Origin of the sequence: Micromonospora sp. NBC_00389 (genome assembly GCF_036059255.1) — a bacterium.
In the GTDB taxonomy this organism is placed as follows: Bacteria; Actinomycetota; Actinomycetes; order Mycobacteriales; family Micromonosporaceae; genus Micromonospora.
Window position 1 is genome coordinate 3,763,813 of sequence record NZ_CP107947.1, and the last position, 55,548, is coordinate 3,819,360.

Consider the following 55,548-nt stretch of genomic DNA (forward strand, 5'->3'; position numbering starts at 1 on the left):
GGCGAGCTTGTCGGTCTCCCGGGAGGCGGTGCCGTTGCCGATCGCGATCAGCTCGACGCCGTGCGCCCCGGCGAGCCGGGCCAGGGTCTCGATGGAGGCGTCCCACTGCCGCCGCGGCTCGTGCGGGTAGATGGTGTCGGTGGCGACCACCTTGCCGGTGGCGTCCACCACGGCCACCTTGACGCCGGTGCGCAGGCCCGGGTCGAGGCCCATGGTGGACCGGGTGCCGGCCGGGGCCGCTAGCAGCAGGTCGCGCAGGTTGGTGGCGAAGACCCGGACGGCCTCCTCCTCGGCCGCCTGCCAGAGTCGCATCCGCAGGTCCGCCCCGAGGTGGATGAGGATCCGGGTACGCCAGGCCCAGCGGACCGTGTCGGCCAGCCAACGGTCGGCCGGGCGGCCCGCGTCGGACACGCCGAACCGGCCGGCGATGGCCGCCTCGTACCGGCTCGGGCCGGTCGGCGCGGCGTCCGCCTCGCCGGCCTCCTCCGGTTCCATGGTCAGGTCGAGCACGCTCTCCTTCTCGCCCCGGAACATGGCCAAGATCCGGTGCGAGGGCAGCTTCGGGTACGGCTCGGAGAAGTCGAAGTAGTCGGCGAATTTGGCGCCGGCGGCCTGCTGGCCCTCGCGTACCCGGGAGACCAGCCGGCCCCGCGACCACATCTGCTCACGCAGCGTGCCGATCAGGTCGGCGTCCTCGGCGAAGGTCTCGATCAGGATCGCCCGGGCGCCCTCCAGCGCGGCGGGGGCGTCGGCGACGCCCTTCTCCGGGTCGACGAACCCGGCGGCGGTGGCCCGCGGGTCCTGGGTCGGGTCGGCCAGCAGCGTCTCGGCCAGCGGCGCCAGCCCGGCCTCTCGGGCGATCTGCGCCCGGGTGCGCCGCTTCGGCTTGTACGGCAGGTAGATGTCCTCCAGCCGGGACTTCGAGTCGGTGGCCATGATCTGCGCTTCCAGGGCCTCGTCCAGCTTGCCCTGGCCGCGGATCGACTCCAGCACCGCGGCCCGCCGCTCGTCCAGCTCCCGCAGGTAGCGCAGCCGCTCCTCCAGGGTGCGCAGCTGGGTGTCGTCGAGCAGGCCGGTGGCCTCCTTGCGGTAGCGGGCGATGAACGGCACGGTGGCGCCGCCGTCGAGCAGCTCCACGGCCGCCCGCACCTGACGCTCGGCCACGCCGAGCTCGTCGGCGATCCGCTGATGAACAGACTGGGTCACGATCTCGATCCGCCTTCGGAAGTGGGTACCGCCCTGCATTGTGCCGGGCGAACCCGGGCGCTGTCGCCGCGCCCGGCCGGGGCGACCCGGCGGCGGCCCCGCCGGGCCTGCGCTAGCGTGGCGATCATGGAATCAGCTGCGGAGCCGCGCGCCCGGCGGCTCTTCGGCGGCAGCGCCCGGGCCCTCGGCGACCTCACCGCCAACCCGTTTCGCGCCGACCGGGACCGGATCGTCGGCTCGCCCTTCTTCGCTCGCCTCGGCGGTGTCACGCAGGTGATCAGCCCGGTCGGCTCCGGCCTGCTGGTGCACAACCGGCTCACCCACAGCCTGAAGGTCGCCCAGGTGGCCCGGGCGATCGCCGAGCGGCTGACGGCCGACGAGCGGTGGCGCGACCTGCTGGACAAGCTCGGCGGCTGCGACCCGGACGTGGTGGAGGCCGCGGCGCTCGCCCACGACCTCGGCCACCCACCGTTCGGGCACCTGGGGGAGCGGGTGCTGGACCGGCTGGCCCGGCAGCGCCTCGGCCTCACCGACGGCTTCGAGGGCAACGCCCAGTCGTACCGGATCGTCACCAGCACCGAGATCCGCGGCGCGGCCACCACCGGGTTGGACCTGACCGCCGCGGTCCGCGCGGCGATGCTGAAGTACCCGTGGACCCGGCTGGACTACCCCGACTCGCACCCCCGCCTGCTGGACCCGCCGCCGCGCGGGGCCACCCCGCCGCCGGACGACCCGGAGAGCGGCTCGTCGAAGTTCGGCGCGTACCGGACCGAGCTCGACGACCTGCGGCAGGCCCGAGAGCCGTTCGCCGGCCGCATACCGGACTGGCAGCAGACCGTGGAGGCGTCCGTGATGGACACTGCCGACGACATCGCGTACGCCATCCACGACGTGGAGGACTTCTACCGGGTCGGGGTGCTCCAGCAGGGCTCGGTCTCCGCCGAGCTGATGGCCTGGCAGCGGGAGAGCGGGCACTTCCGGGCGATCACCGACGCGGCGCTGGCCACCGCGGCCCGGCGGCCCGGTGCGGCGATCGAGCGGCTGCGCCGGCAGCTGCACAGCAAGGACGCCTGGATCGCCGACGACGACGCGTTCGCCGCCGCAGTCGAGCACGTCCGGGAGGAGTTGGTCGACGGGCTGCTGGCGATGCCGTTCGACGGCTCGATCGAGGCCGAGCAGTACATGGCGCGATTCTCCGCCCGCTGGTCCACCCGCTTCGTCGAGGCGATCACGGTGACCGAGCACCCGTCGGTGCGCTCCGGGTACGTGCTGCTCGGCTGCGCCCAGTGGCACGAGGTGCAGGTGCTCAAATTCGTGCACCACCGGTTCGTGCTGGCCCGCCCGGACCTCGCCCTGCACCAGCGCGGCCAGGCCCGCCTGCTGGGCACCCTGGTCGAGGCGCTGTGGGAGTGGCTGCTCGACCCGGAGGAGGAGTCCCGGCTGCCCCGCCGGCTGCACGACCTGGTCGAGCTGGCCGAGGCGGAACTGCACCCGCGCACCCCGGACCGGATCGGCCGGGCCCGGGGGCGGGCCATCGTGGACTTCGTCGCGCAGCTCACCGACGGCCAGGCGGTGGCCATGCTGGACGCGCTTTCCGGCCGCTCCGGCGCGCTCTGGACCGACGCCTTCGTGCTCTGAACGGCTTACCCCGTCAGGCGACCGACTGCCACCAGCCGTCCACGGCCGGCGGATCATCGACCACCACCCGCTCACCCGGGCGGGGCACGGCCAGCTGGACATCGCGGGCCTTCGCCTCGGCCCACAGCCGGTTCACCGGCTCGGACCAATCGTGCAGGGCCAGGTTGAACGTCGCCCAGTGCACCGGGATGAACAGCCCGCCGCGCAGGTCGAGGTGGGCGTTGACCGCCTCCTCGGGGAACATGTGGATGCTCGGCCAGGCCCGGTCGTACGCGCCGATCTGCATCAGCGTCACGTCGAACGGCCCATGCTCCGCGCCGATCGCCGCGTAGCCGGCGAAGTAGCCGGAGTCGCCGGTGTAGAAGACCTTGCGTCGGGCCCCGGCGACCACCCAGGAGCTCCAGAGCGTGCCGTCGCGGCGCAGCCCCCGGCCGGAGAAGTGCTGGGCGGCGGTGGCGGTGATCTCCAGCCCGGCGACCTGGTGCGACTCGGCCCAGTCCAGCTCGATGATCCGGTCGGCGGGTACGCCCCACCGGTCCAGGTGTGCGCCCACCCCGAGCGGCACCAGGAACGGTGCGGACTGCCCGGCCAGCAGTGCCCGCACGGTGGCCATGTCCAGGTGGTCGTAGTGGTCGTGGGAGATCAGGATGGCGTCCAGCGGCGGCAGCTCGTCCAGGCGCACCGGCGGCTCGTGCAGCCGGCGGGGGCCGACCAGGCCAGACGGCGAGCAGCGCTCGCTCCAGACCGGGTCGAGCAGCACCCGCCGGCCCTCGATCTCGATCAGCGCCGAGGCGTGGCCGTACCAGACGATGGTGAGCTCGTCGGCGGTGTCGGCGGCCTGCGGTGCGCTCGGACGCAGCAGCGGCACGGGCGCGGTCGGGCGCCGCTTCTGCTTGCCGAAGATCAGCTCGCGGAGCAGGTTGCGGCCCGGGTCGGCGACCATGGTGCGGGTGCCGGCCTGGTTGTGGAAGGTACCGTCGCGAAACTGTGGCGAGCGGGCCGCCCGTTCGGCCCGGGCCCCGGCGAGCCGGCCGCCGAGTGCCGCCGGCACGTCCCGGGCCACCCAGGCCAGGCCGGCCAGCGCGGCCAGCCCGGCCGTGCCCCGCATCCGTCGCCCGAGCGACCGTTCGATGTCCGTGCGCTCCGCTGGTGCCATCGCCGTCCCTCCGCCGTGTCCCGCACTACACGGTAGTCACCCGGGCCGGCTCGTGCTCCAGCGGTCGGCGCACCGGATCGGTCGCCGCCACGGCGACCGATCCGGGACCGGGCTCAGCCGCCGTTACTGGGCCGCCGTGCCGCCATCCGGTACGCCGTGCCGGCGCCGGCGAGCCGGTCCACCGCGGCCAGGAACCGGGGGCCCATGGCGGCCCGGGCCTGCACCGCCGGGTGGGTGGCGCCGAAGTCGTCCGGGTCGGCCTGCCTGTCGGCGAAGAGCGCGTAGGTGAGCACCGCGGCGCCGGATCGGTCGAAGATCACCCCGGCCTCGTGCCGGGCGTCGGCGAACCAGCCGGCCTTGGTGGCGATACGCGCCCGCTCCTCCGAGGACATGGTGCGCCGGATGCCGTCGGTGAACGCCACCGGGGAGCGCAGCAGCCCGAGCAGGAACGCCGTCGAGGTGGGCGAGAGCAGGGTGCCGGCGACCAGGGCGCGCAGCAGGTCGTGCGTCTCCCGGGGGGTGCTGGTGCCGAGGAAGAACCGGTTCGGATTGGCCACCGGCTCGACCTGGGTGTTCGGGAAGCCCTTGGCGACCAGGATGGCGTTCAGCTCGGCGGCCGGGCAGACCAGCCCGCACAGCCGCACCGCCGTATCGTCGGAGACGGTCAGCAGGGTGGCCAGCACGTGCCCGAGAGTCACGCTGCTCGGGTACGCGCCGTCCAGGCTGAAGATGCCGTCACCGCCCGGCACGACGATCGCCGCGGTCACCTCGACCCGCTGGTCCAGTGTCAGCAGCCCTCGGTCGACCTTGTCCAGGACCGTCGTGGCCACCGCGATCTTGTTGAGGCTGTACGCCTCGATCCGCCGGTCCGCCTCGGCCGTCACCGCGACCACCGGCGGGCCGGCCGGGTCGGTCACGCTCACGTACGCCTGCCAGTTGCCGCCGGCCTCGGTGCTGTGCCGGGTATAGCTGGTGGCGACCCGACGGCCGGCCTGGGCCGGAGTGGTCGGGGCGGCCTCGGTGCCCTCAGCGGCGCTCGCCGGGGCGGTGGCGCCGAGCACCGTACCGGCGGTGGCCACCGTGCCCAGCCCGAGCGCGGTCCTGCGGTTCACTCGGATGGTCAATCGTCTCCCCCATCGTGGTCGGCCGGAGCGTTTGCCGGCCCACCACCCTAGGCGAGTTGATCGATGCATGGTGCCCCCCGACGCCCTTACCCGAGCCGCCGGCGCATGCCCATCGGCTCGTGGCCGAGGACGTCGCCGGGCTTCAGGTACGGCCCGAGCACCTCGTACAGGTGCTACCCGCAGGGGAGGGCTTGAACCGGCTGCCCGGATCGCGGAGCGGGCCGGCGGGAGATGACGCGACCGCCGCGCCAGCGAGGTGGCGCGGCGGTCGCGTCGCGGAGCTGCCCCGGGCGGGGCGGGCGGTCAGGCGCCGGGGGTGTTGTCGGCCCGCTTCGAGGTGGCCATGAGGTAGTCGCGGTTGAGCCGCCCGATGGTGTTCAGCGGGATGCCCTTCGGGCAGGCCGGGGTGCACTCGCCCGCGTTGGTGCAGCCGCCGAAGCCGGCCTCGTCGTGCGCGTCGACCATGCCGATCACCCGGGTGTACCGCTCGGGCTGGCCCTGCGGCAGCAGCGAGAGCTGGGTGAGCTTGGCGGCGGTGAAGAGCATGCCGGAGCCGTTCGGGCAGGCCGCCACGCACGCACCGCAGCCGATGCAGGCCGCCGACTCGAAGGCGGCGTCCGCGTTGGCCTTGGCCACCTGGGTGGAGTGCGCCTCAGGCGCGCTGCCGGTCGGCGCGGTGATGTAGCCACCGGCAGCGATGATCTTGTCAAAGGCGCCCCGGTTGACCACCAGGTCCTTGATGACCGGGAAGGCGCTGGCCCGCCACGGCTCGATGTCGATCGTCTCGCCGTCCTTGAACTGCCGCATGTGCAGCTGGCACGCGGTGGTACCGCGCTGCGGCCCGTGCGCGTCACCGTTGATCATCAGACCGCACATGCCGCAGATGCCCTCGCGGCAGTCGTGGTCGAACGCCACCGGGTCCTCGCCGGCGAGGATCAGCCGCTCGTTGAGCACGTCGAGCATCTCCAGGAACGACATGTCCGGGGACACGTCGTCGACCGGGTAGGTCACCATCCGACCCTTGTCCTCAGGGCCCTTCTGGCGCCAGATGCGCAGGGTCAGGTTCACTTGTAGCTCCGCTGCGTGGGGTGGACGTATTCGAACTTCAGGTCTTCCTTGTGCAGCACCGAGGGCTCACCGGTGGCGGTGAACTCCCAGGCCGCCACGTACGCGAACCGTTCGTCGTCGCGCTGCGCCTCACCGTCCGGGGTCTGGTGCTCGGCCCGGAAGTGGCCGCCGCAGGACTCCTCGCGGTGCAGGGCGTCGATGCACATCAGCTCGGCCAGCTCGAAGAAGTCGGCCACCCGGCCGGCCTTCTCCAGCGACTGGTTGAGCCCCTCGCCCTCGCCGGACACCTTGACCCGCTGCCAGAACTGGTCGCGCAGGGCGCGGATCTCGTCGATCGCCTTGCGCAGCCCGGCCTCGCTGCGCTCCATGCCGCAGTGCTCCCACATGACCTGGCCCAGCTCCCGGTGGAACGAGTCCACGGTCCGGTCGCCGTTGACCGCCAGCAGCCGCTGGATCCGGTCCTCGACGTCGGCGCGCGCCTCGATCGCCGCCGGGTGGCTGGAGTCGACCTTGTCCAGCGGGCCCGAGGCCAGGTAGTTGGCGATGGTGGTGGGCAGCACGAAGTAGCCGTCGGCCAGGCCCTGCATCAGCGCTGAGGCGCCGAGCCGGTTCGCGCCGTGGTCGGAGAAGTTCGCCTCGCCGATCACGAACAGGCCCGGGATGCTCGACTGGAGGTCGTAGTCGACCCAGAGGCCGCCCATCGTGTAGTGCACGGCGGGGTAGATCCGCATCGGCACCTCGTACGGGTCCTCGCCGGTGATCCGCTCGTACATCTCGAAGAGGTTGCCGTACTTGGCCTCGATGGCCTTGCGGCCCAGCCGGCCGATCGCGTCGGCGAAGTCCAGGTAGACACCGAGCTTGGTCGGCCCGACGCCCCGGCCCTCGTCGCAGACGTTCTTCGCGGCACGGGAGGCGATGTCCCGGGGGACCAGGTTGCCGAAGGAGGGGTAGATCCGCTCCAGGTAGTAGTCCCGCTCGTCCTCGGGAATGTCCCGGGGGTTGCGGTCGTCGCCCTTGGTCTTCGGCACCCAGACCCGGCCGTCGTTCCGCAGCGACTCGCTCATCAGGGTCAGCTTCGACTGGTGGTCGCCGGAGACGGGGATGCAGGTCGGGTGGATCTGGGTGTAGCACGGGTTGGCGAAGTACGCGCCCTTGCGGTGCGCCCGCCAGGTGGCGGTGACGTTGCAGCCCTTGGCGTTGGTGGAGAGGTAGAAGACGTTGCCGTAGCCGCCGGAGGCGAGCACCACGGCATCGGCCATCTCGGTGCTGATCTCGCCGGTGACCATGTCCCGGACGACGATGCCCCGAGCCTTGCCGTCCACGATGACCAGCTCCAGCATTTCGTGCCGGGTGTTCATCTCGACGTTGCCGAGGCCGATCTGTCGCTCCAGCGCCTGGTACGCGCCGAGCAGCAGCTGCTGACCCGTCTGGCCCCGGGCATAGAAGGTGCGCTGCACCTGGGCGCCGCCGAAGGAGCGGGTGTCCAGCAGGCCGCCGTACTCGCGGGCGAACGGCACGCCTTGGGCGACACACTGGTCGATGATGTTGACCGAAACCTCGGCCAGCCGGTGCACGTTCGACTCCCGGGAGCGGAAGTCGCCGCCCTTGACGGTGTCGTAGAACAGCCGGTGCACCGAGTCGCCGTCGTTGCGGTAGTTCTTCGCGGCGTTGATGCCACCCTGCGCCGCGATCGAGTGCGCCCGGCGCGGGCTGTCCTGGTAGCAGTAGGACTTGACGTGGTAGCCCTGCTCGGCCAGCGTGGCCGCGGCCGAGCCGCCGGCCAGGCCGGTGCCGACCACGATCACCGTCATCTTGCGGCGGTTGGCGGGGTTGACCAGCTTGGCCTCGAAGCGCCGGGTTTCCCAGCGCTTCTCGATGGGGCCGTCGGGAGCCTTCGTGTCGGCGATCGGGTCGCCCTCGGTGAAGAGTTCCATGTCAGGACACCAATCCGGTGAGTACGGCGAACGGGACCACCAGGTACCCGGCGCAGAGCAGGACGGCGAAGATGAGCGCGGCGGTGCGCGCCCGGCGCTCACCCCGCGGCGTCTGCTGGCCGAGGCTGCGGAACGCGCTGAAGGCACCGTGCCGCACGTGGAAGCCCACCGTGACGATGGCGAGGGTGTAGAAGAGCGTGACGTACCAGCGCTCCGGCGCGAAGTCGGCGACGACGTTGCCGTACGGCTTGCTGGGGTCGCCGACCGGGTTCAGCGTGCCGGTGGTCAGGTCCAGGAGGTGGTAGATCACGAACAGCAGGATGATCACCCCGCCCCAGCGCATCGTGCGGGCCGCGTAGCTGCCGTTGACCTTCTTGCGGTGGGCGTACTTGACCGGGCGGGCCGCGCGGGCCCGCCGGGCCAGCACGGTCGCGGCCACGATGTGCGCGACGACGGCCACCACCAGCCCGATGCGCAGGATCCACAGGAACCACACGCCCGGCAGCAGCGGCTTGCCGATGTCGCGCAGCCAGTGCGCGTAGTGGTCGAACGAGGTCTCGCCCGTGAACACCTTCAGGTTTCCGAGCATGTGCGCGATCAGGAACAGCGCCAGCAGGATGCCCGTCACCGCCATGACGGCCTTGAGGCCGACGTTCGAGCGGATGGGCGACCGAGTTTTCGTCATTACCACGCAACCGACGCTAGGAGCACTCGGATCAGTCGTCCAATGCATCAAACTCGCAGTCTTGATAGCCGTAAGCTATGTAGATGCAGCTCCATCAGCTCCGGTACTTCGTTGCGGTGGCGGAAGTTCGACATTTCACCCAAGCCGCCGACATCGTCGGCATCACTCAGCCATCTCTCAGTAAGCAAATTCACGCTCTGGAGACCGACCTCGGGGCGCCCCTCTTCGAGCGGGTACGGGGCAACATCACCCTCACCGCGGCCGGTGAGGTGCTGCTGCCGTTGGCCACCCGGATCCTCGCCGACGTGGACACCGCGACCCGCGAGGTGCAGGAGTTGGTCGGGCTGCGCCGCGGTCGGGTCCGGCTCGGCGCCACCCCGAGCCTGGCCACCTCGCTCGCCCCACCGGTGCTGCGCCGGTTCCGCGACGCGCACCCCACCGTCGACCTCAAGGTCGAGGAGGGTGGGTCCCAGGACCTGGTGCGCGACCTGCTCCGCGGCGACCTCGACCTGGCTTTGATCATCATGCCGGCCCAGGGCGCCGACCCCGGGCTGCGCGTCGACCCGATCCTGCGCGAGAGCCTGGTGGTGGCGTCGGTGGAGGAGGTGCCGACCGCCTCGGCAGCCGGGGAACTACGCATCACCGACCTGCGCGGCCAGCCGATGGTGATGTTCCGCGAGGGCTACGACCTGCGCGATGCCACCATCCAGGCGTGCCGGGAGGCGGGCTTCGAGCCGACCTTCGCGGTGGACGGCGGCGAGATGGACGCGGTGCTCAGCTTCGTCGAGGCCGGGCTCGGTATCGCGCTGGTGCCCGGCATCGTGCTGGCCCGCCGGCCGGGGGTGCGAATCACGCCGCTGGCGGCACCCGGGGTGCGGCGGACCATCGCGGTGGCCCGTCGGCGGGACGTCGTGCCGACCCACGCCGGCCGGGAGCTTCGCCGGATCCTGCTCGACTACATACAGTCGGCGATCGATCGTGACGAGCTCCCGCCCGGGGTGGATCCGCTCTGACCGCCGTCAGCGGCCCTCGGCGTCGTCCATCGCCCGGTAGATCCGCTGCTCCGAGACGGGGTACGGGGTGCCCAGCGCCTGGGCGAAGACGTTCACCCGCAACTCCTCGATCATCCAGCGGATCTGCCGGACGGCCGTCTCCTGCCGACGCGCCGGTGGCAGCGCGGCGAGCAGGTCGGCGTACTCCTTCTGCACCGCCGCGACCCGGTCCTGCTGCTGGCGGTCCCGCTGCGGGTTGCCACCCAGCCGTTCCAGCCGGCGCTCGATGGCGGTGAGGTACCGCAGCAGGTCGGGCAGCCGGGCGTACCCGGTCTCGGTGATGAAACCGGCGTGCACCAGCCCGGCGAGCTGGTTGCGGATGTCGGCCAGCGCGGCCACCACGGCGAGGTTCCGGGTGGCGCCGAGCCGCTGCTCGACGGCGTACGCGGCGGCGAGCACCTTGCGTACCCGGTCCATCACCTCGACCACGGTGTCGACCAGGTCGGCGCGGACCTTCTCGCGCAGCGCCGCGAACCCCTCGGGGTCCCACGCGGGCCCACCGGCGGCACCGATCAGCCGGTCGATGGCCGCGCCCGCCGCGTCCTCGATCAGCTCCTGCACGCCGCCGTGCGGATTGCGGCTCAGCGCCAGCTTCGCCTCGTTGTTCAGCCGGCCCTGCAGGAACCGCGCCGGGGACGGCACGGTGAGCCGCAGCAGCCGGCGGGTGCCGGCCCAGTGCGCCGCCTCCGCCTCGGCCGGGGAGTCGAAGACCTTCACCCCGACCGTGGCGCCCTCGTCGACCAGCGCCGGGTACGCGGTCACCGCGTAGCCGGCCCGGACCTGCTCGATGGTGCGCGGCAGCGTGCCGATGCTCCACTCGCGCAGCCCGGTGCGGGCCACCTCCGGCGCGGCGGCCGCCACCACCTGGCGTACCTCCTGGCGGAGCTGGCGTTGCAGGGCCGTCAGGTCCTTGCCCTCGGCGACCGGCTTGTCGTCGGCGTCGAGCACCCGGAAGGTGACCCGCAGGTGGGCCGGGAGCTTGGCCGGTTCCCAGGCGTCGCGGGGCACGGTCACCCCGGTCATCCGGCGCAGCTGCCGGGTGAGCGCGTCCAGCAGCGGCTCCTCGCCCGGGGTGATCGCCGCCAGGGCGGCCCGGGCGTAGTCCGGCACCGGAACGAAGTTGCGGCGCACCGGCTTGGGCAGCGAGCGGATCAGCGCGATCACCGTCTCCTCGCGCAGCCCCGGCACCTGCCAGTCGAAGCTCTCCGCCGGCACCTGGTTGAGCAGCGGCAGCGGGATGTCCACGGTGACGCCGTCGGTCGGCGTACCCGGCTCGAACCGGTACGTCAGCGGCAGAGTCACCCCCTGGGTCTGCCACTCGTCCGGGTAGTCGCCCTCGTCGACACCCAGCCGGCCGTCATTGACCAGCAGGTCGCGGGTGAAGGTGAGCAGGTCCGGCTGGTCCCGGCGGGTCTTCTTCCACCAGGTGTCGAAGTGCCGGCCGGAGACCACGTCGGCCGGGATCCGCTGGTCGTAGAAGCCGAAGATGGTCTCGTCGTCGACCAGGATGTCCCGGCGCCGAGCCCGGCTCTCCAACTCCTCGATCTCGGACAGCAGCCGCTGGTTGTCACCCCAGAACTGGTGGTGGGTCTGCCAGTCGCCCTCGACGAGGGCGTGCCGGATGAACAGCTCCCGGCTCAGCGCCGGGTCGATCCGCCCGAAATTGACCTTGCGAGAGGTGACCAGCGGAATGCCGTACAGGGTGACCTTCTCGTAGGCCATCACCGCGGCCTGCTTCTTCTCCCAGTGCGGCTCGCTGTAGCTGCGCTTGACCAGGTGCTGCGCGAGCGGTTCGACCCACTCCGGCTCGACCCGGCCGGCGATCCGGCCCCAGAGCCGGGAGGTCTCCACCAACTCGGCGGCCATCACCCAGCGCGGCGGCTTCTTGAACAACGCCGAGCCGGGAAAGAGCGCGAACTTGGCGCCTCGGGCACCCAGGTACTCGTGCTTCTGGGCGTCCTTCAGGCCGATGTGCGACAGCAGGCCGGGCAGCAGCGACTGGTGGACCTTCGGGGTGTCGATCTCCTCCGGCAGGTCGGCGCCGCCGCGGCGGCTCGCACCCCGGCCGGCGTCCGCGCTGTCCGCCGTGTCGCGCGCCGGTCGCCCGCCGCGCCGGTCGCCGTCCTCGGGGGTACGCAGAACCTGGCGCAGTTGGGCGACGATGTCCTGCCACTCGCGGACCCGCAGGTAGTTCAGGTACTCCGCCTTGCACATCCGGCGGAACGCGCTGGAGGAGAGTTCCCGCTGCTGCTCCCGCAGGTAGCGCCAGAGGTTGAGGAAGGCGACGAAGTCCGACTCCTTGTCGGCGAACCGGGCGTGCGCCTGGTCGGCCTGGGCCTGCTTCTCCGCCGGCCGCTCCCGGGGGTCCTGGATGGACAGCGCGGCGGTGATCACCAACACCTCGGTGGCGCAGCCGTTGCGCTCGCCCTCGACCACCATCCGGGCCAGCCGCGGGTCGACCGGCAGTTGGGCCAGCCGCCGGCCCAGCGCGGTGAGCCGCTTCGCCGGGTCTGTCTCGGCTGGGTCCAGCGCGCCCAACTCGTGCAGCAGGTTGACGCCGTCGGTGATGTTGCGTCGGTCCGGCGGGTCGATGAAGGGGAACGCGGCGAGGTCGCCGAGCCCGATCGCGGTCATCTGGAGAATGACCGACGCCAGGTTGGTGCGCAGGATCTCCGGGTCGGTGAACTCCGGCCGGGAGAGGAAGTCCTGCTCGTCGTAGAGCCGGATGCAGATGCCGTCCGAGGTGCGGCCGCAGCGCCCCTTGCGCTGGTTGGCCGACGCCTGGGAGATCGGCTCGATCGGCAGCCGCTGCACCTTGAGGCGACTGGAGTAGCGGGAGATCCGGGCGGTGCCCGGGTCCACCACGTACTTGATGCCGGGCACGGTCAGCGAGGTCTCCGCGACGTTGGTGGCGAGCACCACCCGGCGCGAGGTGTGCGCGGCGAAGACCCGGTGCTGCTCGGCGCTGGAGAGCCGGGCGTACAGCGGGAGGATCTCGGTGCCGAGCAGCGAACGTTTCGTCTGCACCAGCTTGCCCAGCACGTCGGCGGTGTCCCGGATCTCCCGTTCCCCGCTGAGGAAGACCAGGATGTCGCCGGGCCCTTCGGCGGCCAACTCCTCGACGGCGTCGCCGATCGCCTGGATCTGGTCGCGGACGGTCTCCTCGTCGCCGTCGCCGTCCTCCTCGCCCTCGGCGACCTCGACCAGCGGCCGGTAGCGCACCTCCACCGGATAGGTTCGCCCCGAGACCTCCACCACCGGCGCCGGTACGCCCTGCGGCTCGTCGGCGGTCGGCGGCCCGGCGAAGTGCCGGGCGAAGCGGTCGGTCTCGATGGTCGCCGAGGTGATGATCACCTTGAGGTCGGGTCGCCGGGGCAGCAGCTCCCGCAGGTACCCGAGGATGAAGTCGATGTTGAGGCTGCGCTCGTGCGCCTCGTCGATGATCAACGTGTCGTACTGGCGCAGCATCCGGTCGGTCTGCAGCTCGGCCAGCAGGATGCCGTCGGTCATCAGCTTGACCAGGCTGCGCTCGCTGACCTGGTCGGTGAAGCGCACCTTGTAGCCGACCACGTCGCCCAGTTCGGTGCCCAGCTCGTCGGCGATCCGGTCGGCCACCGTACGGGCTGCCAGCCGCCGGGGCTGGGTGTGCCCGATCAGCCCGTGCACCCCACGCCCCAGCTCCAGGCAGATCTTGGGGATCTGGGTGGTCTTGCCGGAGCCGGTCTCGCCGGCCACGATCACCACCTGGTGATCACGGATGGCGGCGGCGATGTCGTCCTTGCGCTCGCTGACCGGCAACCCCGCCGGGTACGTGATCACAGGTACGGCTGCCCGCCGGGCGGCGATCCGCTGCTCGGCACGGGCCAGGTCGGTGGTGATCTCGGCCAGCGCGGCCTCCCGGCGCTGCGGGTCGCGCAGCTTGCGGGCACCGTCCAGGCGCCGCTGGAGCCGGCGCTGGTCGCGGAACATCAGAGGGGAGAGGCGGCGGTGCAGCTCGCGAACCGGGTCGGTCGCGGCGGAGGCGGCTGGATTCTGCATGTCGTGCCCAAGGATAGGCAGCCCGACGACGTACCGCCGCCGGGTTATCGCGCGGCCGGTCCTTCGACGGCCGGACGGCGTCTCTCGACCGCCGGACGGCGGTCTAGAGTTGGCGGCCGACGTCGAGCGCTGGGGGGCCGGTATGGAGCTGCGGGACACCGACCGGGCGCTGGTGCAGGCCGCCACGGCGGTCGCGAAGCTGCGCTGCCGCAGCGAGAACCACAGCGTGGCGGCGGCCGTCCGGACCGCCGACGGGCGGGTCTTCACCGGGGTGAACGTCTACCACTTCACCGGAGGCCCGTGCGCGGAGATCGTCGCGGTCGGCGCCGCCGCCACCCAGGGCGTGACCGAGCTGGAGACCATCGTCGCGGTGGGGGACCGGGGGCGCGGGGTCATTCCGCCGTGCGGACGGTGCCGGCAGGTGCTGCGCGACTACTTCCCGGCCCTGCGGGTGATCGTCGGTCCGGCGGACGCCCTGCGGGTCGTCGAGATCGACGAGCTGCTGCCGGAGACGTACGTCTGGGCCGACCACCAGGTCGATCCGGGGGCGACCGGGGGCGTCGTGCCCGTGGCGCGCACCGGCGCGGCCGGCTGAGCCCGCCGGCGTCGGATCAGTCGCCGGCTGCCGCCTCCAGCATCGACCGGGGCATCGGCACGCTCTCGAACCGTACGTTGCCCTCCGGCACCATCCAGCTCATCACCTGCACGGCCAGGCGCCCGGCCCGCACCGCCGGATCGTTGTGGTACAGCTCGCGGGCCGCGTCCGGGTCCACCGAGAGCACGACGAAGCCGCGCAGCCGCTCGTCGTCGGTGTCCAGGAGCGGACCGGCCGCGAGTACGAGACCCTGCTCCACCAGCCCCGCCTGATGGGCCAGGTGGGCGTTCTGCAACCGGTCGACCGCGTCCAGCGGCAGCTCCGGGGCGTCCGCCGGCCGCACCAGGAGTACGACCGTGTGCTGGTCGAATCGCATGCCCCCACCCTAGGCGCGGGTGGCCCCTCGGCGTGGGCGTCCGTCCTGGTCAGCGGCTCCCGGATCGATGACTACGAGTTAGGCGGCCCTCAGCACGTCGGCTAAGGTAAGGCGAACCTAAGCGCGAACATGCAGGAGACTCGTGACCACCCTCGCCATCCGGCCGGCCCCGGCCGGCAAACGGACCGGCACCCGCACCGGCCGCCGGGTGGCCGTCACCGTCGGCGCCGCGCTGGTACTGCTGCTCACCGTGCTGGCCAGCTTCGCTCTGGGCAGCCGGCAACTCGGCGTGGACCAGGTCTGGAACGCCCTCGTCGCGCCGGACGGCGGCGACGCCAGCACCATCGTCCGTGAGATGCGGATGCCACGCACCGCGCTCGGCCTCGCCGTCGGGCTCGCCCTCGCCGTGGCCGGTGTGCTGTTCCAGGCGCTCACCCGCAACCCCCTCGCCGAACCGCGCATCCTCGGCATCAGCGCCGGTGCGTCGTTCGGCGTGGTGCTGGCCATCTCCGTCTTCGGCGTCGGCACCCTCGCCGGGTACGTCTGGTTCGGCATCGCCGGGGCGCTGCTCGCCGGAGTGCTGGTCTTCGCCATCGCCGCCCGGGCCCGCGAGGGCGCCAGCCCAGTCACCCTCGCGCTGGTCGGCGCTGCCCTCGACGCCAGCCTCGCCTCCGGGGTGTACGCGCTGCTCAGCATCGACACCCGCACGTTCGAGGAGTACCGGTTCTGGGTGGTCGGTGGTCTGGCCGGCCGGGACCTGGGGGTCACCGCGCAGGTGTTGCCGTTCGTCCTCGCCGGGCTGGTGCTGGCCGTCCTGGTGGCCCGAGGCCTCGACGCGCTGGCCCTCGGCGACGACGTGGCCCGCGGTCTCGGCAACCGGGTCGGCCTGGTCCGCCTCGGCGGTGGCCTCGCCGCCGTGCTGCTGACCGGAGCCGCGGTGGCCGCAGCCGGGCCGATCGCCTTCGTCGGGCTGGCCGTGCCGCACCTGGCGCGCGCCCTGGTCGGCGCGGACCACCGCTGGACCCTTGCCGTCTCCGCCCTGCTCGGGCCGGCGCTGCTGCTCGGCGCCGACGTCGTCGGCCGGCTCGTCGCCCCGCCCGGCGAGATACCGGCCGGGATCATCACCGCCCTGATCGGCGCGCCGCTGCTGGCCGTGCTGGTCCGCCGCGCCCGGGTGGTGACCGCATGACCACCATCGACCGCCCGTCCGACCTCTCGACCATCGGCTCCGACACGTCGCCCGGCGCGCGACTGCCCGGGCGGTCGCTGCTGCGGATCGGCCCGGTCAGCCTGCAGATCCGCCGCCGTGCGGTGCTGGTGGCCGCCACGCTGACCGTGCTGCTCCTGGTGGCCGTGGTGCTCAGCCTCTCCCTGGGCACCCCGTACGTCGCCCCGGCCGACGTGCTGCGCGCGCTCTCCGGCGCCGGCACCCCGTACGACCTGGTCGTCTTTGATCTGCGGTTGCCCCGGATCATGCTGGCCGCGGTGGCCGGCGCGGCCTTCGGCGTGGCCGGCACGCTGATCCAGAGCGTGGCGCGCAACCCGCTGGCCAGCCCGGACGTCATCGGCATCACCCAGGGTGCCGGGCTCGCCGCGACCGTGGCGTTGACCAGCGGGGCGGCCGCCGTGCTGGTGGCCCCCACCGCGCTGGTGGGCGGGCTGCTCGCCGCGGTGCTGCTGTTCGCCCTCGGTGCCCGGCACGGGCTGGCCGCGCAGCGGTTCGTGCTCGCCGGGGTGGCGGTCGCCTTCGCCTTCCGGGCGCTGACCGAGGTGGTCATGCTCACCGCCGACCCGATCGACGGGCTGCGCGCGCAGATCTGGCTGATCGGCACCCTGGCCGGCAAGGGCTGGACCGAGGCCGCCTGGATCGGCGGCACGCTGCTGGTGCTGCTGCCGGTGCTCGCCTGGGCCGGTTGGGCACTGAACAGCACCGCGCTGGACGACGACACCGCACGCGGGGCCGGGCTGCGCCCGGTCGCGCGCCGGATCGGGCTCGCCGGCACCGGCGTGCTCGTCGCCGCGATGGTCACCGCCCAGGTCGGCGCCGTCGACTTCGTGGCCCTGGTCGCCCCCCAGGTGGCCCGGCGGCTGGTCCGGGCCGAACGACCGCCGCTGGTCTGCGCCGCGCTGCTCGGCGCGCTGCTGCTGGTGCTTGCCGACCTGGCCGGCCGGCGACTGATCGCGCCCACCCAACTCCCGGCCGGCGTGCTGACCGCCGCGATCGGCGGGCCGTACCTGATCTTCCTGCTGCTGCGTGGACGGCGGCGGTCCTCGTGACCGTCACCCGCCCCGGCCCCTTGAAGGAGTCGTGATGCTCTCCACCCGCGACCTGGTCGTCGGCTACGACGAGCGGACCGTGCTCGACGGGCTCGACCTCGACCTGCCGACGGACGCGTTCACCGTGATCGTCGGTCCGAACGCGTGCGGCAAGTCCACCCTGCTGCGGACCATGGCCCGACTGCTCACCCCCCGCCGCGGCACGGTGCTGCTCGACGGCAGCGCCATCCGCGACCTGCCGACCCGGGAGGTGGCCCGCCGTCTCGGCGTACTGCCGCAGAGCCCGCTGGTGCCCGAGGGCGTCACCGTGGCCGACCTGGTCGGGCGCGGTCGGCAGCCCTACCAGCGGTGGTGGCAGCAGTGGTCGGCGGAGGACGGCGCGGCGGTCGACCAGGCGATGGCCCTGGCCGACGTGGCCAGCCTGGCCGACCGGCCGGTGGACAGCCTCTCCGGCGGCCAGCGACAGCGGGTGTGGATCGCCATGACGCTGGCCCAGGACACCGACGCCCTGCTGCTGGACGAGCCGACCACCTTCCTCGACCTGGCCCACCAGGTGGAGGTGCTGGACCTGCTGCACCGGCTGCGCGTCGAGCGGGGCCGCACCGTGGTGGCCGTGCTGCACGACCTGAACCAGGCCGCCCGCTACGCCGACCACCTGGTCGCGATGCGCGCCGGCACGGTGGTGGCCGCCGGACCGCCCCGGGAGATCCTCACCGCGGACCTGGTCCGCGACGTCTTCGGGCTGGCCTGCGTGGTCGTGCCCTGCCCGGTGACCGGAGCACCGCTGGTGGTGCCCGCCCAGACCGGCGGCACCACCGCCCGCCCGGTCACCCCCTCCGCCACATCCACCGACGACGCGAGCATCCCGCTCGCCGGCTCGTACCCCTCGAAAGGACTCTGATGCGTCGTCTCGTCGCCGCCCTCACCGCGGCCGCCGCCCTCGGCGTCGGACTCACCGCCTGCGGTGAGAGCGACCCGGTCGCCGGCTCCACCGCCGGGGAGACCCGGGAGATCACCCACGTCATGGGCACCACCAAGGTCCCGGCGGAGCCCAAGCGCGTCGTCGTGCTCGACACAGACAAGATCGACACGGCGCTCACACTGGGCATCACGCCGGTCGGCGCCGCCACCGCCGGTGAGGCCAAGGGCTGGCCGACCTACTTCAGCGCGGACAAGCTCGCCAGCATCAAGGAGGTCGGGGTGCTCACCGAGCCCGACCTGGAGGCGATCAACGCGCTGAAGCCGGACCTCATCCTCGGCAGCAAGTTCCGCCAGGAGAAGTTCTACGACGAGCTGGCCGCCATCGCGCCGACCGTGTTCACCGACAAGGTCGGTATCACCTGGAAGGAGAACTTCCTCCTCGATGGCAAGGCGCTCGGCCACGAGCAGCAGGCCAAGGATCTGCTCGCCACGTACGAGAAGCGGGCCAAGGACTTCGGCGCGACGCTCGGCGACGCCGCCACCCGCAAGGTGTCGATCGTGCGGTTCCTCCCCGGCAACATCCGGGTGTACGGCCCGGAGTCGTTCTCCGGCATCGTCATCGGCGACACCGGCCTGGGCCGCCCCGAGCGGCAGTTGCTCGCCAACAAGGAGGACAAGCGCTTCGACCTGGTCAGCCCCGAGCGGATCAACGAGGTCGACGGTGACGTCATCTTCGTGACCGCGTACGGCGACAAGGCCGCCGCCGAGCAGGCCAAGACGACCGCCGGCACCCTCTGGAAGGGCCTCGGCGCCGTCAAGGCCGGCAAGGCGTACCCGGTCGCCGACGAGGTCTGGATGACCGGCATCGGCGTAGGCGCCGCCAACAAGATCCTCGACGACCTGACCAAGTACCTCCCCGCCGCCTAACCGCGCCGCGCGCACCGCGCCGCGTCCCGCCGACAGCCCGCACCCGCTCCGCGCGTGCGGGCTGTCGGCGCCTGGACCCCCATGATCGTGCTCGATCCAGGATGTAGTGGTCTCCCTCTCCTGGGAGGCCACTACATCCATGTTCAAGCACGATCATGGGGTCCAGGGGGAGCGGGAGCGCGCCCGCAGGGCGGCCCGGACCTCGGCGAGGAAGCCGTCGAAGTCCTCCCGGAGGCGCTTGCCGGTCACGTGCAGCACGATCCACTCGCCACCGAGCAGCCGGTTGAGCCGTCGACGGTCCCGGTGGAACTGCTCGGGATCGTCGTGCCAGAGCCCGTCGTACTCCACCGCGACCTTGAACGCCGGCCAGGCCAGGTCAAGCCGGGCCACGAACCGGCCCTGGTCGGCGACGACCCACGTGTCTGCGGCCTGGGCAGCCCGGCGAGCACCAGCCGCACCCGGGTGCGGGACTCCTGGGGCGACTCGGCGCCCGCGTCGGCCAGGTCAACCGCGAGCAGCAGGGACCGCCAGCCCCGCTGACCGGCCCGGGCCAGCGCATATTCGCGCAACGTCGACACGTCGGTGAGCCGCCGAGCCAGCAGGGCGTCGATGACGACCACCGCTTCCACCAGGTCGAGCCAGCGGGCGAGGTCCCAGCAGGTCCGCGCCGGGCCGGTCACCCTGACCCCCGCCCGTTCCACCACGTCGCCGAGGTCGATCTCCCCATGGTGGACCTGGAGGCCGGCGGTCGGCCCGATCCGGCTGTCCTTGGGCACCAGCACGTCAACGGGCGCGGCCCGGGACGGTGTTGGGCAGCCGTACAGGGCCGCTGCGGCCCGCCCGGCGATGGCCGCACCCGGCGGGATCAGCCAGCGTCCGACGGCGGCACACCTGGCACGGTGGGTGACCCTCAGCCGCGAATCGGCGTAGACGTCCCGGAAGAGTGGCCGCCACGCGGCGCTGCGCAGGTCGTTGCGGGTCAGCAGGCCGCGCGAGACGGCGACGGAGCCACGGAAGATCCGACCGCGCAGTTGTGGCGGCCGGCGGGGAGCTTTCGGCATGACATCCAGGCTGACCGATCACCATCGGGCCACGCAGTCCCTGTGGATAACCCGCCCACGCCTCGGCGCCGGGCACACGCCGCCGCCATGATCGCGCCCGAACATGGATGTAGTGGCCTCCCGGGGAGAGGAGACCACTACATCCTGGATCGAGCACGATCTTGGCGGGCGGCGGGCGGCGGGCGGCGGGCGGCGGGCGGCGGGCGGCGGGCGGGTTAGGCGGGGCGGGGGATGGGTGGGTTAGGTGGGCGGGTTAGGCGGCGGTGGACCAGATGGCGCGGAAGGCGGCGGCTTCGCCGGCCAGCCAGCGTTCGATCTGGTCGGGCTTGGCGTCGGTGGGCATGCGGTGGGCCTGGCCGCGCCGGACGTCGACCAGGACCGGCTCGGCGTGCGGCAGCACCGCGTCCATGTGTCGGGCCATCAGGTGCAGGGTGGCGAGCACCGACTCCTCACTCGGCGGGGTCTCGTCGAAGTGCAGGCGGACGGCCTCGGCCCGGCCGTCGGCGTGGCGTACCCCGAAATGGGGGTTGATCTTGACGGGTAGGTCGCCCAGCATGGCCAGGGCGTCGCGGGTCTGGGCCAGGTCGACGGCGGCCGGATCGCCGAGGGAGTGCAGCCAGGCGGTCGCGCCGGGCACCAGCGCCTGGTAGAGCGGGCGCCAGCGCGGCTTGACCACGTCGACCACGCCGGTGAGGTGGGTGCCGCCGGTGTGGAAGGCGATGTCGGCCTTGAGTGCCTTGACGAACTGGCCGTGCGGGTTGAAGCCGGAGCGGCTGGCTCGCTGCTTGCGCAGGCCGCCAACGAAGGTCGCCTTGGTGGGGCCGGTGCGGTCGACGTAGCGGGTGAAGCCGAGCAGGGTGGCGTAGGGGGTGAGGGGCGTGGAGGCGGGCGCGGTCACGGGCGTCCTCCCAGGTCAGGAACTCGATTAGTACATACATTCTAATCGACGGGTCTGACATCGCCCAGCGAAAACGGGGGTCCGGAAGACGCGACAAAGGGGGCCGCCGGGTGCCCGGGCGAGCCCCCGGTCAGATCCGTACGAAGCCCTCGCCCAGCACCGCCCGCAGCCGACTCAGGGCACGGGCATTCTGTGTCTTGACCACCGACACGGACACGTCGAGGGTGCTGGCCACGGCTTCGACGCTCTGATCCTCCCAGTGGCGGAGCACCACGATGGCCTGGTCGCGGATGGGCAGGGTGGCCAGGGCCCGCAACAGGGCGACGTGCAGCTCCACGGTGTCGTCGGCTGATGGGTGCGGAGCCTCGGGTAGCTCGGCGAGCACGAGTTCGGAGTCGCTACGCCGCCTCTTCTGGTCGAAGACGGCGTTCATCAGGACGCGACGGCTGTACGCCTCGAGATTCGTGGTGCCCCGGATCCTGCCCCACCTCGCATACATCTTCGCGAAGGTGATCTGGGTCAGGTCCTGTGCGAGGTGCCAGTCGCGGCACATCAGATAGGCGGTACGTCGCAGCCTCGGCGCGGTGGCCTCGACGAACGCGGTGAACTCCGCCTGCCGGGCGGTCTGCTCGCGCCGCCGGGCCGTGCCCAGTCGGGCCAGCAGACCGTGTCGGGGCTCCTGGGGTGATCCCGCGAGGGGGGTGGTCCGGGGATCCGTCATCCGTTGGCCGCCGAGGCGTTCGTGCCGGCAGGGCATTCGCTGCCGACGATCTCGTCGACCCCGGGCATGGCACCGACGCGGGCGGTCAGGCTCGCGTACGGTGATCGACCGGTCAGCTTGATCCGGAACGACTCCGGTAGCTGGGTGGCCTTGACGGCGGCGACGAGCTCCGGCGCGTCCTCGAACATCTTCCGGTAGTTGGCGAGGGCCTCTTCGCGGGTTTCGTGGTCCACGCTCCGGACTGCCGGATCTGCGTCCAGCACGCGGTTCACCGCGCTGCGCTGCTGATCGGTGACGTCGTCGGTGAGGAAGATCGAAACATCGGTCGCGGTGTCCCGGGCCGGCCACTCGCACACCGGGTTCAACAGCATCGCGAGCCCCGCTGGCACCGCCGTCGGCGGCACCGAACGGTCCGGCGGTGTCGCCACGTTCACCACCCCCAACGCCACGATGGTGGCCACGCCCGCCACACCTGCCGCCATCAGCCGATGTCGGCGGCGCCGCAGGCTGGTGCCGGTCGCCATGGCGTGGTCGGCCAGGGCTCCCGGCGGGGGCTCGGGCTCGTCGGCCATGGCGCGGTCGAAGAGCACGCGCAGGTTCTGGTCCAAGGTTCACTCCCGTGGTCCGGTGGACTCCCACCTGTGATGACTGGTTGGGACACCGGATCGGTGACATCGAGGAACAGAATCCAGGTCGGAGGATGCGAAAGGGGGCCGCCCGAGCCGGGCGACCCCCCATGAAAAGACGCGTCAGAGCTGGCCGACGTCGGTGACCCGGATGGCCGCGGCGCCGATCTCGTCCGAGGCGGCCAGGTCGATCTCGGCGCTGATGCCCCAGTCGTGGTCGCCGTCGGGGTCGTCGAAGATCTGTCGGACGGTCCACCGCTCCCGGCCCTGCTCGATCATGAGCAGCGCCGGGCCGCGCGCGTCCGGCCCAACGCCGATCGAGTCGTACGCCTCGAAGTACGGCCGCAACGCGTCGGCCCACGCGTCGTAGTCCCAGCCGTCGCCGGCGTCCAGCTCGGCGAGCAGGTCCCAGCGGCGCAGCGCGGCCAGCTCGACCCGGCGGAACAGCGCGTTGCGCACCAGCACCCGGAACGCCCGCGCGTTGCGGGTCACCGCCGGTGGCCGGTCGGTCAGCGAGGCGTGCGCCTGGGCCACCTCGGCCACGTCGGACGGGTTGCGCAGTCGCTCCCACTCGTCGATCAGGCTGGAGTCGACCTGGCGGACCAGCTCGCCCAGCCACTCGATGAGGTCGATCAGTTCCTCGGTCTTGGCGTCCTCGGGCACGGTCTGCCGCAGCGTCTTGTACGCGTCGGCCAGGTAGCGCAGCACCAGCCCTTCCGAGCGGGTCAGCCCGTAGAACTGCACGTACTCGGTGAAGGTCATGGCCCGCTCGTACATGTCGCGGACCACGGCCTTGGGGGAGAGCTGGTGGTCGGCGACCCAGGGGTGCCCCTGCCGGTACATCTCGTATGCGGCCTCCAGCAGCTCCGCGAGCGGCTTCGGGTGGGTCACCTCGTCGAGCAGCTCCAGGCGGGCCTCGTACTCGATGCCCTCGGCCTTCATCGCGGCGACCGCCTCGCCGCGGGCCTTGAACTGCTGGGCGGAGAGGATCTGTCGGGGGTCGTCGAGGATCGACTCGATCACCGAGAGGACGTCCAGGGCGTACGACGGGGACTCGGCGTCGAGCAGCTCGATGGTGGCCAGTGCCAGCGGGGAGAGCGGCTGGTTGAGCGCGAAGTCGAGCTGGAGGTCGACGGTGAGCCGGATCCGCCGGCCGGTCTCGTCCGGCTCGCGCAGTTCCTCGACCACGCCGCCGGCGCGCAGCGCGCGGTAGATGGCGATCGCCCGGCGGATGTGCCGGCGCCGGGCGGCGGCGTCCTCGTGGTTGTCGGTGAGCAGGTGCCGCATCGCGAGGAACGCGTCCCCGGGCCGGCCGATCACGTTGAGCAGCATCGAGTGGCTGACCTGGAAGCTGGAGGTCAGCGGCTCGGGCTCGGCGTCGACCAGCCGGTCGAAGGTGGGCTGACCCCACCCGATCGAGCCCTCCGGCGGCTTCTTGCGGACCACCTTGCGCCGCTTCTTCGGGTCGTCGCCGGCCTTGGCGAGGGCCTTCTCGTTGTCGATGACGTGCTCGGGGGCCTGCACCACGACCCGGCCGATGGTGTCGTAGCCGGCCCGGCCGGCCCGCCCGGCGATCTGGTGGAACTCCCGGTTCTTGAGCAGCCGGGTGCGGACCCCGTCGTACTTGGACAGGCCGGTGAACAGCACGGTGCGGATCGGCACGTTGATGCCCACGCCGAGGGTGTCGGTGCCGCAGATGACCTTGAGTAGGCCGGCCTGCGCGAGGGTCTCGACGAGCCGGCGGTACTTGGGCAGCATGCCGGCATGGTGGACGCCGATGCCGTGCCGGACCAGCCGGGACAGCGTCTTACCGAAGCCGGCGGTGAACCGGAAGCCGCCGATCGCCTCCGCGATCATGTCCTTCTCGGCACGGGTGCAGACGTTGACGCTCATCAGCGCCTGGGCGCGCTCCAGCGCGGCGGCCTGGGTGAAGTGCACCACGTACACCGGGGCCTGCTTGGTCTCCAGCAGCTCTTCAAGCGTCTCGTGCAGCGGCGTCATCGCGTACGAGAAGATCAGCGGGACCGGCCGCTCGGCCGAGCGGACGACGGCGGTCGGCCGGCCGGTGCGCCGGGTCAGGTCGTCGACGAACCGGGTGGTGTCCCCCAGGGTGGCTGACATCAGGATGAACTGGGCCTGCGGCAGCTCGATGATCGGCACCTGCCAGGCCCAGCCCCGGTCGGGCTCGGCGTAGAAGTGGAACTCGTCCATGATCACCTGGCCGACGTCGGCCTGGTCACCCTCGCGCAGCGCCAGGTTGGCCAGGATCTCCGCGGTGCAGCAGATGATCGGGGCGTCGGCGTTGACGCTGGCGTCGCCGGTCAGCATGCCGACGTTCTCGGCGCCGAAGACCTCGCAGAGGGCGAAGAACTTCTCCGACACCAGCGCCTTGATCGGGGCGGTGTAGAAGGTCGTCCGGCTGTCTGCGAGCGCCGCGAAGTGCGCGGCGACCGCCACCAGGCTCTTGCCCGAGCCGGTGGGCGTGTTCATGATCAGGTTGGCGCCGGAGACGATCTCGATGACCGCCTCCTCCTGATGGGGGTAGAGGTCGAGGCCGCGCTCCTTCGCCCAGCTGGCGAACGCGTCGAAGAGGGTGTCGGGGTCGGCGCTTGTCGGCAGCGCGGCGGTGAGCGTCATAGCGTGTCCATGGTGCCTGGATCATGCCCCCGGGCGCCAACCCGCAGTCCTTTGGATCGCCGTCCGGGCGCGGTGGACGCCCGGATGGTCACCGTCGGCGGTAGATCAGGTCGGCCACCGGCCGGCCGGCCGTGAGCGCCCGCCGTTCGAACTTGGTCACCGGGCGGTGCGCCGGACGTGGCGCGAACCCGCCGTACGCGTCCACCAGCCCCGGGTCCGCGTCCAGGGTGTGCCGCATCGCCTCGGCGTACTCGGCCCAGTCGGTGGCGCAGTGCAGCGTGCCGCCCGGCGTCAGCCGGGAGCGCAGCAGCGCCACGTGCGACGGCTGGATGATCCGCCGCTTGTGGTGGCGGGACTTCGGCCACGGGTCCGGGAAGAAGATGTGCACGGCGTCCAGGACACCCTCGGGCAGGCCGCTGACCAGGTCCAACGCGTCGCCCTGGGCCACCCGCACGTTGCTCAGGCCGCCGCGCTCCACCAGGTCGAGCAGGTTCGCAATTCCCGGCGTGTGCACCTCGACCGCCAGATAATCTCGATCCGGGTCAGCGGCGGCCATCGCGGCGGTGCTGTCCCCCATGCCCGAGCCGATCTCCAACACCACCGGCGCCCGGCGGCCGAACAGGTCGGCCAGATCGACGGGTCCGTCCGGGACGTCCAGGCCGTAGGCGGGCCAGAGACGGTCCAGCGCGTCGGTCTGCCGCCCGCTCATCCGGCCCCGTCGGGGGTGGAAGGTGCGGATCGGCCGGCTCGCGGGCGGGGCGGCGGGGTCATGGTCGGTGGTGGTCACAGCGACCCGAGCGTACGCGACGCTGTCGGCGGATCGGATGTGATGTGCGACCGGGAATGAGAGGATCCATCTGGTACGGCAGACCGGGCGGTCCGCTGCTCGGCTCGGCCGCACGGCGTCGAGAGGGGGCATCGTGACAGTGACCCGCGGCGGCGTGACCCTGTCGGTGGTGACCGTGCTCGCCGGCCCCCTGCTGGCCGCCGCTCCCGCGCACGCCGCACCTCTTGCGCCCGCCGTGTCCGCTTCCCTTGCGCCTGCCGCCCTCACGCACGCGGTGCCCCGGTCCGCCGCGGCCGGCCCTGTCGCCCTCGCGTTCGCCGCGCCCGCCCCCGGCACGCCCCAGCCCGGCCCGCCGGGTGGTGCGCCGCAGCCGGGGCCAGTGGTGGACGTCTTCGTCGAGGTGAGCCCCAGCACGGTGCAGCCCGGCTACCTGGTCGGCATCCGGGCCAGTTGCCGGGACAACTCGGTCGGCGCCACCGTGGTCTCCGACGCCTTCGGCGCGGTCGGCGTGCAGCCGCAGCGTGGGGTGCTCACCGCCGCCCCGATGGTCCGCGAGCGCACCCGCCCGGGCAACTACCGGGTCAAGCTGGAGTGCCGCGACGGCGAGACCGCCTCGACGATGCTGCAGGTGGTCAAGAAGATCCAGCCCAGTCGAGGGCCGGCCACCGGCTTCGGCGCCGACGAGGGCGGGATGACCGGCAAGCTGCTGGTGCCCGGAGGCGCGGCGCTGACCATCGCCGGGCTGATCCTCGCCGTGGTGGCCCTGCGTCGGCCGCGTACCGTCCGCGGCGCCGCCCGCCACTGAGCCCGCCATGGAGATCTTCCGCCCCTCGCAGCCGCCCGGTGACGCACGCCCGCCCGCTGATCGCCCGTCGGTGACCGAGCGCCCGCCGGTGGCCGCCCGACCGCCGACCGCCGTCGCGCCCCGGCGCAGCCGGGCACCCGGCCGCAGCCCCTGGTCCCTGCCGGTGGCCGTGGTGCTGGTGCTGGCCGGCGTCTTCGCCACCGGGGCGGGGCTCGGCCGCTCGGTCGGCCCGCTCGACTGGGCCCCGGCCGGCGGTGACCGGCCGCCCCGCAGCGAGTCGGTCGGGTTGTCGGCCAGCCGCCCGGTGCGCCTCTCGGTACCGGCGATCAAGGTCGCCGCGCCGGTGGCGCCGGTCGGGCAGGCCCGGGACGGCTCGATCGCCGTACCGCCGCTGGAGCGGCACAACGAGACCGGCTGGTACGACCGCGGGCCCACGCCCGGCGAGCCCGGCCCGGCGGTGATCGTCGGGCATGTGGACACCAAGAGCGGCCCGTCGGTCTTCTACGACCTGGGCATGCTCAAGCCCGGCGACCTGATCGAGGTGTCCCGGGCGGACAAATCGGTGGTGGTGTTCAAGGTCGACACCGTCGAGCACTTCCCGAAGGACCAACTGCCCGCCGAGCGGATCTACGGCCACGACGGCCCGCCGGTGTTACGGCTGATCACCTGCGGAGGCCAGTTCATCGGCGGCCGCACCGGCTACGCCGACAACGTGATCGCCTTCGCCACCCTGCAGAGCTCCCGCAACCCCTGACCTCACGCCGTTCGCCGAGGTGATCGACACGAGATCGGCGATGTTGGGGTATCGCGCCGGCCTGGACACCCCGATATCCCCGACCCGGACCCGAGAGGGCTGGGATAGCTACGGCTGCGGGACGTGGAGGGCCACCTCGAACTCCAGCAGCGTCGCGCCGGAGGCGACCGGGGGGCGGGGCTTTTCGCCGGGGGCGGCGGCGTGGGCGGCGCGGGACGGGCCGGCGGCCCAGGCCTGGTACGCCTCTTCGGTCTCCCAGCGGGTGTAGACGAAGTAGCGGGTCTCGCCGGCCACCGGCCGGAGCAGCTCGAAGCCGAGGAAGCCGGGGGAGTTCTCCACCGTTCCGGCTCGGGCGGCGAACCGCTTCTCCAGCTCCGCGCCCGCGCCTTCCGGGACGTCGATTGCGTTGATCTTCACGACTGCCATCTGCCCACCCTAGCCGCCGTCCGGGGTGGGCTCAGAACGCCTCGACCACGGGTACCAGATCGGCGTCGACCACGATCGGGGCGTGATCGGAGGGGCCCTTGCCCTTGCGGGCCTCCCGGTCCACGTACGCCGAGCGGACCGCGCGGGTGAACGGCGCGGAGGCGTACACCAGGTCGATTCTCATGCCCTTGTTCTGGTGGAACATTCCGGCCCGGTAGTCCCAGTAGGTGAAGGGGTGGGGGCCCTTCATCGGGGTCGGCACCACGTCGCTGAGCCCCAGGTCGCGCAGGGCCGCGAGGGCCGCCCGCTCGGCCGGGGTGACGTGCGTGGAGTGGGTGAAGACCGCTGGGTCCCAGACGTCGGCGTCGGTCGGGGCGACGTTGAAGTCGCCGCAGACAGCCAGCGGCAGCCCACCGGCCAGCTCGGCGTCCAGCGCGTCCCGCAGCGCCGCGAACCAGGCCAGCTTGTACGCGTAGTGCGGGTCGTCCGGCGTCCGGCCGTTGGGCACGTACACCGACCAGACCCGCACCCCGTCGCAGGTGGCGGAGATGGCCCGGGCCTCGGGCTCGGGAAAGCCGGGCTCACCGGCGAACCCGACCCGGACGTCGGCCAGGCCGACCCGGGACAGGATGGCCACGCCGTTCCACCGGCCGTCGCTGTGGCTGGCCACGGTGTAACCAAGCTCGCCCACCTCGGCCACCGGGAAGGCGCCGTCCGGGCATTTGGTCTCCTGCAGGCAGACCACGTCCGGCCCGGTGCCGGCCAGCCACTCCAGCAGCCGGGGCAGCCGGGCCTTCACCGAGTTCACGTTCCAGGTCGCCAGGCGCATGTCCCCAGCCTGCCGCATCCGCCCCCGTGACGCCCGGTCAGCTGCCCGGGGTGTCGCCGGGACGGGTCTGTTCGGCCAGGAACCGTTCCAACTCCGCGCCGAGTTCGTCGGCGGTGGGCAGCGGGCCGGCGTCCGGGGCGAGCAGGCTCTTCTCGCCGCGTCCCCGGGAGAACGCGTCGTACTGCTCCTCCAGGGCCTGGACCAGGGCGGCTGCGTCCTCGGTCTGGGCGACCTGCCGGTCGATCTCCACCCGGACCACCTCGGCGGCCGAGCGCAGCCCGTCGCCGGGCAGCAGCAGCCCGGTGCTGCGCGACACCGAGGTGAGCAGCACCTCGGCGGCGGCCGGGTACTCGGTCTGCGCCACATAGTGCGGCACGTGAGCGGAGAAGCCGAGCGCGTCGCGGCCCTGCTCGCCGAGACGGAACTCGAGCAGGTGACCGACGCTGCCGGGCACCTGGACCCGTTGCAGCCAGGGCTCGTACCCGCCGATCAGCTCGGGCCGGGTGGCGTGCGCGGTGACCCCGGTCGGCCGGGTGTGCGGCACCGCCATCGGGATCGAGTTGAGCCCCACGGTGAGGCGGACGTCCAGCCGGGCGGCGAGCCCGGCGACGGCGGCCACGAAGCGCTCCCACTGCAGGTCCGGCTCGGGGCCGGTGAGCAGCAGGAACGGAGTCTCGTCGTCGTCGTGCAGCAGGTGCAGCTCCAGCTTGGGCGCGTCGATGCTCTCCCAGTGGTCCTCGACGAAGGTCATCACCGGCCGCCGCGAGCGGTAGTCGAAGAGTTGGTCCACGTCGAAGGTGGCGATCGGCCGGCTCTCCAACGAGGTGAGCAACTGCTCGCGGGCCAGCCGGCTGGCGTTGCCGGCGTCCACGAACCCGGTGAGGGCCTGGATCAGGACCGGTTGCCCGAGGTCGGGCAGATCGTCGGTGAGCTCGTAGAGCTCGTGTGGGTCGAGCACCGGTGCGGACCTCCCTGGAATGTGCCTACGGGATACCGACGCAACGGACGGCACCCGGTTCGGGCAACGTACCCGCCATCCTGGTGCATTCCTGCGGCGGGCAATTCGTCGCCCGTCTGATGGGCAGGACTGGACTAATCACCTGATTACCCCGCCAGGTCGGCCCTCGTGGGCCGATCGGCTGAGGGCGGTTCGGCCCAAAGGCCGAGTTTGTCGATCATGTCGTTTGGCGGGGCCGGATGTCCGCTCCTGTCGCCGACCGTGCCGGCCTGCGTGCCGCGCCAGCTTCACCCGGTACGCGAGGTTCGTTCCCCGGGCGGGTCGAGCCGTCCCGCTCGTCCACCAGGGCACCCCCATTCTGTGGCGAGCGCCACATGATCACCGTGCGTGATCGGGGTTTCCCCCTGCCTAGCCTCGGCTGATGCGTGACGACGGAACCCTCGACGACCCGTACGCCCCGAGCAGCCCCACTACCGGTACGGAGGATGGCACCTCATCCGAACGGACAACCGCCGCGAGTCGGCTTCGGGGTTACGCCCGGGACCTGACCGGTCGACGCCGGGCCCAGGTGGCTCTCGCCACCGGCGTGGTCTGCTGCCTCGGCCTGGCCGCTGTCGCGCAGGTCCGCCACGAGACCGCCGACGGGGCGCCCCGGGTCGATTCGCTCGCCAACAGCTCGGAGCTGCTCCAGCGCGCCGACCAGCAGCGCGCCTCCCGTGACCTCGAGCGCGTCGCCTCCTCGAGCACCCCCTCCGCTACCCCCTCCGGCACCCCCTCCGCCGCCGCGACCTCCGCCGACCCGGACACCACCCCGAAGGCCCGCAAGACCGCGCCGGCGCTCCCGACCGACCCGGCGCCTGTCGCCGGGCTGGACGAGGACCAGATGGAGAACGCCGAGGCGATCGTCCGTACCGGCCGCAAGATGGGTGTCGCCCGCCGTGGCCTGGTGATCGCGGTGGCCACCGCCATGCAGGAGAGCAACCTCTACAACGTGGCCAGCGGCGTGCTGCCCGAGTCGCAGGACTACCCGCACCAGGGTGTCGGCTGGGACCACGACTCGGTCGGGCTGTTCCAGCAGCGCTCCAGCAGCGGCTGGGGCCCGGTCAGCGGGCTGATGGACCCCGAGTTCGCCACCCGGCAGTTCCTCACCGCGCTGGAGCAGGTGCCCGGCTGGCAGCAGATGCGGCTCACCGACGCCGCCCAGGCGGTGCAGGTCTCCGCGTACCCCGAGCACTACCAGCAGCACGAGTGGCGGGCCACCAGGGTCGTCGAAGCCATCGTGCCGTCCGGGCGGTAACCTGTCGACCACTGTGGACTGTCGCGGTTGAGCCTGTCGCGTCCCGGGTACATCCGTTGCGGGTTCGGGGTACACATGACAGAGGGATCACCGACAGGAGGACGTTATGTCACTAATGCAGCGGATCAGCGCATTTCTGAAATCGCCGAAGGGGCAACAGTTGGTCGACCGGGGCCGGCGCGAGATGGCCAAGCCCGGCAACCAGCAGAAGCTCAAGGGGTTGGCGGCCCGGCTGTCCAACCGCCGCCGCTGACCCTTCCACCGGCCGTCCTGCCCGCCGTACCGACCCCCTGGGGAGACCCGGTGACCGACACCCCACCCGTCGGCGGCCCGCCCGCCGCACCCACCCCCCAACCGTCCGCCGGCCTGCCGGCCGGGCCGGCGGACGCTCCCGAGGGCCCGCCGGCCCGACTCTGGGACCGGATGCGTGACGATCCGCAGTACGCCCCGGAGCACCTCGCCCTGGAGGCGGTCCGCCGGCTCGCCCCGGAGGCCGCGCAGTGGGCCAGCCGGGCCCGGGCCGATCAGCCCGGTGTCTCGGCCGATGCCCTGGCCGACCAGGCGGCCCGCAAGTTCGTCAACCTGGCCCGCCTCTCCGGTGCGGTCTCCGGCGCGGCCGGGCTGCCCGGCGCCGTGCTCGACGTGGGCGTGCTGGCCTGGACCCAGGCGCGGATGGTGCTGCACATCGCCGCCGCCTACGACGTCGACCCGCTGCACACCGACCGGGCCACCGACCTGCTGGTGCTCCAGCGGGTGCACAAGGTCGCCGAGAGCGCCCGGCTGGCGCTCGGGGTAGCCGCCGGCCGGGAACGCGCCGACGCGCTCTTCGGCCTGGGCGGGCGCCAGCGCCCGCTCGGCCACGTCATGCTGAAGCTGGGCGTCCGGCTGGCCCAGATGGCCGGCGTCCGGGCGGCCAAGCGGATGGTCGCCAAGATCGTGCCAGGTGCCGCGATCGTGCTCGGCACCTGGGCCAACTCGTCGGCCACCAAGGAGTTGGCGGCGCGCTCCCGGGCTCTCTACCGCCCGCGCAGCACCGTGCCGGAACCCCGCCACCCCTGACCGGCACCCCGCGATCGTCCGAGGGCGTGGGGGCCGGTCAGTCGGCCAGGCCGGAGGAGCGCCAGGTGACGTCGGCGAGCCGGCCCTGCCCGGTGACGTTGGGATGGAACCAGTCCAGCGGGTTCAACATGTCGAGCGTGAACCGGACCTTGTGCACCGCGCCGCCGTCGTGCCGGCAGCGCGAGCCGTACGCCCGACACGCGGCCACCAACTGGGCGTTGTACGCGTCGATCCGGTCCCGGACGGCGGCCCGGCGGGCCCGGTCGGCGGGCGCCGTCGAGGTCGCCTCGGCCAGCAGGGCCGGGCAGACGCCCCGCCGCCAGGCGCGTACCGCCCGGGAGTCGCCGTGCCCGACCTCCCAGAGCCGGTTCAGGTCGGGGATGCTCACCACCAGCACCCGGGCCTTCGGCCGGCCGGTCCGCAGCACCCGCAGGCCCCGGTCGACGTCGGCCCGGAACTGCGCCACCGGTGTCATCGCGTCCACCCCGCCCCGGCAGACGTCGTTGGCGCCGATCAGCACGGTGACGTCGTCGGCGCGGTCGCGTACCGCTGCCTTCGCCTGGCCCTCCAGCGCGTCGGCGCGGGCACCCGGCCGGGCGTGGTTGTACGTCCGGCCGCGGATCGCGGAGTCCTGGTCGAGTAGCCGCCGGTAGTGGCTCCGCACCCGCAGGCCGTCCCCGGTGGACCAGGAGTTGCGCTCGCAGGAGGTAAGCACCAGGCAGGAGGCGAAGCCGGTGCTGATCGAGTCGCCCAGCGCGGCGATGCCACCCGGCCCGCCGGGCTGCGGGGTGCCCTTGGTCGGGCGGGGTGTCGCCGAGGTGCCGCCCTCGCAGGCCAGCGCGAGCAGCGCCGCGAGACAGGCCAGGGCGGCGACCCAGCGTCGAGGCATGACATCCCCCGTCTTCGCAGCACAGAGCGACAGCGCGGTAACTCTATGCGCAGGACGTGGTTTGTCGGGAAGTTGCTGTCGGGTATGCGGCAGAGCGTCGGTATGGCCGCCTCGGGCGTGCTACGGCGCGTCTGACCATCTGTCTGAATGAGCGTGATACCTGTGAGTCATCAATATGCCTCACAGGTATCACGCTCCTTTGTGCATGCCGCCCGGGCGCCTGGCGGGACGGCTGGATGATCGCCGCCACGTCGACGCGGGCCATGGCTGGCCGTGCAGCCACCAGTGCAGCGCCCGGGTGATCCCGGGCAGCACCAGGTAGGTCATCAGCGGAGTCAGGCAGAGCGTCATCAGCAGCACCCGAGCCGCCAGCGGCACGTCGGCGAGAAACCGGGTGGTCAGCAGGGTGGCGGTGAGACTCAGTGGGAAGAACGCCAGCCAGATGGTCACCGCCTGCTTCCATCTCGGCGGCGACGCCGGCGGGATCGGCTCGACCGGGTCCACCCAGTGCTCCAGCGGCGGGTCGAACCAGCCCTCGATCCCGGTGCGCCGCTCGACCCGGGTGTGCTCGACGATGCCCTGCGCCGAGCTGAGCCACCAGTGCCGCTGCGGCGACTCCTCCCACCGGTGCAGCGTCTCGGCGTCGGCGAAGCGGTAGAGCATGTGCCAATCCGCCGAGCCCGGACCGCTCTGCACCCAGCCGGCGCCGAGGAACCCGGGAAACGCCTCGGCCAGCGCCGTGCCGGCCCGCATCCAGGCCACCATCTCGCTGGCCCGGGCCGGATCGGCGCGCCGGGCGATGGCGACGGTCACCGGCACGGTCTGGGTCATGGGCATGCGTCCATCCTGCGGTCGGCGGGGCCGTGGGGCGAACGGGTGTAACCGAGCACACCGGCGCACCCCGGTGGCGCGACCGACCGGGGTGCCCGGGGCCGGTTAACACTGGCGATCTGGGGTAGGTCGGGGGGTATGACGAGATCGCAGCCCCGGCGTGCCCGCGGCACGGTCGGCCACGCGAACAGCGCGCTCAACCTCCGACTCACCCTCGCCGGCTTCGGGTTGGTGATCATGGCGCTCTTCGCGGTGTTGGCGTTCTGGGCCGGCATCGCCTGGCTCGGCGTGGTCTGCGCGATCTTCGCCGTGGTCGCCGTGGTCGACCTGGTCGTGATCCAGCGCCGCCGCGCCGCCCGCCACCGCGAGGAGCCGGGCGTCAAGCACTCGCTGTTCGAGTGACAGGAGGACGAGATGCCCATCGCCACCACCAACCCCGCCACCGGACAGGTGCTCAAGACCTACGAGGCGATGTCCACCGAGCAGCTCGACGCCGCCATCGAGCGCACCGACCTCGCGCACCAGCAGCTTCGCGAGACCACCGTCGGCCAGCGCGCCCGCTGGATGAACGCCGCGGCCGACCTGCTGGAGGCCGACCGGGACGAGATCGCCCGGATCATGACCACGGAGATGGGCAAGACGTACATCGCGGCGCAGGCCGAGGTGACCAAGTGCGCCTCCGCCTGCCGGTTCTACGCCGACCAGGCGCCGTCGTTCCTCGCCGACGAGCCGGCCGACGCCACGGCGGTCAAGGCGACCCGGGCGTTCATCCGCTACCAGCCGATCGGTGCGGTGCTCGCGGTGATGCCGTGGAACTTCCCGCTCTGGCAGGTGATCCGCTTCGCCGCACCGGCACTGATGGCCGGCAACACCGGCCTGCTCAAGCACGCCTCGAACGTGCCGCAGACCGCGATGCTGTTGGAGGACGTGTTCCGTCGGGCCGGCTTCCCGGAGGGGGCGTTCACCGCCGTGCTGGTCGGTTCGGACGCCGTCGACCGGATCCTCAGCGACCCCCGGGTACGCGCCGCCACGCTCACCGGCAGCGAGCGCGCCGGCCGTTCCATCGCCCAGGTCGCCGGCCGGGAGCTGAAGAAGACCGTGCTGGAGCTGGGTGGCAGCGACCCGTTCGTGGTGATGCCCTCGGCCGACGTGGACCGGGCCGCCGAGGTGGCCACCACCGCCCGCTGCCAGAACAACGGTCAGTCCTGCATCGCCGCCAAGCGGTTCATCGTGCACACCGACGTGTTCGACGCCTTCGCGGAGAAGTTCGCCGCGAACATGGCGGCGCTGCGGGTCGGCGACCCGATGGACCCGGACACCGACGTGGGGCCGTTGGCCAGCCAGGGCGGTCGCGACGAGGTGCACGCCCAGGTGCGCGACGCCGTGGACAACGGCGCGACCGTGCTCTGCGGCGGCGAACTGCCGCCCGGTGACGGCTGGTTCTACCCACCGACGGTGGTCACCGACCTCACGCCGCAGATGCGGATGTGGAGCGAGGAGGTCTTCGGCCCGGTCGCCGGCCTGTACCGGGTGTCGTCGTACGAGGAGGCGATCGAGGTGGCCAACGGCACCGCGTTCGGGCTCGGCTCGAACGCCTGGACCCGGGACCCGGCCGAGCAGGAGCGCTTCGCCACCGACCTGGACGCCGGCAACGTCTTCATCAACGGGATGACCACCTCCTTCCCGGAGCTGCCGTTCGGCGGCGTGAAGAACTCCGGTTACGGCCGGGAGTTGTCCGCGCTGGGCATGCGGGAGTTCTGCAACACCAAGACGGTCTGGGTGGGCGAGGGCGCCGCGTCGGCCGGCGCCGGCGCGCACGCCGAGTAACCGGCGCGGACCGGGCGGCCGGAGCGGGGCGGGGCGGTTCAACCGGACGCCGTCGTGGGTAGGAAGTGCGCCCATGACGGTGTTCGGGTTTCACGCGTCCCATGAGCAGATCCACCCCCGTGCCCTGCTGGAGGCGGTGATGCACGCCGAGCGGGCCGGCTTCGACGCCGCCATGTGCTCGGATCACTTCTCCCCGTGGAGCGTCCGGCAGGGCGAATCGGGCTTCGCCTGGTCCTGGCTGGGTGCCGCGCTGCAGGCCACTGGCATGTCGTTCGGCGTGGTCAACGCCCCTGGCCAGCGCTACCACCCGGCGATCATCGCGCAGGCCATCGGCACGCTCGGCGCGATGTACGCGGGCCGGTTCTGGGCCGCGCTGGGTACCGGTGAGGCCAGCAACGAGCACATCACCGGTGATCCATGGCCACGCAAGGACGTCCGCGCGGCGCGGCTGCGCGAGTGCGTGGACGTGATCCGGGCGCTGCTGGCCGGCGAGGAGGTCAGCCACGACGGCCTGGTCCGGGTGGACCGGGCCCGGCTGTGGACCCGCCCCGAGGAGCCACCGGCGCTGGTCGGTGCCGCGGTCAGCGTGGCCACCGCCCGCTGGTGCGCCGAGTGGGCGGACGGGCTGATCACCGTGAACGCGCCGGTGGCGCACCTCCGCGAGATGATCGACGCGTACCGGGACGCTGGCGGGCGCGGGCCACTGCACCTGCAGGTGCACGTCAGTTGGGCGCCGGAGCAGGCACAGGCCGAAGCAATCGCGTACGACCAGTGGCGCAGCAACGTCTTCGCCCCGCCGGTCTGCTGGGATCTGGAGACCGCCGAGCACTTCGACATGGTCTCGGCCGACGTGCCGGCCCAGCGGGTCGCCGAGGTGGTGAACGTCTCGGCCGACCTCGGCCGGCACGTCGGCTGGCTGGAGGAGTACCTGGAGCTCGGCTTCGACCAGATCGCCCTGCACCACGTCGGGCAGGAGCAGCGAGGGTTCATCGACGCGTTCGGCGCCGAGGTGCTGCCGAAGCTGCGCCCGGGCGGCTGAGCGGGGTCCGGCCCCCGGACCCCTAGGCTCGTACCCATGGAGAGCCTGTTTCCGGTCGTCGTCTTCCTGGCGATCGCCACCCTGGGCGCGGCGCTGGCCCGCCGGCTCGGCCTGCTCGCGCCGATCCTGCTGGTCGTACTCGGTCTGGCGCTCTCCTTCGTGCCGGGCTTCCCGCAGGTCCGGCTCGACCCGGAGCTGGTGCTGGTCGGCATCCTGCCGCCGCTGCTCTACGTCGCCGCGCTGGAAACCTCGGTGCCGGCGTTCAAGAACAACATCCGGCCGATCCTGCTGCTCGCCGTCGGCCTGGTGCTGTTCACCGCGTTCGTGGTCGGGCTCGTGCTGCACCTGCTGCTGCCGCAGGTGCCGTTCGCGATCTGCCTGGCCCTCGGCGCGGTGGTCGCCCCGCCGGACGCGGTGGCCGCCACGGCGGTCGCCCGGCGGGTCGGCCTACCCCGTCGGGTGGTCACCATCCTGGAGGGGGAGAGCCTGGTCAACGACGCCACCGCGCTGGTGCTGCTGCGGGTCGCGACGCTGGCCACCATCGGCTCGGCGGTCGGCACCGCCGAGGTCGCCATCGAGGTGCTGCGGGCCACCGGCGGCGGCATCCTGATCGGCGCCCTCGGTGCGGTGATCTTCGGCTTCCTACACCGGCGGATCAACGACCCACTGCTGGACAACGCGCTGTCGTTGATCATCCCGTTCGCGGTGGTGTTCGCCGCCGAGGCCGTGCACTCCTCCGGCGTGGTCGCGGTGGTGGTCACCGGGCTGGCACTCGGCCACAAGCTGCCCCAGTTGCTGTCGGCGGCCTCCCGGTTGCAGGTCGGGGCGTTCTGGCGACTGGCCCGGTTCCTGCTGGAAGGGCTGGTGTTCCTCCTGGTCGGCCTCCAACTGCGGGAGGTGCTGCGGGACCTCGACGAGCCGATCGGCTCGCTCATCACGATCACCCTCGCGGTGCTCGCCACGGTCTTCCTCACCCGGTTCGTCTGGCTCTTCCCGGCCACCTACCTGGCCCGGCTGGTGCCCCGGATCCGCCGCCGGGACGAGACCCCGTCGCCGAAGTTCCCGATCATCATCGGCTGGGCCGGGATGCGTGGCGTGGTGACCCTGGCCGCCGCGCTGGCCCTGCCGCTGACCCTGGCCGACGACGCGCCCTACCCCCGGGCGCTGTTCATCTGGCTGGCCTTCGCGGTGATCGTGGTCACCCTGGTCGGCCAGGGGGCCACGCTGCCGCTGGTCGCCCGCCGGCTGAAGCTGCCGCAGGACGACCCGGTGCAGGACGCGCTGTCGGCCGCCGGGGTGCAGCAGCAGGCCAGCCGGGCCGCCCGGGACCGCCTCGACGCGCTGGCCGCCGACGCACCGGCGGCGGTGGTGGACCGGCTGCGCCGGGCGCTGGACGACCGCACGAACCTGGCCTGGGAACGGCTCGGTGGCGCCGAGCGGGAGACCCCGTCCCAGGCGTACGGTCGGCTCCGACAAGAGATGATCGACGCCGAGCGGGACGTCTTCCGGGCTGCCCGGGACGCCGGTCGGATCCCCGAGGAGGTGCTGGTGCGGGCCTATCGTGACCTGGACCTGGAAGAGTCGTTGCTGCGGCAGGAGGTCGAGAAGTGAGCTGTCAGCACCTGACCGAGGCCGGCGCCGTGGAGTCGGGCACCACCGAGGAATGCCCGGACTGCGTCGCCATCGGAGACGCCGACTGGGTGCACCTGCGAGCCTGCCTGACCTGCGGGCACGTCGGCTGCTGCGACTCGTCACCGAACCAGCACGCGACGAAGCACTTCGAGTCCACCGGCCACCCGGTGATCCAGTCGGTGCAGCCCGGCGAGACCTGGCGCTGGTGCTACGTCGACGAAGAGATCGGCTGACGGGCCGACGACTGGAGGCGGCCCGGCCGTCAGCGTCGGGACGATTGCTCAGCCGAGCCGACGGACGAGGAGCTGCCCGGGCCACGGGTCGCGTCCCGGTCGCGCGACAGTGAACGAGTCGGTGGCGGTGAAGCCGCAGCGCTCATAGAAGCGGACCAGCGCCCGATCGTCGCCGCCGTAGCAGTCCACCCGGAGCAGCCCCAGCCCCCGCGACCGGGCCAGTTCCGCGGCGTGCTCCAGCAGCCGCGCCCCGATCCCCAGGCCGGCGTGCTCCCGGTCGGTGACCAGCAGCCGCACGTAGAGTTCCGGCTCGGTGGCCGGGGGCACGTAGTCGCTGGCGGCGCCGACCACCAGGGTGCCGACCGGGCGGTCGTCGCGCATCGCCAGGTGCAGGCCGCCGCCCGAGGCCCAGCCGTCGGCCTGGGCGATCCGGCGTGGATCCGTCGACGCCGGCTCGGTGCCCCACTGACCGGTCCGGCCGCGCGCCGCCAGCCAGGCGGTAGCGCCGTCGAGCAGCCGCAGCACGGTCGCGGCGTCGTCGGGACCACCGGGGCGAATGGTGATGCTCTGCTGATCCGTCACGCCCACCATGCTGCTACACCCCGGGCGAGTGGCCAACGCCCACCGGGTCAGCGCCGGGATGACCAGGCGGCCGCCTCGACCGCGAGGGCGTTGGTGGGATCGTTCAGCACCCCGCTGGCGCGCATCGTGGTGACGATCCTGTTCTGGCTGACCGGTGCAACCGTCGGGCAGGTGTCCATCGGATGACCGCCAGCGGCCCGAGGCCCCCGCTGGTGGCCGCCCACAGCGGACGGCCACCAGGAGTCGGGGTCAGGAGAGGGTGCAGGGCGCCCCGTTGACGGTGACCAGGCCCGGGTTGGGGTTGGCGCCGCCGCCGGTGGTCGCGTTGAAGCCGAACGTCACGGTGCCGCCGGGCACGATCCGGGCGTTGTACGACTCGTTGCGCGCGGTCACCGTCGCGCCGGACTGGGTGACCTTCGCCAGCCACGCCTCGCGTACCCGCTGGTCCCCGGTGAACGCGAACCGCACGCTCCAGCCGTTGACGGCCGTCGCGCCGGTGTTGCGCACGGTCAGCTGTGCGGTGAACCCGGTCCCGCCGTGCCAGGCGCCGTAGTTGGTGTAGCGGACCGCGCAGGTGGTGGCCGGCACCGAGCTGGCGTCACCCTGGTCGGCCAGGAACGAGGCGATCCAGGCCAGCGCCGAGTTCCAGTTGATCGCCACCTCGTTGGTCGCGTACGAGTTGATGTCGTCGACGTAGCAGAACATCGGCTCGCAGCCGGCGAGCAGTTGCGCCGCGAACGGGTCCTGGAGGGCGGCGTTCGCGCCACCGGCGAGGGAGCCGGCGGGTGGGTTCGGCAGGTTCGGGTCGAGCTGGTGGCCGAAGATCCGGCTGTGCTGGTTCTCCGCCGCGTGCTCGCCCCACCCGGTGACGTAGGAGATGTTCAGCGCGTTGCGGCCGAGCAGGTAGTCCATCGCCTGCACGGCGCCGTCGCGGTAGTCGGCGTCGCCGGTCAGGTCGAAGGCGGTGGCCAGCACGACGGCGTTGTTGATGATGTTGCTGTTGGCGCCCCAGAAGTAGCTGCCGGCGTCCCCGGGCATCGGCAGCCCGTACGCCTGCCGGCGCAGCTCGGCGAGGTACGCGTCGGCGGCGGCGGTGACCGAGGCGCGGACCCGGGTCAGCTCGGCGGTGGGTAGCCCGTTCGGCACGGTGGCCAGGTCGAGGCGGCCGAGCGCGGCGGTGCTCTGCCAGCCGAAGCCCTGCGGGCCGAACACGTCGCCGGTGTGGTGCGGCGAGGCGGTCAGGTCGCTCAGGTAGGTCTGCGTGCCGGTGCTCAGGTACAGCTCGACCGCCGCCCAGTAGAACTCGTCGGTGACGGTCGAGTCGTCGTACGCGCCGCCGCCGGTGCCGTCGGTGGGGCTGGCGTACACCGCTGGATGGGCCTTGGCCGCGGCGTAGGCCGTCGTCGCGGCGGTGGCGCAGCGGCCCGCGAACGCCGCGTCGTAGGGGGCGTAGAGCCGTGCGCACTGGGCGGCGGTGGCGGCCAGGTTGAGGGTGGCTGCGGTCGACGGCGGGTGCAGCTCGCGGGGCTGCGGGTCGTCGTGGGGGGCCAGCGGCAGCCCGGTCCAGTTTCGGTCGTGGATCTTGTGGTGCGCCATTCCGGCGAGCGGCTGGCCGGCCGGCACCTGCATGCGCAGCAGGAACTCCAACTCCCAGCGGGCCTCGTCGAGGATGTCCGGTACGCCGTTGGCGCGCTCGGGTACCCGCAGCGTGCCGTCGGCCAACCCGGTGCCGCCGGCCGCGGTGGCCGCCGTTCTGGTCCGCTCGAAGGTGTTCAGCAGTTGGTAGGTGGCGATGCCGCCGTTGACCATGTACTTGCCGTGGTCGCCGGCGTCGTACCAGCCGCCGCGCACGTCCAGGGAGTAGTCGCAGACGGCCGGTTGGCAGGGCACGCTGGTGTCGCCCTGGTTGGGTGCCACGCCGAGGTGGCCGGCGGGTCGGGCGTACTCGTCGCCGATCAGGTCGCCGTCGATGGCGGTGCCGCTGCGCTGGGCGTAGAAGAACTGGAGCGAGTCGGCGCGCAGCCGGTCGTACAGGGTGCCGGAGATGTCGAACGGGTGACTCGTCTCGCCGTCCACGGTCAGCGTCAGCCCGCTGCCGGGGGTGCGGTAGCTGGAGAAGTCGGCCGTCTGCACGTTCTGCCCGGAGGCGCCGTCCACGCCGCGGGCGGTGGTGGTGCCGCTGGCCAGGACCGCGCCGCCGGCCGAGCGCAACTGCCACGGCAGCGGTTCGGTGGCCGTGGTGACCACGGTGGCGTTCTTCGGGCCGCCGGGCAGGTAGCCGACCTGGTTGACCCGCACCCGTGGCCCGGTGTCCGGCTCGTACGGCTCGGGCGGCTCGCCGCCGCGCAGCGAGACGTCGTCCAGGCAGACGGTCTGCGTCTCGGCGGCGCCACCGACCTGGAAGATCAGCTGGGCGGCGGGGTTGTCGTCCGGGACGGTGAAGGTCTGCTCGACCCGCTGGGCGGTGGCGTCCACGGCGGCGTACGTCGTGTACGGGGCGCTGCCGAGCTGCAGGACGGCCTTGACCGCGGTGCCGGGAGTGGCGGAGACGGCGAAGCCGAGGGTGTATTCGGCTCCGGCGATCAGCGGCACGCCGTCCTGGCCGATGCCGGCGTCCCACGGGTTGGCCAGCCCGCCGGGGACGGTGGTGCAGAGCCGGCCGTCGGTCACCGCGAGCGCGCCGGTGCCGAAGGAGAACCAGGGGCTCACGCCGCCGCTGAAGTCGCCGTTGTCGATCTGCTCGGGGGCGTCCGGTGGCGGGTCGGCGTGGGCCGGGCCGGCGCCCGCGGCGGTGAGGGCCAGGGTGGTCGCCGCGGCCAGCAGGAGGCGGCGTCGGGATGGCGTCACGGGGGAGTCCTTCCGGGACGGGAAGTGAGACGGTGGCGGCGGAAGCTGGGAGCGCTCCCAGGTGTCGGCTCGATGTTTCCAGCGCGTCAGGGGCATGTCAATCGATCTGACTAGATGGCTTTCGGTGCCCGACTAGGGCGGCCGGCCAGCACGACGCCGGGCCGGGGTGCCGCGACGCGCCGTTGCGGACACGTGAGATTGGCCGCGCCACGCCCCGTCGTCCTGATCTCCTAGAGACAACTGCGCCCTTCGCCTGGCAGGCTGCCTCCCATGACCCTGAAGCTGCGTTCCGTGGGAACGAGCGACCGTGGGCTGATCCGCAGTGGAAACCAGGACGCCCTGCACGCCGGGACCTGGCTCGTCGCCGTCGCCGACGGCATGGGCGGGATGGCGGCCGGTGACCTGGCCAGCGCGCTCACCATCGACGCGGTCTCCCCACTCGACGTGGAGACCCCCGAGGACGCCCTGGTGGCCGCGCTCCAGGGCGGCATCGCGGTGGCCACCGCGCGGATCCGGCAGGCGGTTGCCGAGGATCCGGAGCGCCAGGGCATGGGCACCACGTTGACCGCCCTGCTCTTCGCCCGTACCGGCAGCTGCCTGGCCCTCGCGCACGTCGGCGACTCCCGGGCCTACCTGTTCCGCGAGGGCGTGCTCAAGCAGGTCACCAGGGACGACACCTTCGTCCAGATGCTGGTGGACCAGGGCGTGATCACCGCGGACCAGGCCAGCAGCCATCCGCGCCGGGCGGTGGTCACCCAGGCGCTCCAGGGCGACGACGTCTCCCCGTCCTACGCGACGATGGTGCCCCGGGTCGGCGACCGGTGGCTGCTGTGCAGCGACGGGCTCTCCAACGTGGTCCGTCCGGACACCCTCGCCGAGGTGCTCACCGGCTACCCGGACCGCGCCGCCTGTGCCGGCAAGCTGATCGACCTGGCGCTGCACGCCGGTGGGCCGGACAACGTCACCGTGGTGGTGGCCGACGTGGAGGAGGAGTAACCGGCGTTCAGCGCCGGCGTGGCGTGGCCCGCCGGGTGGGCGTCGCGGTAGCCGGGTCCTCCGGCCACGGGTGCCGGGGGTAGCGACCGCGCAGCTCGGCGCGGACCTGCGGATAGCCGGTGCGCCAGAACGACGCCAGGTCGGCGGTGACCGCCACCGGCCGCCCGGCGGGGGAGAGCAGGTGCAGCAGCACCGGCACCCGCCCGTCGCCGATGCGGGGGGCCGCGGGCCAGCCGAACGTCTCCTGGAGCTTCACCGCCAGCACCGGCGCTGCCGGGTCGCTGTAGTCCACCCGGATCCGTGAACCACTGGGCACGTCGATCCGCTCCGGTGCCAACTCGTCCAGTTGGGCGGCCTGCTTCCACGGCAGCAGCCGGCGCAGCGCCGAGGCGACGTCCACCCGGGCCAGGTCGGCGCGGCGCCGGGCGGCGGCCAACTCCGGGCCGAGCCAGGTCGGCGCGGTGGCGAGCAGCGCCTCGTCGCCCACGTCCGGCCACTCGGCACCGAGGTGGTGCCGGCCGAAGGCGAGCCGCTCGCGCAAGGCCCGGGCCGCTGGCGTCCAGGGCAGCAGTCCCAGCCCTTCCTGGCGCAGACCGGTCAGCAGCGCCTCCGCCACCTGCGCCCGGTCCGGGCGGTCCAGCCGGCGCTCCTGCAGCTCGATCGCGCCCAGTCGGGTCACCTCCCGGGCCACCACGTCTCCGTCGGACCAGCCGACCTCCCGGCGCGTGGACAGCAGCGGCCCGGCGGCCTCGCGGGCCGTCGCCTCGTCCAGCGGCGTGGCCCGGCGGATCCGCGCCGACGGCGCGCCGGGGGTGCGGTCCGCGACGGCCACCGCCAGCCAGTCGGACCCGGTCAGCCCCGACCCGGCCGCCAGCTCCGCGGCGGTCCCACCGGTCATCAGGTACGCGGACCCGCCCGGCCGCCGGACCCGGGCCAGCCGTTCCGGGTACGCCAGCCCGACCAGCAGCCCGGCGGCCAGGTCGTCGGTCAGCCCAGCGGAGGCGGCACGTCCGCCGGCTCCCGGACCGCTCGCTCGGGCGGCCCGGTCGCCGTCGCCACGGCCCTCGGGTGTGGAGCCGGCGGGCAGCGCGGCGCGCAGCCGGCGTACCTCGCCTCGCCAGCGGGCGGTCGCGGCCGGGTCGACCCCGGTCCGCAGCCGGCGCCAGCCGGCGGTCAGGTCGTCGCCCGGGCCGGCCGCGCTCTCCTCGGAGAGCAGGGCCACCACCTCGGCCGTCCGGTCGGCGCCGACCCGTCCGGCGCCGTCGAGCAGAGCCCGGGCCAGCCGCGGGTGCGCGCCGGCGGCGGCGATGGCCCGCCCCCGCCCGGTGATCCGGCCGTCCGCGTCGACCGCGCCCAGGGTGGTCAGCGTGTCCCGGGCCACCGCCATCGCCGCAGGCGGTGGCGGGTCGGGCAGGGCGAGCCCGACGCCGTCCGGCCGGCCCCAGGCGGCCAGCTCCAGCGCGAAGCCGGTCAGGTCGGCGGTGGCGATCTCCGGCTCCGGCCGGGCGGGCAGTCGCTCGTGGGTCGCCGCGGACCAGCAGCGGTAGACGGACCCGGGGGCCTCGCGGCCGGCCCGGCCGGCCCGCTGGGTGGCGGCGGCTCGGGAGACCGGCACGGTGATCAGCGCGCCGAGCCCGCGGGCCAGGTCGATGCGGGGCACCCGGGACAGTCCGGCGTCCACCACCACCCGGACGCCTGGCACGGTCAGGCTGGTCTCGGCCAGCGCGGTGGCCAGCACCACGCGGCGTCGATCTGCCGGACGCAGGGCGGCGTCCTGCTCGGCGCCGCGTTGCCGGCCGTGCAGCGGGAGCAGCGCGACAGTGTCCCGCAGGTCGGCCAGTCGGCCGGTGACCGCCGCGATTTCGCCGGCCCCGGGCAGGAAGACCAGCACGTCGCCGTCGTGCTCGCGCAGCGCCCGCCGGACGGTGGCCGCCACATGGTCGAGCAGGGACCGGTCCACCGGACCGGCTCCGGGCGGGGCGATCGGCCGGGGTGGCGGCGCCCAGATTCGCTGCACGGGGTGCAGCGCGGACTCGGCCCGTACGACCGGGGCCGGGCTGGGCCCGCCGAGCAGAGCGGCGAAGCGGTCGGTGTCCGGGGTGGCGGACATCGCCAGCAGCCACAGGTCCGGCCGGAGGGTGGCCCGCGCCTCCACCGTGAAGGCCAGTGCGAGGTCGGCGTCGAGTTGCCGCTCGTGGCACTCGTCGAGCAGCACCGCGCCCGTGCCGGGCAGCTCAGGGTCGTGGTGCAGCCGGCGGACCAGCAGGCCGGTGGTGACCACCTCCACCCGCGTGGCCGGGCTGACCCGGCGCTCGCCGCGTACCGCGTAGCCGACACGGTCACCGACCCGCTCGCCGAGCAGTTCGGCCATCCGCCGGGCGGCGGCGCGCGCGGCCACCCGGCGGGGTTGCGCGATCACCACCCGGCCGGTCACCCGGTCGGCCACGGCCAGCGGCGCGAGGGTGGTCTTGCCGGTGCCCGGCGGAGCCACCAGGACCCCGGCGCCGGCCGCGTCGAGCGCCGCGATCAGCGCCGGCAGCACCGGGCGTACCGGCAGGTCCAGGGTTACGTCAGAGAGCACGGCCAAGTCTCGCACCGGCCCGGGTGGGTCAGTTGCGGCGCACCTCGCCGACGCCGCGCAGGAAGGTACGCCAGGCCGACGGGCCGAAGGCGAGCACCGGGCCGGAGCGGTCCTTGCTGTCCCGGACGGCGACCTGACCGTCGGCTGTCGCGACCTCCACGCAGTTGCCGTTGCCACTGCTGCGCGTGCTGGTGCGCCAGTCCGCCCGGGTCAGGTCGATTGCCGTCATCCGCGATACCTCTCGTCTGCGTCGGCGTGCCGCAGAAGCGGTCACGCAAAGTTACGAGAAGCATGCTCGATACGGGTCAACGACGCCGCCGGATCGAGCGCCATCCGACACAGCTCCTCGTGCAGAAGGCTATACCCGAGCACTTGATCGGCATCCTCCAGCGCCAGTCCCATCGTGAGGTTATCCAGGTAAACCACGGACGCGTCGGCGGCCTCGGCGAAGTTGAGGATCACGTACGGTGTGCTCATCGCGGGGTGCCCGCCGGCCGCGAACGGCAGTACCTGGATTGTGACGTTGGGTAACTGCGTGATCCGGCTCATGTGGACCAACTGTTCGGCCATCACGGCGGCGCCGCCGACCGGGCGCAACAGCACCGCCTCGTTGACCACCGCCGACAACTGAACCGGGTTGTCGCGGCGCAGCACCTCCTGCCGGTGCAGCCGAGCCGCCACCTTGCGCTCCACGCCGTCCTCGCCGGCGGTGCGCCGGTAGATCTCCCGGGCGTACGCCTGGGTCTGCAACAGCCCCGGCACCGACTCGGCCTCGTACGTGCGCAGCGCCGCCGCCTCGGCCTCCAGCCCGACGTAGAACTCGAACCACTCGGGCAGTACGTCGCTGTAGTTCTGCCACCAGCCGCGCTGCTGTGCACCCCGGGCGATCTCGATCAGCGCCTCGGCGTCCGCCCCGGTCACCTCGTAGAGCGCGAGCGCCGCCCGGACGTCGCGCGGCTTGATGCCGATCTGCGCGGTTTCGATCCGGGAGAGGTTGCTCTTGGACATGTCGAGCTGGCGCGCGGCGACATCGAGGGTCATGCCCGCGCGTTCCCGGAGCTGGCGGAGCTCCCGGGCGATTCGTCGACGGCGCACGGTCGGGCTGGCGGCCGGTCGGATGGCGGGGGTGGCGGTCACCGTCCGAGTCTGTCACGACAAGATCCGCAGGTCGCACATGCACGGAGTGCAACTTTCAAATCTGGGAGTTGCATTGCAGTAGCTGTCGGTGCATCCTTTCCCGGTCGCGATCACTGTGGACACATCCGTGCGGGAGGACCGTTGCTCATCGCCGACGAGTTCTTCCTGATCGCTCACAACGACAGCCGTGGCAAGGCCAAACTGCATCCGGCCGCGACCGGGCTCGGGCTGGCCGGCGGGCTGCTCGGTGAGTTGGTCCTGTATGGACATATCACCGTCTCGAGCGGACGTATCACCCTCGTCGACCGACGCCCGCCGGCCGACGCGCTGGCGCACACCGTGCTCGACCAGATGATCGGCGAGCCCCAGCATCAGGCGGTCGGCACCTGGCTCAGCTTCCTGGCGCAGAGCGCGACGACCTCGGTGGGGGAGCGCCTGGCCCGGGCCGGTGTGCTGCGCCGCCAGGAGAGCCGCCGGCTGCTGCGCACCTCGGTCAGCTACCTGCCGATCGACCTCAACGCGGTGGCCTGGCCGGCCACCCGGCTGCGGGCACTGCTGGACCGTCCGGACCCGCCGAGCGTGCCGGACGCCCTGCTGCTCGGCCTGGTCGTGGCCGCCGGCCTGACCCGAGAGGTGCTCTGGAGCGCCGGACCCCGTGCTCACCACCGGTTGAACGTCCTCATCCCGGCGCTGCCGGCGCCCCTGAAGGAACTCGTCGGGTACACCGAGGCCGCCGTTGGCGCCGCGGTGCTGCGCGGCGCCCCCTGATTCCCCGGTAACCCCCTCCTCGACAACCGGAGTAGTGGTATGCCCCCGACATCGACAGTCCAGCGACCCAGCAACGTCTCCGAATCTCTTGCCCGAGGCCGCCTCGGCATCCCCTCGGTGATCTTCTTCGTGCTCTCCGCCGCCGCGCCGCTGACCGTGGTGGCGGGTGTCGTCACCACCGGCTACGGCGTGGTCGGGGTGACCGGCATCCCGCTGGCCTTCCTGGTGGTCGCCGCGGTGCTCGCCCTGTTCTCGGTGGGCTACGTGGCGATGTCCCGCCGGGTGGAGAACGCCGGCGCCTTCTACGCCTACGTCTCGCGTGGCCTGGGCCGACCGGCCGGCGTGGCCGCCGCCTGGGTGGCGCTGACCGCGTACAACGCGCTGCAGGTCGGGCTCTACGGCACCATCGGCGTAGCCGCCGAGCCGGTGCTCGACCGGATCTTCGGCGGGCACCCGCACTGGTCGATCGTCGCCCTGGTGGCGTGGGCACTGGTCGGCCTGCTCGGTTTGCTCCGGGTGGACATCAACGGCATGGTGCTGGCGGCGCTGCTGGTCGCCGAGATCGTGGTGATCCTGATCTTCGACCTGGGACAGCTCGGCAATCCGGCCGGCGGCGAGGTCAGCTTCGCCGCGTTCTCGCCGGACAACCTCTTCGTGCCCGGGGTCGGCGCGGTGCTGGTGCTGGCCATCCTCGGGTTCGTCGGCTTCGAGTCCGCGGTGGTCTTCAGCGAGGAGAGCAAGGATCCGAGGCGGACGGTGCCGGTGGCCACGTACCTCTCGGTGGGGATCATCGCCGTGCTGTACGCGCTCTCCGCCTGGACCATGACGGTCGCCGTCGGACCGGACCAGATCGTCGCCGCGGCTGGCGAGCAGAGCGTCGGGCTGATCTTCAACCTGGCCGGGGAGCACCTCGGCGACACCGCGGTCACCATCGGCCAGGCACTCTTCCTGACCTCGGTGCTGGCCGCGATGATCTCCTTCCACAACACCACGGCCCGCTACGCGTTCGCGCTCGGCCGGGAGCGGGTGCTGCCGGCGGTGTTCGGGCAGACCTCACCGCGCAGCGGCGCGCCGCGGGCCGCCTCGCTGGCGCAGAGCGTGTTCGGCCTGCTGGTCATCCTGCTGTACGCGGTCAACGGCTGGGATCCGGTGATCAAGCTGTTCTTCTGGGTCGGCACCACCGGTGGCTTCGGCGTGCTGCTGCTGATCGCCACCACCTCGGTGGCGGTGATCGCCTACTTCGTCCGGTCCGGCGACGGCGAGACGCTGTGGCGGCGGCTCATCGCACCCGGCCTGGCCACCGTCGCGCTCGTCGTGATCATCTGGCTGGCCGTGTCGAACTTCGCCAACCTGCTCGGCGTCGCGCCGGACTCCCCGCTGCGCTGGGCGCTGCCCGCCGTCTACCCGGTGGCGGCCGCCCTGGGCGTCAACTGGGCGCTGGTGCTGCGCAAGAGGCGTCCGGACACGTACGCCCGGATCGGCCTGGGCGCGAGCGCCGCTGCCGCGGTGCCGCCGGTGGAGCAGCCGCCGGCACCGGCCGGCGCGGAGGTATCCCGGTGAGCGTGGCCATCGACCGGCTCGGGCCGGAGGACACCGCGCTGGTGGCCGGCCGGATCGCCGAGGCGTTCACCGCCTTGGAGGTGACGCACTGGCTGGTGCCCGACGCGAGCAAGCGCGAGGCCGTGCTGGCGGGGAACTTCGAGATCCTGGTCGAGCACGCGATGCGGCACGGCCTCGTCGACGCCACCGCGGACCGGTGTGCGGTCGCCGTCTGGTTCCCGTCGGTCGGTGAGCCGGCGCCGCCGCCGACGGACTACGACGCCCGGCTCGCCGCCGCCTGCGGCGAGTGGACCGACCGGTTCCAGCATCTCGACGAGTTGTTCGCGGCCAATCACCCGCATCCTGACCACCACCACCTGGCCTTCCTGGCGACCCAGCCGGGCCGGCAGGGGCAGGGGCTGGGGACCGCGCTGCTGGCGCACCACCACGGGTGGCTGGACGAGAACGGGATGCCGGGTTACCTGGAGGCGAGCAGCGCTCGCAGCCGCGACCTGTACGCGCGGCACGGCTACCGGGCCGGCGAGCCGTTCCGGGTGCCCGACGGCACGCCGTTCTGGCCGATGTGGCGGGAGCCGGTCGGCCGCTGACGGGACCGGCCGGGTCGCTGCCCCCGAGGGGAGCGACCCGGCCGGACGCCGAGCGGACCCGTTGTCACGTTCGCGTGACAACCGGTGCGGACGGTTGAGGGCCGGGTCCGCCGACCCGGCCCTCAACCGCCGAACCGCCTAGTACGCGCCGTCGAGCTGGCCGCGCAGCTTGGTCAGAGCCCGGGTCAGCAGCCGGGAGACGTGCATCTGCGAAACGCCGATCTGGTCGGCGATCTGCGACTGGGTCAGGTTGCCGTAGAACCGCAGGGTGAGGATCTTCTGCTCCCGCTCGTCGAGCGTGGCCAGCGCTGGGCCGAGGGCGACCCGCAGCTCGGCCAGCTCGAACTGGGAGTCCTCGCCGCCGAGCATGTCGCCCAGCTCGGTGGCCCGTTCGCCGTCGCCGGTCGGGGTGGACAGCGACACCGCGTTGTACGCGCGGGCGCCCTCCAGGCCCTCCAGGACCTCTTCCTCGGTGAGCTTGAGGTGGGCGGCGATGTCGGCGACCGTCGGCGACCGGCCGAGGGTCTGCAGCAGCGAGCTGTTGGCGTCGGAGATGGCCAGCCGCAGCTCCTGGAGCCGGCGGGGCACCCGGATGTCCCAGGTGCGGTCGCGGAAGTGCCGCTTGAGCTCGCCGATGATGGTGGGGATGGCGTACCCGGCGAAGTCGACGCCGCGGGACGGGTCGAACTTGTCGATCGCCTTGATCAGGCCGATCGCGGCGGTCTGCGCCAGGTCGTCGGTCGGCTCGCCCCGCCCGCTGTAGCGGTGGGCGAGGTGGTTGGCCAGCGGCAGCCAGGCCTCGATGGCCCGGTCCCGCAGCGCGGGACGCGACGGGTGGTTGGCGGGCAGTGCGGCCATGGCGTTGAGCAGGTCGGCGGCGCTGTCGGTGAGCGCCCGCGGGTCCAGCTTCGTGGTGCTCCGGGCCGTGGCGGTCGGCTGCTCGCTAATCGTTGGCGCGGTCATGGGTGGTCCTCCCTGCACCTCGTCCGCGGATAAAAGACGTGACGCTTTGGTTTAGCTTCGTATGGGCCGTTCGGGACTCACCTTAACCTGATCGTCTCCCCGAAATCTAGCCGAAAGGCTGATGTACTTAAGGTGTTTTCAGTAACGAAGGGAGCAAATAGGGCGGATCTCCGGATGCCTGTGAGGATCCTTACCTGGTAGGTGGCGCCCCCGGTCGTCCCACCCGAGCCGGCCGATCGGCCACCCCGATCGCCTGAGCGGTCAACAGGAAATCCAACATCAGGGCCGATGGGTCGACTATCCCGTCCTTGTCCCGCTGGCGGGACCGGCCGTAGCGTTGCCCGTACAGACCCGGTTCGGAGGCACCGTGCTCGATCCAGCCGCTCCCCAGCTCGTCGTGAACAGTCGCACGCTCTACTTCAGCTGGCTGCCGGCGGATCCGGACGCGGTCGCCGCCCTGGTCCCGCCCGGGCTGCGCCCCCGCCCGGACCGGCAGGTCTTCCTCAACCAGTACGTCGTCGACGACGAGACGCAGACCTCCGGCTTCGGCGCCTACTCGCTGACCTACCTCGGTGTCTCGCTGGTCGGTGTGGACGCCCCCGGCGGGCTCAGCCCGGGCGGCTGGTGGACCCACTACGTGGCCTCCAGCCGGCTGGTCCGGGAGTACGCCGCCGCCCGCGGCGCCCCGACGGTCGCCGGACGGACGCGTATCGAGGTGGGCGGTGAGGACCTGCTCTCCGAGACCGAGGTCGACGGAGCGCCGCTCATCCGGGCCCGATGTCGGGTGGGGGAGACCGGCCACGTGATCAGCAGCGGCCACCACCGCTACTTCACCCGCCGCGACGGGCAACTGCTCAGCTCGGTCTACCCGTTCGTGGCGGAGCCGGTCGCGCCGTTCGAGATCGAGTCGGTGGAGTTCCTGCAGCCCGGGCACCCGATGTACGCGCTCCGCCCCGCCAACCCGCTGACCATCGGCTTCGGCTACTACTCGCCGCGCTCCTCGTTCGCCTACCCGGGCGGACTGACCGTGCACGGCGCCGCCGTCCTACCCGAGCCGACCCGGCAGGTTCACCAGGTGCCGGCCAACCTGGCCCGCAGCGGCCTGCCGTCCGGGTCGTAGACCAGCCGGTACAGCGGCAACGCCCACAGGCGCGTGTACCAGGGCAGCCGCTCGGGGCGGTGCGGGCGCAGCCGGCCGGGCGGACGGTCGCCCACCTGGCCGTCGTCGTACCACTGTTGCAGCGCGTCGGCGGCGGCCGTGACGGTCGCGACGGCGTCTGCCGGGTCGAGCAGGTCGGCGTCGTCCGCGCCGGCCGGGTCGCGGTCCAGGTGCTCGCGCCAGAGCCGCAGCCGCAACTCCCGGGCGAAGGCCCGTGCCCCGTCGCCCTGCCCGGCGGGATCGGTGGGCTCCCGCGGGTCACGGGTGTCGTCGAGCACCGCACAGGACAACTCGCTGTCGTGCGTCCAGGAACGGCGGTTGAAGTTGTCGCTGCCCACACTGGCCCAGGCATCGTCGACCACGCAGACCTTCGCGTGCACGTAGACCGGGTCACCGGCGTGGTTCTCCACGTCGAACACGTGCACCCGCTCCGGCGCGGCCCGCTCGCACAGCGACAGCGCCTGCTCGCGGCCGACCATGTTCGGTGGCAGCGCGAGCCTGCCGTCCACGTCCGGGTGCCGGGGCACCACGGCGATCAGGTGCAGCTCCGGATTGTCGCGCAGGGCGTGTGCGAACAGGTCCGCCACCTCGGTCGACCAGAGGTACTGGTCCTCCAGGTAGATGAGGCGGCGCGCGCGGTGTACCGCCTTGGTGTAGCCCCGGGCAACGGTCCGCTCGCCCTCCGGTGCGAAGGAGTAGCGCGGCCGGACGGCGGGGTAGGTGCGCAGCACCTGGATCTGGTGCGGCCCGCAGGGCGGCGGCTCGGCCGGCTGCTCGGGCAGCGGGTCGGGGCGCAGGTCGGCGCCGCGTAGCCGGTCCCGCAGGTAGGCCATTGGGTTCTCCGAGTCCAGCGGCATCGGGTCGGTCCAGCGTTCCCGGAACACCGTGTCCAGTGCGTCGACCACCGGGCCACGCACCGCGAGCTGCACGTCGTGCCAGGGCGGGTTGGGGCCGTACCGGGGAGACATCTGCACCGGCTGCGGGTCGCCGCGGTGCGCGGCGTCATCACGGCGGCTGTGGCACAGGTCGATCCCGCCAGCGAACGCGATGTCCCGCTCAGGGGCGCCCGGGTGCCGCAGCACCACCAGCTTCTGGTGGTGCGAGCCGCCGCGCCGGACCCGCTGGTCGAGCAGCACCTCGCCGCCGGCCGCGGAGATCGTCTCGCTGAGGTCGCGGTTCTCCGCCTCGCTGTAGGACAGCGCGTCGAGGTGTGAGCGCCAGATCAGCCCTTTCACCACCACCCCGCGCTGGGCGGCCTGGGCGAAGAGTTGGGCCACGGTCGGGCCGTCCGGGCGCAGCCGCTGGTCCGGGTCACCCCGCCAGTCGGTGAAGAACAGGTGGTCGCCCTCGGTGAGTGCTTCCACCTCGTCGACCAGCCGGTCGAAGTACGCCGCACCGTGAATCAACGGCTCGGCGAGGTTTCCGGTGGTCCAGACGGGTAAATCAGAGACCGGGTTGGCGCGTTCCTGCGCGGTGAGGAACCAGTCCTGCAATGGCAACGTCCAGCCCTCCCCGAGGTCGACAACGTCCTCACGGTAGGACCCCGGCCGTGCAACCGCACGCCAGGTCGACGGACCAGTCGACCTGACCGCCGCCATGTTCGACGCGCGACAACCGAGGAGGCCACACCATGCCCCGCGAGACGACGAACCCCGTGACCGAGTACCGCGAGCCGGCGGTGGAGAGCGAACGGGGGGCGCTGGTAGCGGTGTTGGTGATGGTGATTCTGGGTGTCGCTGGGATATTTGCGGTCTCCTGAGGTGGCGCCGGGCCCCGGGTTGAAGCGGGGCGCCGGCGCCGATCTCAGAGGTCGACCGTGGTCAGGGCCGAGCGCCCTGACCACCGGTGTGCGGCAGCCGCTCGGTGGGAATCACGCCGAGCCGGCCGGCCTGGAAGTCCTCGAACGCCTGGATCAGCTCGTCCCGGGTGTTCATCACGAACGGGCCGTACTGTGCCACCGGCTCCCGGATCGGCTGACCACCCATGATGTAGAGGTCCAGCGCCGGGGTGTTGCTGTCCTGCGTGGTGTCCGCGCTGAAGCGCAGCGCGTCGCCCGGACCGTGCACCGCGAGCTGGCCGGTACGCACCGGCCGTCGGTCGGTGCCGACGGTGCCGCGCCCGCCGAGGACGTACACCAGGGCGTTGAACTCCGGCTGCCAGGGCAGGTCGACCTGCGCCCCCGGCTGCACGGTCACGTGGGTGATGGTGATCGGGGTGAAGGTGGAACCCGGGCCGCGGTGCCCGGCCACCTCACCGGCGATGACCCGGATCAGCGCGCCGCCGTCCGGCGTGGTGAGCAGCGCCGACTCCCGCCCCCGGATGTCCTGGTAGCGGGGCGGGTTCATCTTGGCGGAGCGGGGCAGGTTGACCCAGAGCTGGGTGCCGTGGAAGAGCCCACCGCTCATCACCAGGTGCTCCGGCGGGGCCTCGATGTGCAGCAGGCCGCTGCCGGCCGTCATCCACTGGGTGTCCCCGTCGGTGATGGTGCCGCCGCCACCCTGCGAGTCCTGGTGGTCGAAGACGCCGTCGATGATGTACGTGACGGTCTCGAAGCCGCGGTGCGGGTGCCACGGGGTGCCCTTGGGCTCGCCCGGCGCGTAGTCCACCTCACCCATCTGGTCGAGGTGGATGAACGGGTCCAGGTCGCTGGTCGGCACCCCGGCGAAGGCCCGGCGGACCGGGAAGCCCTCACCCTCGAAGCCGCTGGGCGCGGTGGTCACCTTGCGGACCGGGCGGATCTTGGTGGACTCGTCGAGCTGGGGCAGGCGCGGCAGGACGAGAACGTTGTCAACGGTGATCGCGGGCATCGAAGGCTCCTAGTTCGTGGCGTGGGTGGTCGAGGTCGCCCGGGCCGCCCGTAGGCGGGCGCCGAGCCGGTCGAAGACCCGGGTGAGGCAGGCGACCTCGGCGTCGTCGAGGTCGTCCATCAGGTGGGTACGCACCGACGCCAGATGGTGGGGTGCGGCTTCCCGCAGGGCGAGCAGCCCGGCGGCGGTGAGCACCGCCTCGCTGCCCCGTCGGTCGTCCGGGCAGGACTCCTTGCTGACCAGGCCGCGGCGTTGCATCGAGGAGATCTGGTACGTCAGTCGGCTGGGCGAGAAGACCAGTCGGCCAGCCAGCTCGCCCATCCGCAGCCGCTGCCCCGGCACCTCGGAGAGCAGGACCAGCACGTGGTAGTCGGCGAAGCTGAGGTCGCTGTCGGCGCGCAGGTCCTCTTCCAGCTGGGTGTAGAGGCGCTGGCTGGCCTCGATGTAGGCGCGCCAGGCGGCCGATCGGGCACTGTCCAGGTTCTCGGTCACGTCCATGACAGTAGCACTCTTTAAAAATTTAACTAGTGCCTTGAATAGTCGTGTGGGTCACGTCCTGGCGGTCTATCGGAGCGGTTCGTGCAGGTTTGAAGGAAGCCGGCGGGAATCCCGCGGCGGAGCCGCGCCGCGATGTGCCAGACTCCGGCGTCGTGGAACACGTGCAGCTCACCGCCGCCGACCTGTTGCTGCGTCCCTGGCGGGAGACGGACGCCCCGGCGGTGCGCGACGCCCTACGCGACCCGGCCATCGCCCAGTGGAACCCGCAGGGTGGCGGACCGATCGACGACGAGAGCGCCCTGCTCTGGGTGCGCCGCCGGGCCGACTGGTCCGCCGGCGACCACGCCTCGATGGCGGTGACCGCCGGGGCCGATGGCGTGCTGCTGGGCTCGGTGTCGCTGCACCACATCCACCACGGCGACGCGTCCATCGGGTACTGGACGGTGCCGGCGGCGCGCGGGCGCGGGGTGGCGGTACGCGCCGTCGTCCGGCTCACCGACTGGGCATTCACCGAGGTCGGACTGCACCGGGTGGAGCTGTGCCACGCGGTGGCCAACGCGGCCTCCTGCCGGGTCGCCGACCGGGCCGGCTATCCCGCCGAGGGGACCCTGCGCGAGTCGTACCGGTACGGCGATGGCCGCCGCCACGACGAGCACCTGCACGCCCGGCTGGCCACCGACCGCTGAGCGACTCGCGGGCCGGTCGTCACTCGACCACCTTGCGCAGGAAGGCGGCGAGGGTGGTCGTCGTTCGCTCG

General features: G+C 72.5%; 54 protein-coding genes (2 of these 54 cut by a window edge). 24 read left to right on the forward strand and 30 right to left on the reverse strand.

The window, feature by feature from the left end:
• Window positions 1-1,245 carry the start of a Tex family protein gene (locus tag OG470_RS17825; protein ID WP_328425723.1) on the reverse strand. The gene continues 1,290 nt to the left of window position 1, outside the view, so 1,245 of the gene's 2,535 nt are visible here — the first part of the coding sequence; it begins with the start codon at window positions 1,243-1,245; the stop codon falls past the left edge of the window.
• Window positions 1,246-1,332: 87 nt separating this feature from the next.
• Here OG470_RS17825 and OG470_RS17830 point away from each other — a divergent pair, with 87 nt between their 5' ends.
• Window positions 1,333-2,844 carry a deoxyguanosinetriphosphate triphosphohydrolase family protein gene (locus OG470_RS17830; protein WP_328425725.1) on the forward strand — a complete coding sequence of 504 codons (1,512 nt, stop codon included), beginning with the start codon at window positions 1,333-1,335 and terminating at the stop codon, window positions 2,842-2,844.
• 13 nt (window positions 2,845-2,857) lie between these two features.
• Here OG470_RS17830 and OG470_RS17835 read toward each other — a convergent pair whose 3' ends face one another.
• From OG470_RS17835 to OG470_RS17855, 5 genes are all read right to left on the reverse strand, one after another.
• The gene (locus tag OG470_RS17835; protein WP_328425727.1) at window positions 2,858-4,000 is read right to left on the reverse strand and encodes an MBL fold metallo-hydrolase; all 1,143 of its coding nucleotides are present in this window, start codon (window positions 3,998-4,000) and stop codon (window positions 2,858-2,860) included.
• A 113-nt stretch (window positions 4,001-4,113) separates the two neighbouring features.
• Entirely contained in the window at window positions 4,114-5,112 is a 999-nt protein-coding gene (locus OG470_RS17840; protein ID WP_328425729.1) for a serine hydrolase, read from the reverse strand.
• A 315-nt stretch (window positions 5,113-5,427) separates the two neighbouring features.
• Window positions 5,428-6,192 carry a succinate dehydrogenase/fumarate reductase iron-sulfur subunit gene (locus OG470_RS17845; RefSeq protein WP_328425731.1) on the reverse strand — a complete coding sequence of 255 codons (765 nt, stop codon included), beginning with the start codon at window positions 6,190-6,192 and terminating at the stop codon, window positions 5,428-5,430.
• Window positions 6,189-8,126 (reverse strand): fumarate reductase/succinate dehydrogenase flavoprotein subunit, encoded by a 1,938-nt coding sequence (locus OG470_RS17850; RefSeq protein ID WP_328425733.1) that lies wholly within the window; start codon window positions 8,124-8,126, stop codon window positions 6,189-6,191. The genes OG470_RS17845 and OG470_RS17850 overlap by 4 nt, the downstream gene beginning before the upstream one ends.
• 1 nt (window position 8,127) lies before the next feature.
• Entirely contained in the window at window positions 8,128-8,811 is a 684-nt protein-coding gene (locus tag OG470_RS17855) for a succinate dehydrogenase cytochrome b subunit (protein WP_328425735.1), read from the reverse strand.
• An 83-nt stretch (window positions 8,812-8,894) separates the two neighbouring features.
• Between OG470_RS17855 and OG470_RS17860 the strand changes: the two genes are divergently transcribed.
• Window positions 8,895-9,824, forward strand: a complete 930-nt coding sequence (locus tag OG470_RS17860; protein ID WP_328425737.1) for a LysR family transcriptional regulator — start codon at window positions 8,895-8,897, stop codon at window positions 9,822-9,824.
• A 6-nt stretch (window positions 9,825-9,830) separates the two neighbouring features.
• Here OG470_RS17860 and hrpA read toward each other — a convergent pair whose 3' ends face one another.
• Window positions 9,831-13,901, reverse strand: coding sequence for an ATP-dependent RNA helicase HrpA (gene hrpA, locus OG470_RS17865; protein WP_328425739.1), 4,071 nt, complete (start codon window positions 13,899-13,901; stop codon window positions 9,831-9,833).
• Between the two features lie 142 nt (window positions 13,902-14,043).
• On the opposite strand from hrpA, the gene OG470_RS17870 reads away from it, so the two are divergent.
• Window positions 14,044-14,496 carry a cytidine deaminase family protein gene (locus OG470_RS17870; RefSeq protein ID WP_328425741.1) on the forward strand — a complete coding sequence of 151 codons (453 nt, stop codon included), beginning with the start codon at window positions 14,044-14,046 and terminating at the stop codon, window positions 14,494-14,496.
• Window positions 14,497-14,512: 16 nt separating this feature from the next.
• Here OG470_RS17870 and OG470_RS17875 read toward each other — a convergent pair whose 3' ends face one another.
• Window positions 14,513-14,872 (reverse strand): YciI family protein, encoded by a 360-nt coding sequence (locus OG470_RS17875; RefSeq protein WP_328425743.1) that lies wholly within the window; start codon window positions 14,870-14,872, stop codon window positions 14,513-14,515.
• A gap of 142 nt (window positions 14,873-15,014) precedes the next feature.
• On the opposite strand from OG470_RS17875, the gene OG470_RS17880 reads away from it, so the two are divergent.
• From OG470_RS17880 to OG470_RS17895, 4 genes are read left to right on the forward strand one after another with little or no spacing between them, the layout of a single operon-like run.
• The gene (locus tag OG470_RS17880) at window positions 15,015-16,061 is read left to right on the forward strand and encodes a FecCD family ABC transporter permease (RefSeq protein WP_328425745.1); all 1,047 of its coding nucleotides are present in this window, start codon (window positions 15,015-15,017) and stop codon (window positions 16,059-16,061) included.
• Complete coding sequence (locus OG470_RS17885) at window positions 16,058-17,149, forward strand: FecCD family ABC transporter permease (protein WP_328425747.1); 1,092 nt, start codon at window positions 16,058-16,060, stop codon at window positions 17,147-17,149. The genes OG470_RS17880 and OG470_RS17885 overlap by 4 nt, the downstream gene beginning before the upstream one ends.
• Window positions 17,150-17,183: 34 nt before the next feature.
• On the forward strand, window positions 17,184-18,050 hold the full coding sequence (locus OG470_RS17890; protein ID WP_328425749.1) for an ABC transporter ATP-binding protein: 867 nt from the start codon (window positions 17,184-17,186) through the stop codon (window positions 18,048-18,050).
• The gene (locus OG470_RS17895) at window positions 18,050-18,997 is read left to right on the forward strand and encodes an ABC transporter substrate-binding protein (protein WP_328425750.1); all 948 of its coding nucleotides are present in this window, start codon (window positions 18,050-18,052) and stop codon (window positions 18,995-18,997) included. The genes OG470_RS17890 and OG470_RS17895 overlap by 1 nt, the downstream gene beginning before the upstream one ends.
• A gap of 245 nt (window positions 18,998-19,242) precedes the next feature.
• On the opposite strand, the gene OG470_RS17900 is transcribed toward OG470_RS17895, so the two are convergent.
• The 6 genes from OG470_RS17900 to trmB form a co-directional block, all read right to left on the reverse strand.
• Window positions 19,243-20,058, reverse strand: coding sequence for a hypothetical protein (locus OG470_RS17900; RefSeq protein WP_328425751.1), 816 nt, complete (start codon window positions 20,056-20,058; stop codon window positions 19,243-19,245).
• Between the two features lie 253 nt (window positions 20,059-20,311).
• A complete protein-coding gene (locus tag OG470_RS17905) occupies window positions 20,312-20,956 on the reverse strand; it encodes a hypothetical protein (RefSeq protein ID WP_328425752.1) in 645 nt (214 codons plus the stop codon).
• A 130-nt stretch (window positions 20,957-21,086) separates the two neighbouring features.
• Window positions 21,087-21,677: a SigE family RNA polymerase sigma factor gene (locus OG470_RS17910; protein WP_328425754.1), complete on the reverse strand. Its 591-nt coding sequence runs from the start codon at window positions 21,675-21,677 to the stop codon at window positions 21,087-21,089.
• Window positions 21,674-22,285 carry a permease-like cell division protein FtsX gene (locus OG470_RS17915; protein WP_328425756.1) on the reverse strand — a complete coding sequence of 204 codons (612 nt, stop codon included), beginning with the start codon at window positions 22,283-22,285 and terminating at the stop codon, window positions 21,674-21,676. Before OG470_RS17915 ends, OG470_RS17910 begins: the two co-directional genes overlap by 4 nt.
• 141 nt (window positions 22,286-22,426) lie before the next feature.
• On the reverse strand, window positions 22,427-24,940 hold the full coding sequence (locus OG470_RS17920) for a DEAD/DEAH box helicase (protein ID WP_328425758.1): 2,514 nt from the start codon (window positions 24,938-24,940) through the stop codon (window positions 22,427-22,429).
• A gap of 88 nt (window positions 24,941-25,028) precedes the next feature.
• On the reverse strand, window positions 25,029-25,727 hold the full coding sequence (gene trmB, locus OG470_RS17925) for a tRNA (guanosine(46)-N7)-methyltransferase TrmB (RefSeq protein ID WP_328425760.1): 699 nt from the start codon (window positions 25,725-25,727) through the stop codon (window positions 25,029-25,031).
• A 130-nt stretch (window positions 25,728-25,857) separates the two neighbouring features.
• On the opposite strand from trmB, the gene OG470_RS17930 reads away from it, so the two are divergent.
• Together OG470_RS17930 and OG470_RS17935 are read left to right on the forward strand one after the other, a co-directional pair.
• The gene (locus OG470_RS17930; protein WP_328426435.1) at window positions 25,858-26,532 is read left to right on the forward strand and encodes a hypothetical protein; all 675 of its coding nucleotides are present in this window, start codon (window positions 25,858-25,860) and stop codon (window positions 26,530-26,532) included.
• Window positions 26,533-26,539: 7 nt separating this feature from the next.
• Entirely contained in the window at window positions 26,540-27,286 is a 747-nt protein-coding gene (locus tag OG470_RS17935; RefSeq protein ID WP_386991970.1) for a class F sortase, read from the forward strand.
• 108 nt (window positions 27,287-27,394) lie between these two features.
• Here OG470_RS17935 and OG470_RS17940 read toward each other — a convergent pair whose 3' ends face one another.
• Genes OG470_RS17940 through OG470_RS17950 form a run of 3 tightly spaced genes read right to left on the reverse strand, consistent with a single transcriptional unit; the run spans window position 27,395 to window position 29,499 of the window.
• Entirely contained in the window at window positions 27,395-27,712 is a 318-nt protein-coding gene (locus tag OG470_RS17940; RefSeq protein ID WP_328425762.1) for an antibiotic biosynthesis monooxygenase family protein, read from the reverse strand.
• A 31-nt stretch (window positions 27,713-27,743) separates the two neighbouring features.
• Complete coding sequence (locus tag OG470_RS17945) at window positions 27,744-28,541, reverse strand: exodeoxyribonuclease III (RefSeq protein ID WP_328425764.1); 798 nt, start codon at window positions 28,539-28,541, stop codon at window positions 27,744-27,746.
• Window positions 28,542-28,578: 37 nt separating this feature from the next.
• Window positions 28,579-29,499, reverse strand: a complete 921-nt coding sequence (locus OG470_RS17950; protein WP_328425766.1) for a proteasome assembly chaperone family protein — start codon at window positions 29,497-29,499, stop codon at window positions 28,579-28,581.
• Between the two features lie 421 nt (window positions 29,500-29,920).
• On the opposite strand from OG470_RS17950, the gene OG470_RS17955 reads away from it, so the two are divergent.
• The 3 genes from OG470_RS17955 (at window position 29,921) to OG470_RS17965 (ending at window position 31,855) form a co-directional block, all read left to right on the forward strand.
• On the forward strand, window positions 29,921-30,796 hold the full coding sequence (locus tag OG470_RS17955; RefSeq protein ID WP_328425768.1) for a peptidase M23: 876 nt from the start codon (window positions 29,921-29,923) through the stop codon (window positions 30,794-30,796).
• A 106-nt stretch (window positions 30,797-30,902) separates the two neighbouring features.
• The gene (locus OG470_RS17960; RefSeq protein ID WP_167493040.1) at window positions 30,903-31,049 is read left to right on the forward strand and encodes a hypothetical protein; all 147 of its coding nucleotides are present in this window, start codon (window positions 30,903-30,905) and stop codon (window positions 31,047-31,049) included.
• Window positions 31,050-31,099: 50 nt separating this feature from the next.
• On the forward strand, window positions 31,100-31,855 hold the full coding sequence (locus tag OG470_RS17965) for an EcsC family protein (RefSeq protein WP_328425772.1): 756 nt from the start codon (window positions 31,100-31,102) through the stop codon (window positions 31,853-31,855).
• Between the two features lie 37 nt (window positions 31,856-31,892).
• Here OG470_RS17965 and OG470_RS17970 read toward each other — a convergent pair whose 3' ends face one another.
• Both OG470_RS17970 and OG470_RS17975 read right to left on the reverse strand, forming a co-directional pair.
• A complete protein-coding gene (locus tag OG470_RS17970) occupies window positions 31,893-32,744 on the reverse strand; it encodes a GDSL-type esterase/lipase family protein (protein ID WP_328425774.1) in 852 nt (283 codons plus the stop codon).
• A gap of 189 nt (window positions 32,745-32,933) precedes the next feature.
• A complete protein-coding gene (locus tag OG470_RS17975) occupies window positions 32,934-33,581 on the reverse strand; it encodes an antibiotic biosynthesis monooxygenase (RefSeq protein WP_328425776.1) in 648 nt (215 codons plus the stop codon).
• Between the two features lie 132 nt (window positions 33,582-33,713).
• Here OG470_RS17975 and OG470_RS17980 point away from each other — a divergent pair, with 132 nt between their 5' ends.
• From OG470_RS17980 to OG470_RS18000, 5 genes are all read left to right on the forward strand, one after another.
• Entirely contained in the window at window positions 33,714-33,977 is a 264-nt protein-coding gene (locus OG470_RS17980) for a DUF6343 family protein (RefSeq protein ID WP_328425778.1), read from the forward strand.
• A gap of 12 nt (window positions 33,978-33,989) precedes the next feature.
• Complete coding sequence (locus OG470_RS17985) at window positions 33,990-35,402, forward strand: NADP-dependent succinic semialdehyde dehydrogenase (RefSeq protein WP_328425780.1); 1,413 nt, start codon at window positions 33,990-33,992, stop codon at window positions 35,400-35,402.
• A 73-nt stretch (window positions 35,403-35,475) separates the two neighbouring features.
• Window positions 35,476-36,441 carry a TIGR03885 family FMN-dependent LLM class oxidoreductase gene (locus tag OG470_RS17990; RefSeq protein WP_328425782.1) on the forward strand — a complete coding sequence of 322 codons (966 nt, stop codon included), beginning with the start codon at window positions 35,476-35,478 and terminating at the stop codon, window positions 36,439-36,441.
• 36 nt (window positions 36,442-36,477) lie between these two features.
• Entirely contained in the window at window positions 36,478-38,052 is a 1,575-nt protein-coding gene (locus tag OG470_RS17995) for a Na+/H+ antiporter (protein ID WP_328425784.1), read from the forward strand.
• Window positions 38,049-38,306: a UBP-type zinc finger domain-containing protein gene (locus OG470_RS18000; RefSeq protein WP_328425786.1), complete on the forward strand. Its 258-nt coding sequence runs from the start codon at window positions 38,049-38,051 to the stop codon at window positions 38,304-38,306. Before OG470_RS17995 ends, OG470_RS18000 begins: the two co-directional genes overlap by 4 nt.
• Before the next feature lie 48 nt (window positions 38,307-38,354).
• Here OG470_RS18000 and OG470_RS18005 read toward each other — a convergent pair whose 3' ends face one another.
• The 3 genes from OG470_RS18005 to OG470_RS18015 all read right to left on the reverse strand — a co-directional run bounded on the left by OG470_RS18005 (window position 38,355) and on the right by OG470_RS18015 (window position 41,735).
• The gene (locus tag OG470_RS18005) at window positions 38,355-38,888 is read right to left on the reverse strand and encodes a GNAT family N-acetyltransferase (protein WP_328425788.1); all 534 of its coding nucleotides are present in this window, start codon (window positions 38,886-38,888) and stop codon (window positions 38,355-38,357) included.
• A 47-nt stretch (window positions 38,889-38,935) separates the two neighbouring features.
• Window positions 38,936-39,067, reverse strand: a complete 132-nt coding sequence (locus OG470_RS18010; RefSeq protein WP_328425790.1) for a hypothetical protein — start codon at window positions 39,065-39,067, stop codon at window positions 38,936-38,938.
• Window positions 39,068-39,137: 70 nt separating this feature from the next.
• Window positions 39,138-41,735 (reverse strand): glycoside hydrolase family 9 protein, encoded by a 2,598-nt coding sequence (locus tag OG470_RS18015; RefSeq protein ID WP_328425792.1) that lies wholly within the window; start codon window positions 41,733-41,735, stop codon window positions 39,138-39,140.
• A 270-nt stretch (window positions 41,736-42,005) separates the two neighbouring features.
• On the opposite strand from OG470_RS18015, the gene OG470_RS18020 reads away from it, so the two are divergent.
• Entirely contained in the window at window positions 42,006-42,731 is a 726-nt protein-coding gene (locus tag OG470_RS18020; RefSeq protein WP_328425794.1) for a PP2C family protein-serine/threonine phosphatase, read from the forward strand.
• A 7-nt stretch (window positions 42,732-42,738) separates the two neighbouring features.
• Here the strand turns inward: OG470_RS18020 and hrpB are convergent, their stop codons facing one another.
• From hrpB to OG470_RS18035, 3 genes are read right to left on the reverse strand one after another with little or no spacing between them, the layout of a single operon-like run.
• Window positions 42,739-45,327 carry an ATP-dependent helicase HrpB gene (gene hrpB / locus OG470_RS18025; protein WP_442931161.1) on the reverse strand — a complete coding sequence of 863 codons (2,589 nt, stop codon included), beginning with the start codon at window positions 45,325-45,327 and terminating at the stop codon, window positions 42,739-42,741.
• 13 nt (window positions 45,328-45,340) lie between these two features.
• Window positions 45,341-45,541 (reverse strand): DUF397 domain-containing protein, encoded by a 201-nt coding sequence (locus tag OG470_RS18030; RefSeq protein ID WP_328425798.1) that lies wholly within the window; start codon window positions 45,539-45,541, stop codon window positions 45,341-45,343.
• Between the two features lie 41 nt (window positions 45,542-45,582).
• Window positions 45,583-46,407 (reverse strand): helix-turn-helix domain-containing protein, encoded by an 825-nt coding sequence (locus tag OG470_RS18035; RefSeq protein ID WP_328426439.1) that lies wholly within the window; start codon window positions 46,405-46,407, stop codon window positions 45,583-45,585.
• A gap of 183 nt (window positions 46,408-46,590) precedes the next feature.
• Here OG470_RS18035 and OG470_RS18040 point away from each other — a divergent pair, with 183 nt between their 5' ends.
• Genes OG470_RS18040 through OG470_RS18050 form a run of 3 tightly spaced genes read left to right on the forward strand, consistent with a single transcriptional unit; the run spans window position 46,591 to window position 49,364 of the window.
• A complete protein-coding gene (locus tag OG470_RS18040; RefSeq protein ID WP_328425800.1) occupies window positions 46,591-47,217 on the forward strand; it encodes a GOLPH3/VPS74 family protein in 627 nt (208 codons plus the stop codon).
• A gap of 39 nt (window positions 47,218-47,256) precedes the next feature.
• On the forward strand, window positions 47,257-48,777 hold the full coding sequence (locus OG470_RS18045; protein WP_328425802.1) for an APC family permease: 1,521 nt from the start codon (window positions 47,257-47,259) through the stop codon (window positions 48,775-48,777).
• Window positions 48,774-49,364: a GNAT family N-acetyltransferase gene (locus tag OG470_RS18050; RefSeq protein ID WP_328425804.1), complete on the forward strand. Its 591-nt coding sequence runs from the start codon at window positions 48,774-48,776 to the stop codon at window positions 49,362-49,364. The genes OG470_RS18045 and OG470_RS18050 overlap by 4 nt, the downstream gene beginning before the upstream one ends.
• 138 nt (window positions 49,365-49,502) lie before the next feature.
• On the opposite strand, the gene OG470_RS18055 is transcribed toward OG470_RS18050, so the two are convergent.
• Complete coding sequence (locus tag OG470_RS18055) at window positions 49,503-50,327, reverse strand: SigB/SigF/SigG family RNA polymerase sigma factor (protein WP_328425806.1); 825 nt, start codon at window positions 50,325-50,327, stop codon at window positions 49,503-49,505.
• A 367-nt stretch (window positions 50,328-50,694) separates the two neighbouring features.
• On the opposite strand from OG470_RS18055, the gene OG470_RS18060 reads away from it, so the two are divergent.
• A complete protein-coding gene (locus tag OG470_RS18060; RefSeq protein ID WP_328425808.1) occupies window positions 50,695-51,447 on the forward strand; it encodes a hypothetical protein in 753 nt (250 codons plus the stop codon).
• On the opposite strand, the gene OG470_RS18065 is transcribed toward OG470_RS18060, so the two are convergent.
• Window positions 51,396-52,985: a phospholipase D family protein gene (locus OG470_RS18065; RefSeq protein WP_328425810.1), complete on the reverse strand. Its 1,590-nt coding sequence runs from the start codon at window positions 52,983-52,985 to the stop codon at window positions 51,396-51,398. The genes OG470_RS18060 and OG470_RS18065 overlap by 52 nt on opposite strands.
• A gap of 131 nt (window positions 52,986-53,116) precedes the next feature.
• Here OG470_RS18065 and OG470_RS18070 point away from each other — a divergent pair, with 131 nt between their 5' ends.
• Window positions 53,117-53,245 (forward strand): hypothetical protein, encoded by a 129-nt coding sequence (locus tag OG470_RS18070; RefSeq protein ID WP_255421212.1) that lies wholly within the window; start codon window positions 53,117-53,119, stop codon window positions 53,243-53,245.
• Window positions 53,246-53,306: 61 nt separating this feature from the next.
• Here the strand turns inward: OG470_RS18070 and OG470_RS18075 are convergent, their stop codons facing one another.
• Window positions 53,307-54,293 (reverse strand): pirin family protein, encoded by a 987-nt coding sequence (locus tag OG470_RS18075; protein WP_328425815.1) that lies wholly within the window; start codon window positions 54,291-54,293, stop codon window positions 53,307-53,309.
• 9 nt (window positions 54,294-54,302) lie between these two features.
• Window positions 54,303-54,785, reverse strand: a complete 483-nt coding sequence (locus OG470_RS18080; RefSeq protein WP_328425817.1) for a MarR family winged helix-turn-helix transcriptional regulator — start codon at window positions 54,783-54,785, stop codon at window positions 54,303-54,305.
• Between the two features lie 158 nt (window positions 54,786-54,943).
• Here OG470_RS18080 and OG470_RS18085 point away from each other — a divergent pair, with 158 nt between their 5' ends.
• Window positions 54,944-55,477, forward strand: coding sequence for a GNAT family N-acetyltransferase (locus OG470_RS18085; protein ID WP_328425819.1), 534 nt, complete (start codon window positions 54,944-54,946; stop codon window positions 55,475-55,477).
• A gap of 19 nt (window positions 55,478-55,496) precedes the next feature.
• Here the strand turns inward: OG470_RS18085 and OG470_RS18090 are convergent, their stop codons facing one another.
• Window positions 55,497-55,548: the 3' portion of an FBP domain-containing protein gene (locus OG470_RS18090; RefSeq protein ID WP_328425821.1), read on the reverse strand. It continues 434 nt past the right edge of the window; 52 of the gene's 486 nt are visible here — the last part of the coding sequence; the start codon falls outside the window, past its right edge — the gene reads right to left on this strand; the stop codon is at window positions 55,497-55,499.

What these genes read in the sequence shown, in the direction of transcription:
- OG470_RS17830 (WP_328425725.1), top strand. Translation starts at nt 1,333, where the DNA reads ATGGAATCAGCTGCGGAGCCGCGCGCCCGGCGGCTCTTCGGCGGCAGC.
- OG470_RS17835 (WP_328425727.1), bottom strand. Translation starts at nt 4,000, where the DNA reads ATGGCACCAGCGGAGCGCACGGACATCGAACGGTCGCTCGGGCGACGG.
- OG470_RS17850 (WP_328425733.1), bottom strand. Translation starts at nt 8,126, where the DNA reads ATGGAACTCTTCACCGAGGGCGACCCGATCGCCGACACGAAGGCTCCC.
- OG470_RS17855 (WP_328425735.1), bottom strand. Translation starts at nt 8,811, where the DNA reads ATGACGAAAACTCGGTCGCCCATCCGCTCGAACGTCGGCCTCAAGGCC.
- OG470_RS17860 (WP_328425737.1), top strand. Translation starts at nt 8,895, where the DNA reads ATGCAGCTCCATCAGCTCCGGTACTTCGTTGCGGTGGCGGAAGTTCGA.
- hrpA (WP_328425739.1), bottom strand. Translation starts at nt 13,901, where the DNA reads ATGCAGAATCCAGCCGCCTCCGCCGCGACCGACCCGGTTCGCGAGCTG.
- OG470_RS17870 (WP_328425741.1), top strand. Translation starts at nt 14,044, where the DNA reads ATGGAGCTGCGGGACACCGACCGGGCGCTGGTGCAGGCCGCCACGGCG.
- OG470_RS17875 (WP_328425743.1), bottom strand. Translation starts at nt 14,872, where the DNA reads ATGCGATTCGACCAGCACACGGTCGTACTCCTGGTGCGGCCGGCGGAC.
- OG470_RS17885 (WP_328425747.1), top strand. Translation starts at nt 16,058, where the DNA reads ATGACCACCATCGACCGCCCGTCCGACCTCTCGACCATCGGCTCCGAC.
- OG470_RS17890 (WP_328425749.1), top strand. Translation starts at nt 17,184, where the DNA reads ATGCTCTCCACCCGCGACCTGGTCGTCGGCTACGACGAGCGGACCGTG.
- OG470_RS17895 (WP_328425750.1), top strand. Translation starts at nt 18,050, where the DNA reads ATGCGTCGTCTCGTCGCCGCCCTCACCGCGGCCGCCGCCCTCGGCGTC.
- OG470_RS17900 (WP_328425751.1), bottom strand. Translation starts at nt 20,058, where the DNA reads ATGCCGAAAGCTCCCCGCCGGCCGCCACAACTGCGCGGTCGGATCTTC.
- OG470_RS17910 (WP_328425754.1), bottom strand. Translation starts at nt 21,677, where the DNA reads ATGACGGATCCCCGGACCACCCCCCTCGCGGGATCACCCCAGGAGCCC.
- OG470_RS17920 (WP_328425758.1), bottom strand. Translation starts at nt 24,940, where the DNA reads ATGACGCTCACCGCCGCGCTGCCGACAAGCGCCGACCCCGACACCCTC.
- OG470_RS17935 (WP_386991970.1), top strand. Translation starts at nt 26,540, where the DNA reads ATGGAGATCTTCCGCCCCTCGCAGCCGCCCGGTGACGCACGCCCGCCC.
- OG470_RS17940 (WP_328425762.1), bottom strand. Translation starts at nt 27,712, where the DNA reads ATGGCAGTCGTGAAGATCAACGCAATCGACGTCCCGGAAGGCGCGGGC.
- OG470_RS17945 (WP_328425764.1), bottom strand. Translation starts at nt 28,541, where the DNA reads ATGCGCCTGGCGACCTGGAACGTGAACTCGGTGAAGGCCCGGCTGCCC.
- OG470_RS17955 (WP_328425768.1), top strand. Translation starts at nt 29,921, where the DNA reads ATGCGTGACGACGGAACCCTCGACGACCCGTACGCCCCGAGCAGCCCC.
- OG470_RS17960 (WP_167493040.1), top strand. Translation starts at nt 30,903, where the DNA reads ATGTCACTAATGCAGCGGATCAGCGCATTTCTGAAATCGCCGAAGGGG.
- OG470_RS17970 (WP_328425774.1), bottom strand. Translation starts at nt 32,744, where the DNA reads ATGCCTCGACGCTGGGTCGCCGCCCTGGCCTGTCTCGCGGCGCTGCTC.
- OG470_RS17975 (WP_328425776.1), bottom strand. Translation starts at nt 33,581, where the DNA reads ATGCCCATGACCCAGACCGTGCCGGTGACCGTCGCCATCGCCCGGCGC.
- OG470_RS17980 (WP_328425778.1), top strand. Translation starts at nt 33,714, where the DNA reads ATGACGAGATCGCAGCCCCGGCGTGCCCGCGGCACGGTCGGCCACGCG.
- OG470_RS17985 (WP_328425780.1), top strand. Translation starts at nt 33,990, where the DNA reads ATGCCCATCGCCACCACCAACCCCGCCACCGGACAGGTGCTCAAGACC.
- OG470_RS17990 (WP_328425782.1), top strand. Translation starts at nt 35,476, where the DNA reads ATGACGGTGTTCGGGTTTCACGCGTCCCATGAGCAGATCCACCCCCGT.
- OG470_RS17995 (WP_328425784.1), top strand. Translation starts at nt 36,478, where the DNA reads ATGGAGAGCCTGTTTCCGGTCGTCGTCTTCCTGGCGATCGCCACCCTG.
- OG470_RS18010 (WP_328425790.1), bottom strand. Translation starts at nt 39,067, where the DNA reads ATGGACACCTGCCCGACGGTTGCACCGGTCAGCCAGAACAGGATCGTC.
- OG470_RS18020 (WP_328425794.1), top strand. Translation starts at nt 42,006, where the DNA reads ATGACCCTGAAGCTGCGTTCCGTGGGAACGAGCGACCGTGGGCTGATC.
- OG470_RS18030 (WP_328425798.1), bottom strand. Translation starts at nt 45,541, where the DNA reads ATGACGGCAATCGACCTGACCCGGGCGGACTGGCGCACCAGCACGCGC.
- OG470_RS18045 (WP_328425802.1), top strand. Translation starts at nt 47,257, where the DNA reads ATGCCCCCGACATCGACAGTCCAGCGACCCAGCAACGTCTCCGAATCT.
- OG470_RS18055 (WP_328425806.1), bottom strand. Translation starts at nt 50,327, where the DNA reads ATGACCGCGCCAACGATTAGCGAGCAGCCGACCGCCACGGCCCGGAGC.
- OG470_RS18070 (WP_255421212.1), top strand. Translation starts at nt 53,117, where the DNA reads ATGCCCCGCGAGACGACGAACCCCGTGACCGAGTACCGCGAGCCGGCG.
- OG470_RS18075 (WP_328425815.1), bottom strand. Translation starts at nt 54,293, where the DNA reads ATGCCCGCGATCACCGTTGACAACGTTCTCGTCCTGCCGCGCCTGCCC.